Here is a 55,353-nt window from a genome sequence, read left to right as displayed (position 1 = left end):
TCGCACGAGTGATGCCTCCGGTGATTTCCAGCTGGTGTTCCCCGACAGCCAACTGTCCGTGGACTCCTCGCGACTGGATGTGGAACTCAAGCCAACGTCGCCTGCCGGCGTCAACGAACTGCATGATCGAGCGATGGCAGGGTTTCGCGGGGCAGGACTCACGCACAATGCCAACGGCGTCGAGGAAGTTGCCGCAATCGCGGCGGTCCCCAGTGCCGGCTGGTTCATCGTTGCTCGTCTGCCGACCAGCGAGGCGTTTGCCACGGTGACGCGAACCCAGCACTTTTTGATCAAGGGCGCGTTTTTATCGATTTTGTTCTTCGCCACGTTCGCCTCCACTGGCTTGTATTTTGTCTTTCGCCATCTGTTTCGTGCCGCCACGCAGGCTGACCGCATGACACGCGATGAAATGCCCCACGCGCCGTTGCCGGTTGTGCGTAACGATGAAGTCGGGCATTTGATCTCGGCGTTCAATCGCTTGCTGGTCAAACTCAACGACAAGCAGGACGAACTCAAAAAGATTGCCCATCACGACACGCTGACGGGCTTGTCCAACCGGCATCATCTCTCGGGCCAGCTTCGGCAAGTGCTGGCCCTGGCGCAACGTAAAGAGACCCAGGTCGGTTTGCTGTTCATGGACCTCGATGGGTTCAAACACATCAACGACTCCCTGGGCCACGAGGCCGGTGATGAGGTGCTGCGTCAGGTGGCGCGGCGGTTTTCCAGTGTCGTGCGGGCCAGCGATACCCTCGCGCGCATCGGCGGTGACGAGTTTGTCGTACTGCTCAGCGACCTGGGGGCCGATGCCGAAGAGGCTTTGAGCAGTGTGGCGACGCAATGCATCGACGCCTTGCGAGCGCCGTTTTTCATCTCCGGCACGGTATGCATCGTCGGGGTGTCGATCGGCATTGCCTTGGGCGACGGGCAAAGCTCCGCCGATACCTTGCTGCTGGCCGCCGACCGCGTGATGTACCAAGCGAAGAAAACCGGGCGTGGGCGGTATGTGACTTACAAGCTTTAGGCCTTTAAGCTGGCGGCTTTCCCCGATGACCAAGGATGGAAAGTGGCCATGATCACAATCGGTAGTCAGAACAACGCCCCGACGCCGCAACATCAGCATCATGACGTTTATGTGTTTCACATCGACCCGTCCCGGCCCGACAAACCGTTGTGTTTCGAGCAGTCGATTGGCGGCGGGCATTGCGAGCAGGGCGGGGCGATATGGCTGGCGGTTGCGGAACTCCAGACCTGGCCCGGCGACTGGCGCCAGCACCTGGAAAAATCCGGTTGTGGCTGGGTGGCCGCACTGGTGGACGCCCATCCCGGTGCCGATCAGTCGACTATCATCGCCATGATCCTCAAACAGCACGCCAAGCCTCCCAGCCTGCGGGGTTCAATTGCCGGCTGGTTCAAACGCAACTTTTCCATCACCGGCCGCTACGGCGTTTAATTCAGGAGCAACCCGATGAGCCAGACTCTGGAACGGGCGATCGCAATCGCCGCGGCCGCCCACGAGGGGCAGGTCGACAAGGGCGGATCGCCTTACATCCTGCATCCGCTGAAAGTGATGTTGCGGGTGACGACCCTGGAAGAACGGATCGTCGCCGTGTTGCATGACGTGGTCGAAGACACCGGCATCAGCCTCGAAGCGTTGCGCCAGGAAGGTTTCAGCGAAGCGGTGTTAGAGGCGATTGCTTCGGTCACCAAAGTTGCGGGTGAATCCTATGAGGCGTTCGTCGAACGCGCAGCGCTGAACCCGATAGGCCGAGTGGTCAAACTCGCGGACCTGGAAGAAAACAGCGACTTGTCGCGAATTGCGCAGCCGTCATGGGAGGATCTGGAACGGGTCGAGAAGTATCGGCGGGCGATTGGCGTGTTGCGGTCGTAACACGCCAGATCAATGTGTGCAGAGAGGGTTTATCACCGCGCCGTGGTCGCGCTCAAGGCATCCCATACCGCCATAACTTGAGTCACCGACGCATCCATCACCGCATGGGGTATCCCGTCTCTGGCCAGCGCCGTCAGGCCCAGCAGGAAACTGTCAAACATGGCGGCCAGGGCTTTGGTGTCGGTAGCGACCGGCAGTTCGCCCTGCGCGATCGCGCGTTCGATGCAGGCGATGATGCCCGCCCGGTTGCGTGCCCTGGCTTCGGCCAGCGGTGCAGAAACGGCGGTGGGCTGTGCCGAGCAGGTGTGCATGACGCCCAGCGTCACCAGGCAGCCCGGCGGATGACCGGTTTCGCTCTGCATTTTGGCTGAGCGGCGCAAGGTCGATTCGATGGCTTCGCGCGGCGCCAGGTTTGTGTCGAACAAGCCCTCGGTCACACGGCCGTGGGTGTTTTGATAGCGCTCCACCACCTCCTGAAACAACGCCTCTTTCGAGCCGAACGCCGCATAGAAACTGGGCGCGGAGATGCCACCGCCGATGGCGCTCTTGAGTTGGCTCAGCGAGGTGGATTCATAACCATGCTCCCAGAATAGATGCATCGCCTGTGTGATTGCCGTGTCACGGTCGAACGTGCGCGGGCGGCCCATCGTTGCCATTTTCACCTCCGTTTTTTCATGACTTAGATACTAGTCGATACAAAAGTCATTGACCATGCTCTTGGCGTCCTTTAGATTTATACCACTCGATACATAAGTGCGTAATCAGGAGCAGGGCAATGCCAGACAGTCAGATTGAAAAACAACGGTTACCTCTCGGCGCGCTGCTGGCGCTGGCGATGACCGGGTTCATTTGCATCGTGACCGAGACCTTGCCCGCCGGGTTATTGCCTGAAATCAGCAGCGGCCTGAATGTTTCGCCTTCGCTGGCCGGGCAGATGGTCACGGTCTATGCCTTGGGGTCATTGCTGGCGGCGATCCCGCTGACCATCGCCACCCAGGGTTGGCGGCGGCGCAATGTCTTGCTGCTGACGATTGTCGGTTTCCTCGTGTTCAATTCCATTACGGCCTGGTCGTCGAGTTATGGCATTACCCTTGTCGCCCGATTCTTCGCCGGTGTGTCCGCCGGGTTGGCCTGGAGTCTATTGGCCGGTTATGCGCGGCGCATGGTGGCGGTGCATCTTCAAGGTCGCGCCATGGCCGTGGCGATGGTGGGCACGCCAATTGCGCTGTCGCTGGGCGTGCCGTTGGGCACCTGGCTGGGCGCTTTGGTGGGCTGGCGTACCGCGTTTGCGCTGATGTCGGTGCTGACGCTGGGGCTGATCGTCTGGGTGCTGGTGAAAGTCCCGGACTACCCCGGCCAGGCCGGTTCCGAGCGTATGCCGCTGGGGCAAGTATTTTTCACCCCCGGCGTGCGTCCGGTCCTCGGGGTGGTGATGACCTGGATGCTCGCCCACAACATTCTTTACACCTACGTCGCGCCCTTCGTCACCCCGGCCGGGCTGGCCAGCGATATCGATGTGGTGCTGCTGGTGTTCGGCATCGCCGCGTTGCTGAGCATCTGGATCACCGGGCGCCTGGTGGACCGCTATCTGCGCAACGCCGTATTACTCAGCCTCGCCACGTTCGCCGCGACAGCCTTTGTTTTCGGGTTCTTTTCCCAGTCCGTGGTGGTTATTTACGTCGGCACTTTCGTCTGGGGCCTGACCTTCGGTGGCGCCGCGACACTGCTGCAAACCGCACTGGCTGATACGGCGGGCGAGGGCGCGGACGTCGCCTTGTCCATGAACGTCGTGGCCTGGAACGGCGCGATTGCCATCGCCGGCCTGTTCGGTGGTGTTCTGCTCGATCAGGTCGGTGTCGTTTCGTTTCCTTGGGTGTTGCTGGTGTTGCTGCTGGCGGGGTTATGGATTGCCGTGGCCGCGCGGGCGCATGGCTTTCCGCAGGGGCAAAGGCAAGGAGGCGCAGCAGTGGTCGGTCATTGATGGGCGCGGGGTTTACGGCGCCTGGTTCAAATCGAGCGCTGATTCACCCGCCGGGTCAGTTCTTCGGCGGACTCCTTGCGCTCCGAATAGCGATCAACCAGATCCGGGCGATCGCGTAGCAGCAGCGTGAACTTCACCAGTTCCTCCATCACGTCCACCACTCGGTCATACAGCGCCGAGGGTTTCATGCGGTTGTCCTCGTCAAACTCCAGATAGGCCTTGGGCACCGAGGATTGATTGGGGATGGTGAACATGCGCATCCAGCGCCCCAACACGCGGAGTTGATTGACCACGTTGAAAGATTGCGAGCCGCCACACACCTGCATCACCGCCAGGGTCTTGCCCTGGGTCGGGCGAATCGCGCCGATGGCCAGCGGCACCCAGTCTATTTGCGCCTTGAACACCGCCGACATCGAGCCGTGACGCTCCGGCGAGCACCACACCTGGCCTTCGGACCATTGCATCAGTTCCAGCAGTTCCTGGACTTTCGGGTGATCGTTTGGCGCGTCGTCCGGCAGTGGCAAGCCGGAGGGGTTGAAGATCCGCGTCTCGGCACCGAAGTGTTCGAGCAAACGCGCCGCTTCTTCGACCATCAGGCGACTGAAGGAGCGGGCGCGGGTCGAGCCGTACAGCAGCAAGATCCGTGGTTTGTGCGGACTGATTTGATCAGGGGATTGAATCAGCGAGGTGTCGAGGTTGGGCAGTGGGTGAGTCATGAAAGGCTCCAGTTACAAGGTGCTGATGCGGTCGAGTTCCCGCTTCAAGGCAGCGCGATCAAGTTCGGCGAAGGGCAGGGCGAGGAAGGCGCGGCAACGGGTTTCGATACGTGCCAGGGTTGAGTGGAAGGCGGCGGATACCGCGGCTTCGTCACCCGTGACCTCCGATGGATCTTCCAGTCCCCAATGGGCTTTCAACGCTGGCCCGAAATACACGGGGCAAGCTTCACCGGCCGCCTTGTCGCAGACCGTGATGACAATGTCCGGCGGGTTGGCTTCGAAGGCGTCGTTGCCTTTGCTGCTCAAGCCATCGATCGCAATCCCGGCTTCTTGCAAGGTGATCAGGCTGCGCGGCAGGACCTGGCCCTTGGGAAAGCTGCCGGCGCTGACCGCTTTGACACCCGCTGGCGCCAGGTGATTGAACATTGCTTCGGACAGGATGCTGCGGCAGCTGTTGGCGGTGCACATAAAAAGAACGCGCATGGAAACTCCGTTGGGTCTGGTCAGCAACACGCTGTGGAATTGAGCGGACGGTCGCTCATCTGTTTGAGACGGGCAGTGTTTTCCTCAAGCCAATCGGCATTGGCGTGCAGCGTGGTTTCAAGCACCGCGCGAACCCAGGCGGGCAGTTCCGGGTTGAGCCGGTAATACACCCATTGACCCTGGCGTCGATCAAGCAGCAGGCCGCATGCCCGCAGCTGTGCCAGATGGCGCGAGATCTTTGGCTGGCTGTCGTCCAGCGCACAGACCAATTCGCAGACGCACAACTCGCCTTCACGGGTGATCAGCAGGGTGGCCCGGGTGCGGGTTTCGTCGGACAGGCATTTGTAGATGGCAGGAGGGCTAAGCATGGAGTGCCTTCGATGTTTGGAAATTCGAATATACGGATATCCATATGTATCGGACAAGCTGATTTTTGGTTCGATACGCTCTTGCGGGGTGCGCTGCGCAATAAGGCGTTGGGATTTGTGTAGGCACGAGCGGTGCGGCGATCCGACTTGCCCGCGAAAAACGATGACGCGGTGTACCAGACCTGACCCCTTCGCGAGCAAGCCCGCTCCCACAAGGATCTGAGTCGACCACAAATCCTGCGAACGACACAAAACAACTGTGGGAGCGGGCTCGCTCGCATAAACGGCGTATCAAGCAACATTGAAGTCGACTGTGATACCGCTGTTTCACCCTTTGTCGCCTCACCACCGGCCACGCCTTTTAGGGTCTCTACTTCTAATAGATCCTGCAGGTAAAAGAGGAGCGCGCAATGAGCATCGAACAGGCGGTACCTGAAACGAAAGGCGTCACGGTGACCTTACTGTCAACGATTGACCTCGGTCCTGAGATCGAAGGCATGGCAGGCCGTCAACTCAGAATGCGCAAGGTGACCATCGAGCCCGGAGGCGTCTTCGGGCCGATACACAACCACATCGACAGGCCAGGCACCGTCTACATATTGCAAGGAACGATCACCGACCATCGCAATGGTGTCGCCACGGATTACGGGCCGGGAGTAGGCTGGCCCGAGGACAGGAACACCACCCACTGGCTTGAAAACAGAGGCATGGAGGCGGCGGTGGAGATCTCGGTCGATATTGTCAGGCAGGCCTGAGTTCCGGGCTTTCCTGACCATTCGTTCAATCGATAGTCATCATCAAAAAATGCGAGTTCTGTTTTTCCGGCATCGGAGGAGGATAGCGTCATACCGATCTCGCTTCTGAAGGAACCTGCGCGATGAGACTCCCAACTGTTTTTGCCCTTGTCGCCGTACTGACCGGCGCTTTCGCCGCCACCGCCCCGGCCTACGCCGCCGACCTTCAGGCCTGCCACTTTGTGCCGATGGGGGACAGCAGCGCCAACCTGCAACATTCCCAATCGGTGGGCGTGCTCTACAGCGAAAACACCGTCAACACCCTGCAATACCTTGAGAACTACCATTCGGTCGCTGTCAACGGCAGCAAAAACGCCGCCCTCGATTCGCGCATCAGCAACGCGTTCATCAAAAGTTCCGATCCGACACTGGCGATCAACTGGCTGATGGGTTCGCTGCAAAAACAATTCGCCTCGGTGACCGTCTACGACAACCTTGATGCACTGGTGGCTGCGCACCCGGATGTGGTGGTCATGCTGGACACTTACAGCCGCTTGGTTTCGAAGCGCAACAACCAGGTCGAAGCGCGTTTCCTCGCCAAGTTCTACGACGCGAACCTGCAATACATCGGCAAGGCTGAAGGCTCCCGCGAACAGCAAATGCCTTCGGTCTGGGTCCATGGCAAAGCGGCGCCGGAGATTGCGGCGCAAATCGACCAGCAGACCGCGTTGCAGGTGAATGCGTTGAAACAGTTCGATGCGTCGCTGAAGGCGTTGGTGACCTCGGGCAATGTGGCACGGGTGGCGACTAACTGAGGCGATTGCTGCCTCAGTCTTTCTGCCCGTTTCCCAAGACGGCTGATAAGTGATCCACGACCCGTGCCTCGACAGAACCTTGGTCGTCGCCGTCACAGAAGACCGCGCACGTTGCCGAGTGCCCGTTCACAGTACACCGGTAAACCGCCACGACACTGCCGGGTCCGCTTCCGGTATGTCCACTCAGGATCAGGCCACTTTGCACGGCACCTTGCATCAGGCCGAGCCCATAACCCGGGGCAGTCCAGGGACGTCCGGCAATGGGGCCGCCGAGGGGATGCACCGTTTGCATGTCCTGTCGCAGAGCGCGGGGCAGGAGGTGGTCGCTCAGCAGGCGATCCAGGCACAGCGCCGCTTCCCCAAGTGGCCCGACCAGCAAACCGTGATAAACCCAGCCTGGGTCGTACGTCGCGCACACATCCTGCAAATCGGCTGGGGACGTCGCCAGGCGAACCTGCGATAAGCCGAGGGGCGAAAACACCCGTTGAGTCAGCGCCTCTGCGAGTTCGAGACCGGTTACCCGTTCAATGAGCCTCGCTACAAACAGATAGCCGACATTCGAATAGCGCCATCCGGTTCCCGGCGCATAGCGCAACCGGCCGGCATCGAGACGTTGCAGCATGTCATCTGCCGACCAAGGCGAGTCATTGCGCGCAACGGCGGTGTGGTAATCGGCCAGTTCACCATAGTCCGCCAACCCCGCCTCATGCCGCAGCAGTTGGCGCAGGGTGAAGGGGCCTTCAGGCATCACATCGTCCAGTTCGACCAATCCGTCACGCACCAGTGACAAAGCCGCAGCCGAGAGCACGGTTTTGGTGAAGCTCCACCACGGCACGCTTGCGTCGGGCTGTTCGACAGCGGCTAGGGATCCATTCGACACAAGGGAAAAAAGCATGGCTGGTGGCTCAGGAGAAAAGGGTTACGACCTTAGGGAGGCCCGCAGTTTGCCAGAAAACAAAGCCACCACCGCTGCGATTGTTTTTTTGCGGCGCTTTGGCTAACCTCGCATAAACCCGCAAGATCAGGCATAAACATGCATCCCGTCATCGAACTTCCTTCCTTGCGCCGACAAAAAATCCTCTTGATCCTCGAACGCGACGGCAAGGTCATGGCCTCTGAACTGAGCCAGCATTTCGCCGTGTCCGAAGACACCATCCGCCGCGACCTGGCGGAACTGGACACCGCCGGCCTGGTGCAGCGGGTGCACGGCGGGGCGTTGCCGCGGCCCAAGGACACCGGCAAGGACTACTTCACCCGCGTCAGCGAAACCGATGAAGTGAAAACCCACCTGGCGCAACTCGCCGCGCGGTACGTGCAGGAGGGCCAGATCGTGATTTTCGATTCAGGCTCGACCACGCTGCAGATCGCCCGGTCGTTGCCGGCGGATATCACCATTACTGCCGTTACCGCCTCACCGATGATCGCGATCACTCTGGCGGAATTCAAAGGCATCAAGGTCATTCTGGCAGGCGGTCAGCTCAATCCGGCGACGATGTCGGCGAGTGGGCATGACACGTTGCGGCTGTTTCAGGGAATCAAAGCGGATCTGCTGTTCACTGGCGTTTGCGCGATTCATCCCGATGTCGGCATCAGCTCGCTGCATTTCGATGAAGTGCCAGTCAAGCAGGCGATGCTCGACAGCGCGGCCCATGTTGTGGCCGTGACCACGGCGGACAAACTGGGCGCGGTCGAACCCTTTGTGGTCGCGCCATGCCGGCGCATCCAGACGCTGATCACCGAGCGTCATCTGGCCTCGGGCAATGTCGAGGATTACCAGCGGCTGGGGATCGAGGTGGTGCAAGCCGATACGGCGGTTTAAGCGCTAGCGCAACAGGTGCACAGCCAGGCCAATCAACCCACAGCCGATCAATACCTCGATCACTCCGCGCTTGAAGCGAAACAACGCAATGGCTGCTGCAATCGCGATCAACGCTGAAGGCCAGTCGAGGTGGCCGCTGAAGCCATTGGGCCAGAGTACGTGGTAGCCGAAGAAGCACGCGAGGTTGAGGATCACCCCGACCACGGCAGCGGTAATGGCGGTCAGCGGCGCGGTGAATTTCAGTTCGTTGTGCGTCGATTCCACCAACGGGCCACCGGCGAGGATGAACAGAAATGACGGCAGGAACGTGAACCAGGTGACCAGCGTGGCGGCGAGGGCGCCAGCGAGGAACACGTGCTCGGCGCCGAACACCTGCTGCACATAGCCACCGACAAAAGCGACGAAAGCCACCACCATGATCAGCGGCCCGGGCGTGGTTTCGCCCAGGGCCAGGCCATCGATCATCTGCGTCGGCGTCAACCAGCCATAGTGACCGACCGCGCCCTGATACACGTACGGCAGCACCGCGTAGGCACCCCCGAATGTCAGCAGCGCCGCTTTGGTGAAGAACCAACCCATCTGGGTCAAGGTGCCGTCCCAGCCGAACAACGCAGTGAGCAACCCCATCGGCAAAACCCACAACACGGCGCCGATGAGGGCCAGGCGCAGCAACTTCATCGCGCTGAAACGGGCATGTTCGGGCGTCGGCGTGTCGTCGTCGATCAGCGCCGGGCCGTAGGTTTTGTTCGCGGTGCTGTGGCCGCCGTTGCTGAACTTCTCCGGGGCCAGGCGTCCGCCGAAGTAACCGATAACCGCCGCCCCCAGCACAATCAACGGAAACGGCACATTGAAGGCGAAGATGGCCGCGAATGAGGCCGCCGCGATCCCCCACAGCCAGTTGTTCTTCAACGCCCGCGAGCCGATGCGATGAGCTGCCTGCAGCACAATTGCGGTCACCGCCGGCTTGATCCCGTAAAACAACCCGGCCACCACCGGCACGTCCCCGAAGGCGATGTACACCCAGGACAAGCCAATCAGGATAAACAACGACGGCAACACAAACAGCACACCGGCAATCACACCGCCCCAGGTCCGGTGCATCAGCCAGCCGATGTAAGTCGCCAACTGCTGCGCCTCCGGGCCGGGCAACAACATGCAGTAGTTGAGCGCATGCAGAAAACGCCGCTCCGACATCCAGCGCCGACGCTCGACCAGCTCCTGATGCATGATCGAAATCTGTCCGGCCGGGCCACCGAAACTGATGAAGCCGAGCTTGAGCCAGAAGAGGAAGGCTTCGCGTAGGGGGACGGCTTGGGGTTTTGCGAATGTATCGCTCAAGAGGTGAGCCTTTTTCATAGACCGGCGGTTTGCTTACAGTAGCGGGGAATAGGTGCGCGCGTTTGATCGTTCCCACGCTCTGCGTGGGAATGCCTCAGGGGACGCTCCGCGTCCAGTGACGCGGAGCGTCACGGGCTGCATTCCCACGCGGAGCGTGGGAACGATCAGTGTCGGGGCTTCAACGCTTAGTACATTCAGCAATGTTGTAACTGATACACCGCTTTCGCGAGCAAGCTTCGCTCCTACAGGAGATTGCGGCGGGCGCTTACTGCGTCCCGAACATCGCCGTCCAGTAAATCCCGCCATCACTTTTCGGGTCCACCGCATACGCCGCGCCCAGTTCGCGGAACTGCGGGTTCATCAGGTTGGCGCAGTGCCCCGGACTGCCGAGCCAGCCATCGACGACCTTGCGGGTGGTGTCTTGGCCGGCGGCGATGTTTTCGCCGATCTGCTGCGCGATGTAGCCGCCCAGTTCCGCGCGGTCACCGGGGGTGCTGCCGTCGCGGCCCTTGTGATCGAAGTAGTTATTGTTGGCCATGTCACGGCTGTGGACTTCGGCGGCGGCTCCCAACGTGGCGTTCCAGGCCAGCGGCGTGGTGGCGGCGAACGGCTGGCCGCCGCACTGACGCGGCTGCGCGCGGGCGGCGTTAAGCAGTTCCATCAGCTTTTGGCCTTCAGCGGAAGCATCGCCCAGACGCCCGCTCAACAGCGGCCGCGCGAGGACGATGCGCCATTGGCTGCCTTCGCGACTCACGCCGACATCGATGAATTGCGGATTCAGCACCACCTGGCAGAAGCTTTCCTGCACAGCCTTCATGGCCGCCGTCGCATCACGCGGCCCGGCCAAGGTAATCGCCTGCACATTGACCATCGGATACTTCGCTTGCGCCATCGCCTGTTGCAAGTCGACGTTTTGCGTGGCGGACAGCACCAGGCGCGGATCGGCCGCCAGCGGTGGCAACTCCGGCGATGCCTGGCCGCCACAACGTTGCACTTGGCTGCGATAGGCATTGATCGACTGAATCAGTTGCGACTCGTCTGTGGCCAGGGCCGTGGTAGCGAACACCAGGCCCGACGACAACGCCGCAACACGCAAAACGGATGATAGGACGCGCATGAAAATCCCCCTTGAACGGACTGCGCCCATGATGCGCGATTTCGTGCCGTTCAGGGCACTGCCTTTTCCAATGATTTGCCGACTACAATGAAGCGAAGTCGCCCGTCGACGCCCTGAAGAGCCTGCCCATCATGCGCCTCCCGTGGATAGCCGCCTGCCTTGCCGCCACCCTGCTTGCAAGCCAGGTTTTCGCTGACGACCAGGAGCAAAAAAAAGAAGTGGCCGTGGACAAGGCCCAAGTGCTGGAAGAGAAAGCCGCCGACAAAGGCAGCGCGGCACCGGCGCCGAAAAAGGCCGAGACCATCACTCAATCCGAAGTCCAGGCTGTCGACCCGGCAGGCACCGCGCCGCTGGACGAAGCCATCACTTGCATGGCTCGCAGCATTTACTGGGAAGCGAAGGGCAAGAACGCCGCCGACATGGAAGCGGTCGCCAACGTGGTGATGAATCGCCTCGGTCACGCGGGCTTTCCGGACACGGTGTGCGGGATCGTCAAGCAAGGCTCGGAGAAGCATGCCTGCCAGTTTTCCTGGTGGTGTGACGGCAAGCCGGACACGGCCCAGGAAGACGTGCCCTATGCGATGGCCAAGGAAATCGCGCGCAAGGCGCTGAACAAACAACTACCGGATCGCACCCACGGCGCGATGTATTTTCATGATCGGACCGTGAAGCCGGACTGGGCGCATGAATACATCAAGACGGCCCAGATCGGGTTGTTCACGTTTTACAAACCCCATGACGGCGATGCGAAATAGTGCTGTCAGGCGTGGCCCAGCGCAATGGCAAAGGACACCACGATCAGGCAAGCAAGCGCCACATTGATATTCATGAAGAGTTCGTCCGAGCTGTTTTAGGTGGTGCCATGGTGAACAGGTCGGGGGGAAATGAAAAATTCGCTTTCGTGATGTGAATGATCGAAAGAAATGATGGGATCAATACCCCTTCCAATGCCCCGGCACCCACACCCACTCGTTGTGCGCCCAACGATACTGCCCGGCCACCCAGTGATAACCCGGCGCGGGCATCACCGGGACCATTTCCACCCGTGGTGGCGGTCGGTGCGGGCGGGCCGGTTCGATGACGCAACCGGACAGGGTGATTGCCATGAGGCCGGCGATCACAGTGGTGTTGAATAGTCGGGACATAGTCAGATTCCTTGATTCGTTCGAGCAAGCAAGTGATTCAGCGTTGTTGCAATCGGCGGATCAGCGCACCCAGCGCCCCTCGATCCAATACCAGTTCGGCCCGCGCGCTTCCCAATGACCGGGCATCCAGCGCCCGCCGTGGTGCATCCGTTGCCAGTGACCGGGCGCCCACACATAACCCCGACCGTCCCAGCGCCAGTGGCCGTTATCCCAGGCATAACCGGGGCGGGCCATGGGTGCCTGCTCCATGCGCGGGGGCGGCGGGGCCTGGCGACTGATGATCTCGGGCTGGGCAAATACCGGCGTGCTCGCCAGCGCCGCCAGCGCCAGGGGGACGAGCAACAAATGCCGCAACTTGATCAGGGGGCGCACAACGTTCATGACAACTCCTCAGGCCTGCATCCGAAAGTGGATGTTGCTGATGAATTGGACGTCGAATCGGCAAAAGATTGGTCCCGGGGAAAATGAAATTTTCTTCAGGTTGGGAGCGGCGTACAGTACGGGTCAATTGGCCTGAAAACCCGTCAGGCCACGTTTAAGGTCAACACAGATGCACGCCATCGGCCTCATCGTTTACCCCGGCTTCCAGGTATTGGGCCTGGCCATGTGCGCCACGTTCGAGATGGCCAACAGCGCCGCCGACGAGCCGATCTACAGCATCGCCTTGCTGTCGGAGCAGGGCGGCACGGTACAGACGTCGGCCGGATTCGGCGTAGAAACCACGTCGTTCGACCAGCGCACCTTCGACACTTTGCTGGTGATGGGCGACAACCTGATCCGCCCGGTATCGTCGGGGATGGTCGAGTTCCTGCGCAACGCCAGCCTGACCACCCGGCGCCTGGGCTCGATTTGCACCGGGGCCATCGCCGTCGCCGAAGCCGGATTGCTCGATGGCCGGCGCGCAACCACGCACTGGTGTCACGCTCGCGCGTTGCAGCAGGCTTACCCCAAGGTCATCGTCGAAGAGGACCGGATCTTCATCAACGACGGCAACGTCTGGACGGCGGCGGGCATGAGCGCTTGCGTCGATCTGGCGCTGGCCCTGGTGGAAAAGGATCTGGGCGCCGAAGTTGCGCGTCGGGTAGCGCGGCAATTGGTGGTCTATCACCGGCGCGCGGGCGGTCAGTCGCAGTTTTCGGTGATGCTCGATCTCGAACCCCGGACTGACCGCATCCAAGCCGCGCTGACCTACGCCAAGCACAACCTCAAGTCCGCGCTGTCGGTCGAAGAACTGGCCAGCGCGGCGAACCTCAGTCCGCGCCAATTCAGTCGGGTGTTCCATGCCGAAACCGGTCAATCACCGGCCAAAGCCGTTGAAAACCTGCGGGTGGAGGCGGCGCGTTTGATGATGGAAACCGGGCGGCATTCCATTGATGTGGTGGCCACCGATACCGGTTTTGGCGACCGCGAGCGTATGCGTCGCGCGTTTATCCGCGCCTTCGGGCAGCCGCCGCAAGTGATCCAGAGGGCCAACCGGAGTTGATGTCCTAAAAGGTGGTCTATTCGGCATTTAAGACAAAATATGATTAACGTAATCTTGATCTCGTTGAAGCCCAATCCCTCAATGAGATCGCCGTCATGTCCTTCGTCAAAGCCGCCGCCGTACAGATCAGCCCGGTCCTTTACAGCCGTGAAGGCACCGTCAACAAAGTCGTGCACAAGATTCTGGAACTGGGAGCGCAGGGTGTGCAGTTCGCCGTATTCCCGGAAACCATCGTGCCGTACTACCCGTACTTTTCCTTCGTGCAGTCGCCGTTTGAAATGGGCGCCGAGCACTACAAGTTGCTGGACCAGGCCGTCACCGTTCCTTCGGCTGCGACCGATGCCATCGGCGCTGCCGCTAAAGAAGCGAACATGGTGGTGTCCATCGGCGTCAATGAACGTGACGGCGGCACGCTGTACAACGCGCAGTTGCTGTTCGACGCCGACGGCACGTTGATCCAGCACCGCCGCAAGATTTCCCCGACCTACCACGAACGCATGATCTGGGGCATGGGCGACGGCTCCGGTCTGCGGGCCACCGACAGTGCCGTGGGGCGCATCGGCCAACTGGCCTGCTGGGAACATTACAACCCGCTGGCCCGTTATGCGCTGATGGCCGACGGCGAACAGATCCACGCCTCGATGTACCCCGGCTCGTTTGCCGGGCCGTTGTTCACCTCGCAAATGGAAGTCAACATTCGCCAGCACGCACTCGAATCGGCGTGCTTCGTGGTCAACTCCACCGCGTGGCTGAACCCGGAACAACAGGCGCAAATCATGGCCGACACTGGCTGCCCGATCGGTCCGATCTCTGGTGGTTGTTTCACCGCGATTATCAGCCCGGATGGCGTGGTGTTGGGCTCATTGCAAGAGGGCGAGGGCGAGGTGATCGTCGAACTCGACATGGGCCTGATCGACAAGCGCAAACGCATGATGGATTCGCGCGGCCACTACAGCCGTCCGGAGTTGCTGAGCTTGCTGATCGACCGCACACCGACCGCTCATGTGCATGAACGCAGTGCGCATCCGAAACAAGTGGAAGAAGTGTGATTCTACTGAACGCTTGAACGCTGGAATGCTTGACCTGTAGAAGCGAGGCTTGCCCGCGAAGGGCGTCATTCCGGTCGATGAAGATGTTGACTGGGATGACGCCTTCGCGGGCAAGCCTCGCTCCTACAGGGGGGCTGCGCTACGTCTTAGAGCTCCATGCCCAGGAAAATCAGGGTATTGCCATGGGCCTCAACCGCCGCACGCTGGTTGTAACTGTCGCGGTGCGAACAGTTGAAGCCATGCTCAGCTTCCGGATACACCACAATCTCCACGTTGTCGTTGGTGTCGAAACGCTCGGCGATTTTCTCCACGGCTTCCAGTGGAATGTGGCTGTCCGCTTCGCCGAAGTGCATCAGAATCGGCACTTGGATTTCGTCGGCGCGGTCCAGTTGGTTCTGAATGCCGCCGCCGTAATAGGCGATGGCCACGTCAACAAAACCGTTGGCGGCGGTGTGGTACGACAGCAGGCCGCCGAAGCAATAACCGATGGACGCGATGCCGCCATCCAGGCCCGGTTGGGCTTGCAGGGCGTCGATGGCCAGTTTGATGTCGGCCTGTGCGGCGTTCACGTCGGTGGCATTCATCAACTCGACCGCGCGTTTCCAGCCGGCTTCGTCATAGCTCAGTTCGATACGCGGGCCGCTGCGCCAGAACAGGTCCGGTGCGATCACCAGGTAGCCGTCGGCGGCGTATTGCTCGGCAACCGAGCGGATGTGTTCGTTGACGCCGAAGATCTCCTGGATCAACACAATCCCCGGCCCTTTCTGGGTATGGGGAATCGCCAGGTAAGCGCCGAATTTACCTTCGGGGCTGTCGATCTCGATCCATTGGGTGGTCACGCTCATGGTGGCTCCTGTCTTCGTCAGTGAAAGTTGGATTTATTGCGGGATAGTGGCCTGGAAACTCGGCAAGGCCTGCAGACGTTTCCACCACTCGGCGAAACCGTCCACGGCAAACACTTGCGCTGCATCGGGTGTCATCGCGATGTAGGCGCAGGCCGGGGCCAGGTAGAAGTCGCTGAAACTGGGGTCAAGCCCGGCAATGAACGGGTCATCACCTTTGATCTTCATCAGTTCGCGGATGACGCGCTTGGAAGTTTCGATGCCTTTGCGCCGCGACTCTTCATTCTGCCCACCGATGAAATCCGGAAACAAGTGAAAACCGAACACCGAGACCAGCGCGCCGTAGCCATAGGAATCGTAGAGCCCCATGGCCATGTGATTACGCGCGCGGTCGTGGGCGTTGTCCGGGGTCAGCGACGGCCCGGGCAGCACTTCATCCAGATAGGCCATGATCGCTGCGGTTTCGAGCACCCGGAAACCGTCGTGATCGATCACCGGCACCTTGCCGAAAGGGTGACGCGCCAAGTGTTCCGGCAGGTGCGGTTCGCCTTTGATGACGTTCACCTGCACCTGATCGAAATCCGCGCCTTTCTCGACCAGCAGCATCTTCACCGTGCGCACGTAGGTGCTGCCGTCGAAACCGTAGAGTGTGAGGCTCATGACCATGGCTCCATTTTTATTGAGTATGGGACGTTATCGAGACACTGACGTTTCAGCGGTTGTGGCGACGCCAGAAGAATCGAGCGAGCAGGGCATCCAGGCTGAGCTTACCGGCGCCGGAGAGCAACAGTGGCATCAGGGCGGCGAGGTAGATCAGCGGCAGCTTGAAGTTACCGTGTCCTTTGTTACTGATGGCGTAGCCCTGGGCAAGTTCACTCAATGTAGACCAGTCGGCCGGCCAGTGAACCGCCGCGGTCGCCACCACCGTGACCACGATCAGGATGACCGCCGAGACCCGCGTGCCCAGGCCCACCAGCAGGGCGAGGGCGCAGATCAGCTCGGCCCACATCGACAGTTCCCAGTTCAGCGTGGCGGGTACGTGGTTGAACGGAAACGGGAAGGCGTCCTGGATATCGGCGAACCAGTTTTCGCCGTTCCATTTTTCCAGGCCCGACTCGAAAAACTCCCAGGCGAGGAAGATGCGCAGGGTCAGCGGCGCAATCCAGCTGCCGGCGCGGTCGAGGTTCAGGTGCAGGCCTTTGACGGCCGAAGAAAGGGAAGTGTTCATGGGCTTGATCTCCGTTGAGGACTTTGATCGGCTGGGCCAATCGACCAGCCCATTTCATCAATCGGGTGTATCTGCGGTGTGTCGTTGGGTTGAGGTTTTAGGCGAAAGGTGTATCGAAAGGGCAGCTGTACACACTCAGATACACGGCCGAACGCAGAATCCTGAAACAACGAAATACCCCCGTAGGAGCAGCCTTCTGCAGCTTCTACGGGGGGCGGCGTACTTCAATCAGGAGTAGGCGTGGCGCTGGCTGCGCTTGTTTTTCAACGCGAGTTTGCCTACCCATCGCACGGCAATCGCGGCGCACATGATGCCGAACGGCAATACATACCAGGCGCTCATCGGAATCCGTTTGAAGTTGGAGTAGGTAAACACCGCCGCAATCACCCACATCCCCGTCACATGCAGAGCTTTCCAGGCTTTGGGGCCGATCATTTTTGCGGTGGTTTTGAATGAAGTGATCGCCATCAACACAATGAACAGATAGCCGACCGAGCCCGGGATGTTGCCCACCGTGGTACGCCCCGGCCAGAACTCCGGATTCAACTGCCCATAGCTGTAGATCAACACCGCATGCACCAGATGCGAAAAGGCAAACGCCAAGCCAATAAAGCGCCGCTCACGCACCAGGGATTTCGTGAAGGGCGAAGGTACCAGCACGGCAAACGCAGATGCCAGGAACGCCGCCAGAAACAATGCAAACGAGGTCCGGGCCGTGGCGCGAATCGCGCTGCGGGTGGCTTCCACCAGATCCGGGTTGAACACCAGGATCAAACCGGTCATCAGCAGCACCAGCAAGGACAACAGGCTGAACAGCGACCAGCCGTGGTAACGCGGGATTGAGGTATTCATGACAGCTACTCCGGAGCAAGGGCCGACCGAGGTCAGCAGACAGCCGGAGTGTTCCAGTGTGGTGTGTGGGCGATATGTCCAAAAAGCATCGTCATGTATCAGCACGGCCGCCAGATACATTCCCCTACAAAACTGTGATCCGTCCCGCGCCAGTGGCGTCTAGCGACTGTGTCCCCGCAAACCCACGGGGCGAGACTTCGGAACCCGGCATGCAAGCGCTGTTGAACGAGATCCTTGACGCAGTTCGTCCCCTGATCGGCCAGGGCAAGGTGGCTGACTACATTCCCGCCCTCGGCACGGTGCCGGCCAACCAATTGGGCATTGCCGTGTACGGCAATGACGGCGAGTTGTACTGCGCCGGCGACGCCGAGACGCTGTTCTCGGTGCAGAGTATTTCCAAGGTGTTCAGCCTGGTGCAGGCCATCGATCATTCCGGCGAAGCGATCTGGGAACGCCTGGGCCACGAGCCGTCCGGCCAGCCGTTCAACTCGCTGGTGCAGCTGGAATTCGAACGCGGCCGCCCGCGCAATCCGTTCATCAACGCCGGGGCGCTGGTGATCTGCGACATCAACCAGTCGCGCTTCGCCGCACCGGCCTTGTCGATGCGCGATTTTGTCCGGCGCTTGTCCGGCAACCCGCAGGTGATGGTGGACGGCAAGGTCGCCGAATCCGAATACCAGCACCGCGCGCGCAACGCGGCCATGGCGTACCTGATGCAATCCTTCGGCAACTTCCACAACGACGTCGAAGCCGTGTTGCGCAGCTATTTCAGCCACTGCGCGCTGCGCATGAGTTGCATCGACCTGGCGCGAGCGTTCTGCTTCCTCGCCAACGACGGTTTCTGCAAGCACAGCGGGGAACAGATTCTGACTGCGCGCCAGACTCAGCAAGTGAACTCGATCATGGCCACCAGCGGGCTCTACGACGAGGCGGGCAACTTCGCTTATCGCGTCGGCCTGCCCGGCAAGAGCGGCGTCGGTGGCGGGATTGTCGCGGTAGTACCGGGGCAATTTACCGTGTGCGTGTGGTCGCCGGAGTTGAACGCGGCGGGCAATTCGCTGGCGGGGATGGCGGCGCTGGAGTTGTTGAGTCAACGGATTGGCTGGTCGGTGTTCTAAGGTACGGCGCCGATAATGACGCTTCGGCGATTTTCCTATACATTTTCCGGCCGCCCCCTGCATGGTGAAACCGCTTCATGTCCCTGATGCTCGAACGTCTCGTCGCTGGCACGCCGATCCCTTTTGCCGGGAACCGTGTCTCTGTGGTCAGCCCCGAACTGGCGGCGCGCTTCCAGCCCGGTGACCATTTGCTGGTGGAGCAGGTCAGCGGCGAATTGCTGTTGATCCCGGTGGTGGACCAGCAAGCGGCGGCCGGGGCGATCGAGCGTGCGCAAGCGGCGTTCAGCGCGATGTCGGCGGTGTCCGATGAGGCCATCAGCGAGTTTTTCGACCTGTTTGCCCAGCGCTTGGAAACCGCCGAAACCTGGGCGTTGATCGAGGCTGCGAACCTGGCCGACATCGAACGCGCCAAGGCCCGTGGGCGTTCCACCACGCGCTTGCTGGCCGATGAGCGCATGCGTCGCGACATGATCGCCGGCCTGCGCGCCTGGCGCGATGCATCGGCCACGCGCGGCAAAGTCATCAGTTGCGTCGAGCATGACGGCTGGAAAGTCGAGCAAGTGGTGTCGCCGCTGGGCATCGTCGCCTTCGTCTTCGAAGGCCGGCCGAATGTGTTTGCCGACGCCGCTGGCGTACTGCGCACCGGCAACACCGCCGTGCTGCGCATTGGCAGCGACGCGTTGGGCACCGCGCAAGCCATCGTTGAACACGCGTTGAATCCGGCGCTGGCCGATTCCGGCTTGCCGACCGGCGCGGTATCGCTGGTGGAAAGCGTCAATCACGCGGCCGGTTGGGCGATGTTTGCCGACCGGCGCCTGTCGCTGGCCGTGGCCCGTGGTTCGGGTCGGGCGGTCAGTCAACTGGGCAGCATCGCTCAGCAGGCCGGCACCGCCGTCAGCCTGCATGGCACCGGCGGTGCCTGGCTGATCGCCGATCAAGCGGCGGATGCCACGCGGTTTGCCGCCGTGGTGCGCAATTCCCTGGACCGCAAAGTCTGCAATACCCTGAACGTGTGCCTGATCCAGCGCGACCGCGCCGCGGAACTGGTGCCACTGTTTCTTGAAGCTTTGAAGCAGGCCGGCACGGCTCGCGGTCAGGGTTGCAAATTGCACATCGTCGAGGGTAGCGAATCGTACCTGCCGAGCGATTGGCAAACCGCCAGCGTCGAGGTCTACCGTGCCGAAGGTTACGTCACCGAAGCGTTGGCCGAGCCGCTGGCGGAAGATCAGTTGGGCCGCGAGTGGGAATGGGAGGAAACCCCGGAAGTCAGCCTGAAAATCGTCGACGACCTCGATCAGGCGATCACCTTGTTCAACCGCTACAGCCCGCAATTCACCGTGTCGCTGATCAGTGAAACCGCCGAGGCGCACGAGCGTTTCTACAACGCAGTGAATGCACCCTTTGTCGGCAACGGCATCACGCGCTGGGTCGACGGCCAATATGCGCTGAACAAGCCGGAACTGGGGCTTTCGAACTGGGAAAGCGGTCGCCTGTTCGCTCGCAGCGCGATTCTCTCGGGCGACGGGGTGTTCACCATTCGCAGTCGCATGACCCAGGTCGATCTATCGGTCAAACGCTGAGCCCCGCTACGGCCGAACTATACTCAAGGGGTGTCTGTGTTCGCGTCATGGAGGTTTTCACCATGAAACTTCATTCCTTTGATCAGTACTCCCATGGCCTGGCGACGGTCGCTCGCGACGCGTGGATTACCGCCAGGGTCAAATCGGCCCTGACTAAGGCCGACTCCGGCCTTGGCTTGCATATCCACGTCAAGACTCACGCCGGTACGGTGGCGTTGAGCGGCCTCGTCGACACCCATAGACAGTGCGAACAGGCAATGGACCTGGCTCGTACGGTTAATGGCGTTATCGATGTCGAGGCCAGTGGCTTGCGCACGCATGTGTTCAAGCCAGGCAGCACTTCAACACCGCCCAATGCGGAAGAAACCACTGAGCGTCGGCCTGACGACAGATAAAGCCGGAACGCAGCGCTCCCGTTAACCGGGGGCGCTGCGTCGGGCATCGACGTTCATCGCTCAAGCGGCGGCGTCTTCGGTTCGCGCTTGAATCGCGCACGTCACCGGATGCTCGGCCAGGGACACAAAGCTGCGGCTGTCAGCGTCCAGCGCATCAATCGAACCGGTCTCGATGTCGTACACCCAACCATGCAGGTTCAACAGACCTTTTTCCTGGGCCAGGCGCACGCTCGGGTGGGTCTGGATATTCGCCAGTTGCGCGATGACGTTCTCGCGCACCATCGAGCTGACCTTGGCCGCTTCATTGGCGTGGGTGCGGGATTCGTTGATCACCTTGGCCGACTCGGCGTGTTGTAACCAGCCGCTGACGGCGGGCAGGTGATCCATGCATTTGCACTTGGCCACGGCGGTCATGGCGCCGCAGTCGGAGTGGCCGCAGATCACGATGTCAGTCACGCCGAGCACGGCGACCGCATACTCAACCGTGGCTGAGACACCGCCCGGATGCGGGCTGTACGAAGGCACGATATTGCCGGCGTTGCGGATCACGAACAGCTCGCCGGGTTCTTGCTGGGTCAGCAGTTCCGGGACTACGCGGCTATCGGAACAAGTGATAAACAAGGTTCCGGGGTGCTGGGTGGTGGCCAGGTGTTTGAACAAGTCAGTCCGTTGTGGAAAGGCTTCGTTCTGGAACTTCAAAAAACCGTCGATGAGCGCTTTCATGTGTGCTTCCTCATAAGTGCTGAACGGTGGCGGCTCAGTTCGAGCAACCGGTGCCGAATTCGCTGTATTGCAGAATGTGGGTCTCGCCTTTGGAGTCGAGGTAGGTCATCTCCACCGGGGCCGGGCCGCAGACATCGGCGACCGGGGTGATGCTGACGACCTGGGCGACATCCAGGTCCATGCCGTACTGGTAGGCGACGGCGCTGTCCTGGGCCTGAGCCTGGGTTGCCAGGCTGGCGATCAGCGAGAGTGCGAGCAGAAATTTGTGCATGGGGCAGCCTCCAGATGAACGTGGTGAGTGGCAGAGGTCGGGGGGGTGGCCCGCACGTTAAGCGCGGGCCGGTACTGAGTTAGAAAGGACGCAGTGGCAGGAACTTGCCGTCCAGGGTGATCACGGCGCGGGAGCCACCTTCCGGGTCTTCGACTTTCTTCATGTCGAGCTTGAAGTTGATCGCGCTGATGATGCCGTCGCCGAATTGCTCATGAACCAGGGCTTTCAAGGTGGTGCCGTAGATCTGGATCATTTCGTGGAAGCGGTAGATGGTCGGGTCGGTCGGCACGCCCGAGAGGCTGCCGCGCAGCGGGATGATTTGCAGACGGGCGATGCTGTCAGCGTCCAGGTCCAGCTTCTCGCCGACCACTTTGGCGGCGGCTTCGGGCAGTGGGTGCTGGCCGAGCAGGGCGGCGGTGACGTAGGCCAGGCCCAGGCCAGTGCCGTCGGTCAGGTCCTGCCAGGACAGGTTTTTGCGCGCCTTGGCGTCGAGGATCGAAGTGGTCAGGGCCAGACTCTGGTCGTTGTAAGCGTGGGACTGTTGCATGGTGTGACTCCTTTATCGGATTGGGTTGTTGCTGTGTGTGGAGCAATCTTCTGCCGATTGATCCATAGCGTCCAAGACCGATATACAATGCATCGCATAAGCACAGCCTATAGATGGATTTGCCCATGCTGCTCCGACATCTGCGTTACCTGATCGCCGTCGCCGACCACGGCGGCTTCACCCGCGCCGCCGAGGCGCTGCACGTATCCCAGCCGACCCTGTCGCAACAGATCCGGCAATTGGAAGAAACCCTCGGCGTCAGCCTGTTCGACCGCACTTCGCGCACGGTCAAGCCCACCGATGCCGGCGTGGCCTACATCGAATGCGCGCGGCGGGTGCTGGTGGAGCTGGAGGCGGGCAAGCGTGCGTTGCATGACGTGAAGGACTTGTCCCGTGGCACCTTGCGCCTGGCCATGACGCCGACCTTCATGGCGTACCTGGTGGGGCCGCTGGTGCGCGATTACGTGGCACGCTTTCCCAACATTCACCTGGAGATCTTCGAGTTGTCCATGGACGACATCGAGGCCGGACTGGCGGACGACTCACTGGACATCGCCATTGCCTTCACGCCGGTTCGCAATCCCGAAATCGAGTGCATCCCGGCGTTTGTCGAGACGCTGGGGCTTATGGTCGGGCGTGATCATCCGTTGTACGAAAGCCAAGGGACGTTGGCGCCAAGCGAAGTGGCGCAACTGGAATTTGCGCTGCTGGCGCCGGAGTTCATCACTCGCTCATCCATTGATGAATACTTTCGCCAACAAGCCATCACGCCCAAAGTGGTGATCGAGGTGAATTCGGTGAGTACGTTACTGGAAGTGATTCGGCATACGGCGGTCGCGACCATATTGCCGGAGGCGATTGCGACCGAGGATCGGGCGTTGCGCAAGATCGCGTTGCAGGGTGAAGCGCCGCAGCGGGGGGCGGCGTTGTTGCGTCGCCGGAACAACTACCACAGTGCGGCGGCGTTGGCGTTTGTGGAGTTGGTGTTGGGCCTGCACCCCGGATGAGCTGACACAGGCAGCCAAGCTGCTTTCACCGGCTATTGCCAGATTTCCAGATCGATGGAAAAGAGGTTGTTCCAATACCATTTGTCCCAGTCATTGGCAAAGCATGTCAGCGGTCCATCAACGGGTGCGACCCAACCATCCTGCCAGCGTGAACCGTCACCAATGGCGAACACGCTGGCATCCTCCCTCGCGATGCCGCCGATCAGCGTGAACCAGCCAGCCTCGTTAGCCGTGCAACGCAAATGATGCTTGAAACGATCCAGGTAATGGCGGTTGTAACCATTGGCGTCGCAACGAATCAAGGCGTCCCACCAGTTGCCGCTGGCCCTGAAGAAGTAGCGCTCACCCTGTTTGACTGACAGGGTGTCAACCCATTCGGCGCGGGAGGAAATGCTGACGGTTGTCAGGTGTTTTGTTGCGCCGGGTGGGGCGGGGCGGGCAACGTCGTTCATGAGGGACTCCTGTCGATGAGAGGGAAAACGTAAGGGTTATCCCTTGAGCCACTCAAGTAGCGTGTTGGCGGTTTCAGGCTGATTGAAATACCGGGTATGGGCGACTCCTTGCTCCCGGGTGAAGTAGAGGTAGTTTTCTTCAAGGATCTGCCGCTTTCCGCCCCAGGAGTACATCCCGTCGTCGGGCACTACCAGGTCGTTGGCTGCATCGCCGAATATCCGATCGGCCATGGCGTCTGCGATTCTGCAAAATGCCGCTTGAAGACCGAAGTCTTTCGGTTCGAAATCCGAGCCGATGCCATAGGTCGTGCTGTCGGGAATCGGTGTCTTGTCGAGACTGTGCAGAAATGGGGCGCCGGGGGCCATCGCTTGCAGGCCGTCGAGTACCTCCAGTGCGGCGTGCCCCAGGATTTTGACCAGCGTGAGAACGCCTTCAAGAACCACGCCGACTCCGCTGTCCGGGAACTTATCGAGGCAGGTGGTAAGGCGATCGAGGTAGTGCACCATATGGTCAGCATTGACCAGTTGCGTGCCCATGTTCGGCACACCGGCCATGACCAGGCGTTGCACCCGAAACTGGTCGGCGGGCACCTGCCAGGTTGCCGATTGCCCTCCCAGGCAGCGGCTGACTAATCCGCCACGGCTGTGGCAGATAATGTCCAGGTTCAACTCGAGTCCGGGTGGCCGCTGCTTGAAAAACCACTCTGCATTTTCCAGCGGGCTGACCGATAGCGTCGGATGGTCAAAAGCAAAGACCCGTCCACCATAGCGCGCTGCCAGCTCACTCCTGGCCGTCAATTCGCCGAAGCCGGCTTGCGCAGTGCTGAAGGTGCCGTGCACGTAGAGTAACGCTCGTCCACTTGCCAGCCGGTGCCAATCCGCGACGCTTAGATCATTGTTGTTATCGGGTAAGAAGTTGCGCACTCGATGAGGCCGGTTATGCAGTTCCCATTGGCTGATAGCGGCTTTGATCGACGGCCCGAGCAATACATCTGCAATGGGATAGACCAGCACTTTCAGAATTTTTTTTGTGACGGTTTTGAAGAAGCCATAGGGTGCTATTCCGGGATCCGTCTCGGGGGCGATGGGGATCACGTACGGGATGCGGAAAACGTTGTATAGGCCCACTGAGTGACTGGCAACTTGAGCATTCAGCACGTCCGGCTCAGGAATATGCCATTGCTTCGCTCCGCCTTCATCAACTGACAACACCACTTGCGCCATTCCGGGCGATTGAACGAGGACCCGGAATTCAATGAAGTCAGGAGACGCCGAGAATGCAGCGGGAGAGCGTTTCTCCAGGTTCAGTTCATAACTTTTCACTTCCTGCATATCCGCAGCGGCAAGCGCCTGATCAAGCTCTGGACTGAGGGCAAGGGAGAAGACCAGTCCGGCATTCAAGATTTTGTCGGGAGAGGGAGTGCCCGCGGTGCCTTGCAATCCCGGGGCTAGCAGGATGTAACCGTCGTCGAGCGTAATGGGGTCATTGCTGCCGTCAACGATGATGTCTGGCATGTCTATAGCCTCTGGAGCTCCTTTATGTCTCAGGTACTCTAGTTCACTTTCTTTAAACCGTTATTGGTGGACAGGTCGACATGGGATTGCGTTGCCCAGCACTGTAAAGCTGCATTAACAGTAGGGGACTTATCATTAGCTTGCATCAATATGTCGGGCATAAAAAAGGTCCGTTCCTGAGTAGGAACAGACCTTTAAATTCAGACGCGGCAGCAATGAATGCCGTTAGCCGAACTCAGTAGAACCGATCAATCACCCGAACTTCGTTCTGGTTCTGCATCGATGCCCACGCCTGTTTCAGGGTTTGCAGAACATTACCGATAAAGTCCTTGTCGGCCGCGGCTTTCTTGCCGACGTAACCCTGACCGCGACGGTACATCTTCAGTCGAGCCAGTAAGTTCTGGTTGTTCTGGTCGAACTCTGCTTCGTGAGCATGGGGCGACAGGCAATCCATGTGCACCTGGCCCGACTTGCTGATCCACAGGATATGGCTGTCGTGGCTGTCTTTTTGCTCAGCGAACATACGAGCCAGTTCATCGATAGTCGGTTGATTGTTCAGATTCATAATAAAGCCCCTTGACCATTTGGTGATCTTTCAAAGTTGATTCGCTAATACAAGTAGCCCATCGGTTAGTTGATCCCTGGCACCGAAACCAGGACGTCAGCGCTCAGCCGCCAAATTGACGGGGTCACGCGTCTGTTGCATGTAGTCGTGTTGAATAACTGCTACGCAATAGCGTCACAACGAAGAGAAGCGGCGAAAACCTGGAGGCCACTGCCGACGTTTTCAGAGTCGGCCACAAGCTTCATGAGTACGTTTCGCCAGCGCTTCTCGTCCTTGTACTGGACGTTCGGGCCAGGTCAGCTTCTTCAATCTGCCTTGTGGGCAGCGTGTATCCGGGAAAAACAGCTCGGCGGTCAGACGAGCTTGCTCAAACATGTTGCCGGTACTCCCGATCGGGGAGCTGTCTGCATCATGCAAGGGCAAATCGACGGCGTCAACGGTTATGTAGTGATTATTTTTGGTCACTACATATTGTCGGACAAAGTGGTTTTGGAATTAGGGAAGGGGGACTGAAGGGCTGTGGGGCACGGTTTCAAAGCGGTAGAGCGTGCACGGATAGCCGTCCACCGTCAGTTGATGCGTTGTGAATCCGTCGTGCGTGAAGTCCGGGATCACTCGGGCCCAAAACCGCCGCGCAGGCGGGTTCGCATCAATGTGGAAAATTTGCCATTGACCGGGCAATCGGCTCAAGAGGGCAGAGGCGACAAACTTCGCGACACCTTGGCCACGAAAGCGTCGGCAGACAAAAAAATAGCCAATGTTGAACTCGGCGCCGGCCAAGTGGGTTTCATCATCCACGGTCACAAACCCGGCCAGCTCGCCGTCAACCTTGATCAGGAACGGCTGCGTCGCCGGATTGCGCCAGTAGCCCGGTTTGGGCTGGATGTTGAATAAACCCTGCTCGCCAAGCTTCAGCGGCAGCCACTCGCTGAAGTCGTACACGTAGAACTGCATCAGGTTTTCAATCGTCTCCAGCTCATCGCGCTGGGCGGCGTGCAGTTCTATGGACGACATGGCAGGCTCCTGATTTTGCGGACCGTCCGTGGTCCGCAGCTGTTCACTCAGTGGGGCGCGAAGTCGTACTTGCCACCGGTTTTCAACGCGGCGGCATAAGCCGGACGCGCCTGAAAGCGTTCAACCCAGGCCGCAATATGAGGGTAGTCGCGCAACTTGCCCTGGGCCCTGGCGATCTCGCCGATAAAACTCATCTGGATGTCGGCGGCGCTGAATTCATCGCCGAGCAGGTAATCGGAACCGCTCAGTGCCGTGTCGAGGTAGCTCAGGTAATTGGCCACTTCCGAGTTGATCCGCGGATGCAGTGGCGCGCCGGCTTCACCCAATTTGCCGACATACAGATTCAGCATCAATGGCAGCATCGCCGAGCCTTCGGCGAAGTGCAGCCACTGCACGTATTGATCGTAGGCAGCGGTAGACGGATCAGGTTGCAGGCGACCCTGGCCGTGACGGCGAATCAGGTAGTCGATGATCGCGGCGGATTCGATCAGCTTCTGCGCGCCATCCTCGATCACCGGGGACTTGCCCAGGGCGTCGATGGCTTTCAACTCCGGCGGCGCGAGGTTGGTCTTCGGATCGCGCTGGTAGAGCTTCAGTTCGTAGGGGATCGCCAGTTCTTCCAGCAGCCAGAGAATGCGCTGGGAACGGGAGTTGTTCAGGTGGTGGACGATGATCATGGTCGGTGCCTTTTCAGAAAGTGGGGCGAACGCCTGGCTTGAGCAACACTAGACCATTCGGGGCTTGCCGAAGTGCCCTCAAGTGTTGCGGTCATAGTCCACCTTCCGCCAAATAACCAGCGAGCCGGTGCCGTGTTGATCGCTTGTATAGTTAGCTGGCGAGGAATAGATTCGATCCTCAAGGATGCCATCTTGCCATCAGCCAAAGGGAAATTGCCGTGACTGACTCAAATTCGCTTGGTTACAACCTCATTCATTGATCTCAACAACATCAATTTTTTGCAGGAGGCCGATAATCCTGGTCCCTGAGACGATGTGAAGTTGCGTGTCAATCCAGTGAGGATTACCAAATGCGAGTGATGATTCTGGATGATGACCCCTGGATATCCGATCTTTTAAAGCAGCTTGTGTTGAGCATCCGCCCGGTTGCGCAAGTCGATTGCTTTATCGATGTCGCTAGTGCGTTAGACGCTTGGCAACCAGGCATCTATCAGTTGGTGATGGCCGACTGGAATCTACCGGATGCCCCCGGCGTCAACCTGTTGCAGAAAATTCGCGAAAAAGACCAGGACACGCCGCTGATCATGATCACCGGACGCGCTGATCGAGACAGTGTGCTGGCGGTAAAATCGCTGAGGATCAGCGCTTTTTTCACCAAGCCATTCCAGGTTTCGCGCGTCGTCCAATGCCTGGATACACTCCTTCCGCTTGATGAGCCCCCCCGAGCGACTGCTGTCAACACTGAAGACCTGATGAGCTATCTCAGTGGTTTGTCTGCGGGAGAGTTGGACTTGCCTTTACTGGCTTCGGTGAAAGACAAGCTTCAGCTCGGCTATGGCGGGGCGTTGATGGATTTGCGAGAACTCGCCAATGATTGGCAGTATGACCCGGCGCTATGCGCCCACTTGATCGCCGCAGCCAACGGTGCCGCGTATCTCGGGCTCGGGCAGCCCTGCACGAATTTGAACGGTGCCCTGACACGGCTGGGAGGGCTTACCAGCGTGAATCTGGCGATCAGCCAGGCCCTGCGACAGACCAATACTCAACCTGACGGCATGCTGATGACGTTCATCCAAGTGCATTTGGATGAAGCTGAGCGTTTGGCTGAAAGGGTTGTCCTGTTGGCTCAACAATGCGGCCTGGACCCCGCACCCCTGCAGAGTGCAGCCCTGTTACACCGTATGGGCGAACTCTGTGTTTTGTTCCAAACTCAGAAATGGGAGAACCAGGGTAATAGCGTGGACGAAGAAACGCTCCTGCACGCTGTCCGCGATTTTGCAGCGCCTTTTGCCGTTCGCTTGAAAGCACGCTGGGGACTGCCTATGGTTCTACGTGAGTTGATAGGCGCTATTTATGCGTTACCTCCCATGCACGTTCGCCGCGAACAAGTGGTGATGCGCCTTGCCGCCGCCATGAACAATGATGAGCCCGAAGCAGACCTTGAAAGACTTCAGCGATTAGCCGGCCTGGCCTGAGACTGATAGGAACTGACAGGCGGGATGTTCTGGCGCAGGTCGAAGCTGTTCAGGTTTGCTTGTTATCAAATGCAAGGGATTTGCAAGGAGCAACGGAATGCGCGACAAGTCGTTTAGTCTCAAACCGGTCCTCCTGATCGTCGATGACCAAGCCACCGACCTGAGAGTTCTGAGCACCGCAGTGCGAGATTTAGCTGAAGTCCATATCGCCCTAAGTGGCGAGCAGGCGCTTGAGATTGCTCGTCAATGCCGGCCGGATGTGGTGTTGCTCGACATCGAAATGCCAGGAATGAATGGCTTTGAGGTCTGCCGTGCACTGAAGTCTGACCCCGAACTTTTGGATGCTGCGGTTATTTTTGTCAGCGCTCATACACAGACAGACCATGAGCTTCTGGCTCTGGAGTGCGGCGGCGTGGACTTCATCCAGAAACCGCTGAATATCCCGGTTGCCAGAGCCCACATCAAAGCGCATATCGCCTTGCGCAGTGAGGCCAAGCGGCTTGCCAATCACGATGCATTGACCGGACTACCCAACAGAATCCTGCTGCAGGATCGTACCGAGCAGGCGATACAAAAGGCCCGTCACAACAACGGTCGTGTGGCGATGCTCCTGCTTGATCTGGATAACTTCAAAGTCATCAACGATTCGATGGGCCACTCGATCGGTGATTTGGTGTTGCGAGAGGTTGCATCGCGGTTATCGCGATCCATGCTCGTCGAGGACACCGTCAGCAGGCAAGGAGGGGATGAGTTCATTCTCCTCCTGCCCGAGGTGGTCGGTTTCGATGCCGTGGGCGACTTCGCTGAAAGGGTACTCGCCACAATCTCCAGCCCCTTTTCAATTCAGGGAAACCGCTACGACCTTTGCGCGAGCATCGGCATCAGTGTCTTCCCTGAAGATAGCGATGATATGGAGTCCCTGTACCGGCATGCCGACGCAGCCATGTACCAGGCGAAGCTTGCAGGTCGTAATCGCTATTGTTTTTTCTCTTCGCATATCGAAAGCAGCATGCGTGCCAGGCACCTGCTTGAGCGGCATATGCGCAACGCTTTGGAAGAGGGTGTCTTCGAGGTCTTTTACCAGGCGAAGATTGATGCACGGCATAACCGGATCATTGGGATGGAGGCGTTGATTCGCTGGCGCAACCATGACGATGTCTTGATCTCGCCTGCCGATTTCATCCCTCTGGCAGAAGAAACAGGCCTGATCATTCCGATTGGCAAATACGTTCTGCTTCAGGCCTGCAAGGATACGAGGGTGCTTCGTGAACGGGGCCATGACATTTCTATCAGCGTCAACATCTCTGTCGTGCAGTTTCGCGAGGCGGCCTTTCTGGACATGGTGAAAAATATCCTGGCCGAATCTGGCTTGGAAGGACAATTCCTCGAGCTGGAGATTACCGAAGGGGTGCTGGCAAGAGATATTGATAACGCGCGAGAAACCCTTTTTCTTCTCAAGAAGCTCGGTGTTCGCATTTCAATCGACGATTTCGGCACCGGTTATTCAAGCCTGGCTTATCTCAAGCGGTTTCCCATTGATGTTCTGAAAATAGATCAGAGTTTTGTGCGAGATATGCTCACCGACAAAAGCGATTCGGCGATCATTGAAGCGATCATCAAGCTGGGTCAGGCGCTGGGTCTTGAATTGGTGGCCGAAGGTGTAGAAACCCAGGAACAGGCCGATGCGCTTTTGGAGCAAGGCTGTCAGATCATGCAAGGTTATCTGTATTGCCGCCCTGTTCCTTTTGCTCAGATATCGTCATTTTTATCCGCGGGACTCAACGTTAATGTTGCGCATACGAACTAAGCTGCGGACGCCCCAATAGGGTCCGAACCTTAAAAATTGAAGGCTTGCAGGTCTTCTGCAACGGGGCAATGCGGGTGAGAAAACATAAGTTTTTTGCATTGAGCTGGGGCGTGGTCATCACTCTGGCGGTGGGGTTGGGGGCAAGCATTCTGGGCGGCTGGCTCCTTGACCGCATCAACCAACAGCAGGCTCAAGAAGCGATCGTAGCGGCCACCGACGAAGCCGCAGATTTGGTTTTAACTCGCCTTAATCTTTACCAATACGGATTGCGAGGCGCTCGTGGAGCGGTGCTGACTGCGGGTGAGCATGGCGTCAGTCGTGAGATTTTTGATCAATATAACCAAACGCGCGACCTCGCTGTCGAGTTCCCCGGCGCCAGTGCCTTGGGCTTTATCAGGCGTGTCCTGGAGCAGGATGAAAGCGACTTTCTCAAGCTCGCTCGGGCCGACGGAAAAACCGATTTCTCCATTCGCCAATTCTCGCCCCATTCAGGCGAGCGTTACGTTGTCCAGTATGTCGAACCGGTTGAGGGTAACCAGCCTGCAATTGGCTTGGACATCGCTTCAGAAACATCGCGGCGAGAGGCGGCACAAGCCTCGATACAAAGCGGTGCGGCACGAATCACCGGGCCCATTACGCTGATACAGGCCCAGGGGAAACCGCAGCAGTCTTTCCTGGTGTTGTTGCCCATCTTTCGCGGCGCAGTGACTCCGGCGACTGCTGCTGAACGCGATGCCGCCGCTTTTGGCTGGAGCTATGTCGTGTTGCGCACAGAGGAAGTACTCAGAGGCCTGCGCATAGAAAATGAGGCGGTACATCTACGATTAAGGGATATCACCGTCCCAGGGCAGGAAAAACTGTTTTATGAAAGCCTTGACGCCTCGGCTCGCCGTGAACCGCTGATGACCCATCAGTTGGAGCGCGAGGTATACGGGAGGCGGTGGCAAATTGAACTCGACGCCAACGCGCTGTTCATTCAGCGACTGCATCAGGTCTCACCAAAAGTTGTGCTGTTTTTCGGTGGTTTTCTCACGCTTCTAATGGCGACCCTGGCAAGTGTTGTGAGTGTCAGCCGTCAACGTCGGCGGCAGATATTTGTCGAGCAGGCAAGGCTGGCTTCCATCGTTGAAAGCTCGGCAGATGGCATTATCGGAAAAACACTCGATGGCGTCGTCACCAACTGGAACAAAGGTGCTGAGCGCCTTTTTGGGTACACCGCCGAGGAAGCGGTGGGACAGACGCTCGCCAATTTGATTGTTCCGGCAGCACTTGTCACAGAGGAAGCTCATATCCTTGCGCGCATCAGGGCGGGAGAGCGTATCGATAGCTTTGATACCCAACGCCATCACAAAGACCAGCGACTGATCGATGTCTCCGCCAGCATTTCACCCATTTATGGCGAGGGCGGTCGCGTCGTTGGAGCCTCCAAGACATTAAGGGATATCTCGGCGAAAAAAGCAGCTGAGGCGCGGATTCTCGAACTCAATTCCAACCTTGAGGAGCAGGTTGCGCAGCGAACGTCCGAGTTGCGGCATCTCAATCTGTTGTTGGGCACGGTCCTACGCTCGGCTACCGAGGTTTCGATCATTGCGACGGATCTCGATGGCGTTATCCGTGTGTTCAACAAAGGTGCCGAGCATTTGTTGGGTTATGACGCCGATGAGTTAGTCGGTAAAGACACCCCGACGCTCTTCCATGTACCCGAAGACGTTGCTGCCCGTGGTGTGGAGCTGAGCGAGGAGTACGCTCAGACAATCGACGGTTTTCGGGTACTTACCTATAAGCCTGAGCTTGAAGGAGCGGAAACCCGAGAGTGGACTTACATACGCAAGGATGGCTTGCGGGTTCCTGTCACGCTGGTGGTCACCTCCATGCGCGACGCCGATGGGGTGTTGAGCGGTTACCTGGGTATCGCCGTAGACATCACCGAACGTAAAGCGGCAGAAAAGGAATTGGCTGCGAGCCTGAAAACAACACTGGAACAACGTAGCGAACTGATGGCGGTGCACGATCAGCTGCTGATGGCGGCTGAAGTGGCCGAACTGGGCGTCTGGTCCTGGACCTTGACTGACAATGCCTTGAAGTGGAATGACCGCATGTTCGAGTTCTACGGGCAGCCACTGTCGTTGCGCAATACCGGCCTGGGTTATGAGCACTGGTACTCGCGTGTTCACCCCGAAGATGTTGTGGCAGCGGCTGAAAAGCTGAAGGGGGCGGTCGAGGGGACTGATGTGTATGACACCATTTTCCGCGTCGTTCGCCCGGATGGCCAGATCCGCTTCATACAGGCCGGCGCGCAGGTCGAACGTGGTCCAAACGGTATAGCGTTGCGTGTGACGGGTATCAATCGGGACATCACTGCCCAACGCGAACTGGAGTCACATCTGCTTTACGCCAAGGAACAGGCCGATGCAGGGAGTGCCGCCAAGTCTGCATTCCTGGCCAACATGAGTCATGAGATACGCACACCGATGAACGCCGTGTTGGGTATGTTGCAGTTGGTGCAGAACACCGACCTGGATGGTCGCCAACTCGACTATGTGAGCAAAGCGCAGTCCGCTGCGAAATCACTGTTGGGTTTGCTCAACGACATCCTCGATTACTCCAAGATTGAGGCGGGCAAGCTGCAACTCGATGTGCACCCGTTCGAGCTCGAACCGCTCATGCGTGACCTCGCCGTAGTGCTGGCAGGCAACCAGGGCCAGAAAGACGTTGAGATCATGTTCGATCTGGACGCCAATTTACCCAGCGACCTGATCGGCGATAGCCTGCGACTGCAACAGGTACTGATCAACCTGGCGGGCAATGCCCTGAAATTCACCCTGGAAGGCCAGGTTGTGGTCAGCGTGGAACAACGGCTGCGCACGCAAAGTGCGGTGAGCTTGCGCATCGCCGTTTCTGATACCGGCATTGGTATCAGCCCGGAACAACTTCAGCGCATTTTTGAAGGCTTCACTCAGGCCGAGGCTTCAACTTCCCGGCGCTTTGGTGGTACAGGCCTGGGCCTGGTGATCTGCAAGCGGTTGGTCGCCTTGATGGGCGGCGAACTTCAGGTGCAGAGTCAGCAAGGTGTGGGGAGTCGTTTCTGGTTCGATATCACACTGGATGTAGCGCCCACGTCACTGCCGAAATCCACCCGCCCTGAAGTCGATGTGTCCATACGGATTCTGGTCGTCGACGACAACGCCATGGCGGGTGAACTGCTGTTGCGAACCGTTCATGCTTTGGGATGGAAGGCTGACCGCGTGAGTGGGGGCACGCAAGCGGTGGAATGGGTGAAGAAAGGCCAGGCGTCAGGTGAAGCCTACGACGTGGTGCTGATGGACTGGCGGATGTCCGATATGGATGGGTTGAGCGCTGCGCAATTGATCCGGCAGCAGGGTAACGGTGTGTCACCTCCGCTGGTCATTATGATCACTGCATACGGCCGCGAAGTATTGGCCGATGCCCACCAGGCGGGAGACGCTCCCTTCGTGGGTTTTCTCACTAAACCTGTCACACCCAAGCAGCTGGCCGACGCTGTTCAGCGAGCACTCAACGGCAAAGACCTGCTGCATTCCCCCCTTTCCCGGTCAACGGTTGACCGGCCGCAGCGTCTGGCCGGGCTGCGGCTATTGGTGGTGGAAGACAACATGCTCAATCGCCAGGTAGCCGATGAGTTACTGACAAGGGAAGGCGCCGAGGTGAGGCTGGCGGAAGGCGGACTGGAGGGTGTCAGCAAGGTGATGAGTGAACGATTCGACGTCGTATTGATGGACATCCAGATGCCGGATATTGATGGCTTGGAGGCGACCCGTCGCATTCGATCGAGCCCGCGTTTTGCAACGCTTCCAATCGTGGCGATGACCGCCAATGCCTCCAATAGCGACCGTGAGGCGTGTCTTGCCGCGGGGATGAATGAGCATGTTGGCAAGCCCATCGACCTGGAACAACTTGTCGCAACGCTGCTCTTGCAAGTGGGCCGCGAGGGTCGCCAGGTAGCTTCAAGCCAGGGGCAAACCCTTGCGCGGGAAGGCGTCATCGATTCTCGTGCATCAATCATTGATCGCTTTGGTGGTGACCTCGATTTGATCCGTATCGTGCTGAAAAACTTCGGCCCGGAGCTGGAAAAGCAGCTTGTCCGGTTGCACGATCAGATCCAGCACCAAGACGCATCGGGGGCCGCTTTTGTACTCCATTCCATTAAAGGCAGCAGCGGCACCATGGGCGCCAAGGCGCTGTCACAGCTGGCCGGCAACCTGGAGCAGACCCTGAAAGATCCAGAGTCTGCAGCGAGCGTCTTTGCTGACGTCACCTGGTTTGACGAATTAAGCAGGTTGCTGCAACTCAGTCTTGAGCAGATGAGTGTCGACTTTGGTCAGAGCCCACGAGCAACGATCAGTGCTGGCAACGAAATCATGGAACTGACGCAATGGAAGGAATCCCTCGAAGAGATTTTGCTATTGCTGGAAGCCGGTAACCTTCTAGCCTTAGAGTTGACCGACGCATTGGTGTCAAAAACGCCACCATCCCTGCGACCCCGGTTCGATGAACTGGTGGCCAGTGTCCAGTCGCTGGACTTTTCGGCTGCGATGCCGATTGGTCGTGACCTGCTGAAATCTGCCTGATGGATCAATCGATGGAAACCTGGTTGCCGCATTCACACAACCGTCCAAAATTACTCATTGTCGACGACCAGCCGACGAATATCCGGGTACTGCATGAGCTGTTTCGTGAGGATTTTGATGTATTTATGGCCACCAGCGGTGAACAGGCGATCACCGTATGCCAGGCCCAACAGCCCGATTTGATCCTGCTGGATGTGGTCATGGAGGGCATGGACGGGTATGAAGTGTGCCGTCGACTCAAGGCTGGCCCGCAGACCCAAGGCATTCCCATCATCTTCATTACCGCACAGCAACAGGAGTCAGAGGAGCTGCTGGGCCTGGAGCTTGGTGCGGTGGACTTCATCAGTAAGCCCATTAATCCAGTCATTGTTAAAGCACGGGTGCGAACTCATCTGACCCTGAAGTTACAGAGCGATCTGCTACGGAGCATGGCGATGATGGATGGCCTTACCGGGGTGGCCAATCGACGCAAATTCGATGAGGACATTTCGGCCGATTGGCGCCAGTGCTTTCGAGAGCAAAAGCCGCTGTCACTGATCTTGGCGGATGTCGATTTTTTTAAGCGCTACAACGACCGTTATGGGCATCAGGCAGGCGATGGCTGCCTCAGATCCGTTGCCCGAGCGTTATCGGAAACGGTTGGACGCCCCTACGACCTGGTGGCTCGGTATGGCGGCGAAGAGTTTGTCTGCGTCTTGCCCAAGACGGACCTTTCTGGAGCCGTCGAGATTGCACAAAGAATGCAGGAACGTGTTCGAGCACTGGGCATTGAACATGCTGCTTCTGATGTCGATCGTGTAGTGACTATCTCTCTGGGTGTCGCAACATTGATCCCCGCGGTTGATCTTGAATACCAGGCCTTGGTGGAAGCTGCAGACAAGCAACTCTACAAAGCGAAGAGCGCTGGCAGGGGCAGGGTGTGCTCAGCTTCAATGGCGCCCAGTTAAGGACTCCCTTTTTGGCTGAGTCCTGAAGGCCAGTGGTGAATCAAGCGCTTTTGCCCATCAAAAGCGCCCAGTTGTCTGGCTGCCCACAACCTAGGCTTTGCTCGCCGGTTTGGCCACGCGTTTTGTGCCGGTGGCAGGTTTGCGGGGGGCGGTTTTGCGTTTTTTCTTCCACGGCGTGGCGCCGCGACCGGCGGGGCTCGCCGGGCCGCTGATGGTCATGCTCAGGCCGGCGCAACGGGCGACCTGCTTGCTCATCCACGCCGCCTGTTTGGTGACGAATTCTTCCAGGCTCATTTCACCGCTTTGCACCATGTCCAGCGCTTGCTCCCAGATCGCCGTGGTGCCCGGATCGGCGATGGCCCGCGGTACGGCGTCGATCAGGCTGAACGCTGCCGGCGTTGCGGCCAGGGCCTTGCCATTCTTCACCAAGTAACCCCGGTCGAGCAGGCCCTGGATGATCGAGGCGCGGGTCGCTTCGGTGCCGATCCCGGTGGTGTCCTTGAGTTTCTGTTTGAGCAGCGGGTCTTCCACCAGTTTGGCGACGTTCTTCATCGCCTTGATCAGATCGCCCTCGGTGAACGGCTTGGGCGGTTGGGTCCAGAGATCCTTGAGTTTGACCTCGGCCACTGCGCAATCCCGTCCTTCGGCCAGGGCCGGCAGGGTTTGCGGTGCGGGTGCCTCACGGCCCTTGGCCGGGGCCAACGCCTCGGGCAGAGCACGCTTCCAGCCCGGTTCGACGATCTGCTTGCCCACGGCGCGCAAGGCTTCGCCGGCACAGTCGAAGTCGGCCTGGGTGCGGTCATATTCATGGTTGGGCAGGAACTGCGCCAGATAACGCGCGCGGATCAGCGTATAGACCGCCCGCTGCTTGCCGACCAGCCGTTCGAGGTTCTTCGCTGCGGCGGTGGGGATGATGCCGTGGTGTGCGCTGACCTTGGCATCGTTCCAGGCCCGTGAACGGCGCTGAGGCTGCAGATGCTCATTCAGCGCGTTCAGGCTCGGATCGGCCTGGCGCAGGGCGGCGAGAATGCCGGGAGCTTCGCTGTGCTGGCTCACGGGCAGGAACCCGCAATCGCTGCGCGGGTAAGTGATGACTTTGTGGGTTTCGTAGAGGGCCTGGGCGATGTCGAGGGTTTCCTGGGCGCCGAGGCCGAGTTTCTTCGAACAGACTTCCTGCAAGGTGCCCAGGTCGAACGGTAACGGTGCGATTTCACGCATGCGCTCGGTGCGCAGCTTGATTACCCGGGCACTCGCCGCGCCGCTCATCGCCGCGGCCGCTTGCTGCGCCAGGGCCTGATTCAGACAGCGATCCTGATCGTCACAAACATCCGACGCCGCGCGCCACTGGGCGGTGAACGCGGTGCCATCGTGCAGCAGTTGCACATCGATGGCCCAATAGGCGACGGGGACGAAATCGGCAATGCTGCGATCCCGATCCACCACCAGGCGCAAGGTCGGCGTTTGCACGCGACCCACCGGCAACACCCCTTGGTAACCGGACTGCCGGCCCAACAGGGTAAACAGCCGACTCATGTTCATCCCTATCAGCCAGTCCGCCCGGGAGCGGCCCAGCGCCGAGTGATACAGGCTGAACGTCTCGGCCCCCGGCTTGAGCGCCGCCAGGGCCTTGCGGATCGAGGCATCGTCCAGCGCCGACAGCCACAACCGCTGGATCGGCCCGCGATAACGGCAATGCTCCACCAATTCCCGGGCGATCATTTCACCTTCGCGGTCGGCGTCAGTGGCGATCACCAGTTCCGTAGCCTCGCCCAGCAGACGCTTGACTGCCTTGTACTGGCTGGCGGTACGCGGTTTGACGGTCATCTTCCATTTGTCGGGGATGATCGGCAGGTCGGCCAGCACCCAGCGTTTATAGCGCGCGTCGTAGGCATCCGGCGGCGCGGTTTCCAGCAGATGGCCGATGCACCAGGTCACCGTGACGTTCGTTCCCAGCCAGCAACCGTCGCCCCGGCGCTTGGCGCCGAGCACTGCCGCGATGTCTTTGGCCTGGGAAGGTTTCTCACAGAGGTACAGCTGCATAACCACCATCGTTCAAGTCGGTTTGAAGAAGGCGTACAGAATGCGCAGGGATTTTGATTGGGGCAACCTTTATCTGTATGGATATACAGATAAAAGATTGCCGATGATGACGAGACTTAGACAGACACTTCCGAGCCTGCGACGGCTTTCCAGCTGGCCAATGGCGTCAGGAAGTGCAGCTCGAACCGGCGTTCGGTAAAGGCCCAGCGCCCATCTCGCCGCTCGAATCGGTCGTGATACAGGCCGCTGATCTGCACCTGCCCCATCTCGACATGGGTACACAAACAGTCCACCGCCACACGCCCGGTGGCGGTTTCGCCGTCGATATCGATCACGGCGTTGGCCATCCAGTGGTGCATGTGCGGCATGCTCGCCCAGTTGATATGGGCCGACTCGATGATCGCCTCGATGCCTTGGTAACTACCGAATGCAGCGCCCAGATCCAGAACCGCGCCTTCGTGCCAAATGCTATGCAGCAGATGTTCGTCGCGGCCATCGAAGGCCAGCGCATATTCGGCGATCAGGCGTTCCAGCGCGACGCGGGTTTCGAGCAGTTCAATACGTAAAGTCAGCATGTTCATACCTCATTGAAGTCCGTGGACAGCGACAGGTCGCGCCACTGGTTGAGTTCTGCGGCCACAAACGCCAGTTTGTCGTCGACCACCTTCACCGCATCGGTCCCCGCGACAAAGCGCAGCGGCGGCTGGGGCAGGGCGGCCAACGCCACAACCGCGCGCCCCAGCCGATCCGGATCACCGATCTGCTGATGATTGCGTGCCTCGAAAACCGCCAATGTCTTCGTACGCAAATCGTCGTAGTCCTCCAGCGCCCGAGTCCCCAGTTTCAGCATGCGACTGTCGAGGAATTCCGTGCGAAACGCCCCCGGTTCCACCAGCGTCAGCTTGATCCCGAACGGCTCGATTTCCAGCGCCAGGGCTTCGGAAAAACCCTCGATGGCGAACTTGCTGGACGAGTACATCGACGCCCCCGGCACCCCTTTGAAACCACCATTGGAAGACATGTTGATCACATGCCCGGAACGCTGCCGACGCATTACCGGCAACACCGCACGGGTCACGTTGAACGTGCCGAACACATTGGTCGCGAACTGACGCTCGATGGCCTCGGGCCCGACCTCTTCGAAAGGCCCGAACTGCCCGTAACCGGCGTTGTTGACCAGTACATCGATGCGCCCGAAGCGCTCGATAGCGGCCGCAACCACGGCGTCGGCCTGGGTGAACTCGCGAATATCCAGCACGGCATTCAGCGCACGGTCGCCGTACATCGCTTCCAAACTTGGCAGGTCAAGATCCGTCGCAACCACCGCGTCACCATGGGCCAGCGCAGCCTTGGCAATGCCCGCACCCAAACCGTTGGCGGCCCCGGTAATCAGCCATACACGCCGCCCGTTCATAGCGGCATCTCGTTGCTGATCCAGTCCAGAATTGAGGCATGACGCGGTGTCCAGCCCAGTTCTGCACGTGCGCGTTTGGCGATCACCCGGCTATTGGTGCCGAAAGTGAAATGCACGTGCATCGGGTCCCAATGCTGCGCGGCTTCCACCACCGACCACGACTGCACCGGCCCCAGCTCCATGCGTTCGGCGAGGGCCGGGCCCATGTCGGCGAAGGACGCTTCACCGTTCTCGACGAAATAGAATGCGCCGGCCGGGGCTTTTTCCAGGGCCAGCACGTACAGCTCGGTCAAATCGTCGATGTGCACGTTGGACCAGCAATTGACCCCTTTGCCGATGATCCGCAGCACTCCGGTTTCCCGGGCCCGGGCCATCAGGAACGGCAACTGGAAGCTGTGATCGGTCAGCCCGTGGCCGACGCCGTAGATGTTGCTCGGGCAAATCACCACGGTGCGAATGCCTTCGCTGGCGGCTTTGATCAGGCGCAGGTCGATGTTGTAGCGCGGCTGTTTCAACGGATCGATGATGAACGGCGTGTCTTCGTCGAAGATGTGCCCGGACAGATAATCGCCCTTGGCGTCATCGCCGATGATGCTGGAGCCGCTGGTGTGGATCAGCAGTTTGCCGGTGCCCTGCAACGCTTCGATAAACGACTCGACGGCGCCGGCATGGTCGCTGTTAGCCGCGTCAATCACTGCATCGGCCCGACGCGCTTCGGCCATCAATAACTCGTGATCATCGAGGCTGCCGAGCACCGGCGTGATGCCCCGTGCCTTGAGCTGTTCGGCTTTCTTTGGGTCGCGGACCAGTCCGCGAATCGAGTGCCCGTCAGCCATCAGCCGATGAGCGACGCTGCCGCCAACGAAGCCGTTGGCGCCGGTCAGGAAGATATTCATAAGGCAAGAACCCTTGGAAGATGAGCGAGCACTCACCTTAGCCTCGGGCAATTAGCGGAAAAATAGGCCGCAGTTCTGTTTAGAATGGACTCCAGAGTCATCAATGGAGCCATCATGGAAAGCCTGAACGCCATCGGCGTATTCGTCGCCGCCGCCGAAGCCCGCAGCTTTGTCGGTGCGGCCAGGGCCTTGGGGATCTCGGCCTCGGCGGTGAGCAAAAGCATTGCGCGGCTGGAGGCCCGGTTCGGGGTGCGGCTGTTCCACCGCAGTACTCGCAGTATCACCCTCACGGCCGAAGGCACGCAGTTTGTCGAGCGTTGCCGGCGGGTGCTGGCGGAGCTGGAAGTGGCCGGCGAAGAGCTCTCGCAGAATGTATCGCTGCCCCAGGGACCGTTGCGCATCAGCCTGCCGATGATCGCCAAGCCCTTTGTGTCGATTTTCGGCGAATTTCAGTCGCGCTATCCCGAGATTCAGCTGGACCTGGAGTTCACCGATCGCCTGACCGATGTCATCACTGAAGGCTTCGACGCGGTCATCCGCAGCGGCGTACCCAGGGACTCGGGGTTGTCCGCGCGACCGTTGGGCACTTACCGCATGCTCACGGTCGCATCCCCAGCGTATCTGGCCTCCCGAGGCGTGCCCCTACAGCCGGAAGACTTGCACCAGCACGCGTGCATTCATTTTCGCTTTCCCAAGTCCGGCAAGTTGCAGGCGTGGCTGTTCAATCGGGACGAGCAGCCCGTTGAGCTGGAGCTGCCGCGCTCGATGATTTGCAATTCGGTGGAAGGGCGCATGGACCTTGCCGTGCAAGGCCTCGGCATCACCTATGCCGCCGATTTTGTGGTGCGCGAGGCGTTGGCGGATGGGCGGTTGGTGGAAGTGCTTGAGGCGTTTACCTGGGAGAAGGGCCAGTTCAATCTGCTTTGGCCGTCCGGGCGGCAAGTGCCGCCGAAATTGCGGGAGTTTATTGAGTTCTTGGTGAGCCATACGCCGTTTAGCCGCTGACACAATAGGTTTAGTGTGAGGAGACAAACACCGAATCAGCCACCGGCGGCGGCAGGGCAAATGCGCCTTTCATCCGCGCCACTTCCTCGGTGGGCGTGCGCCCAAACAGCCTTTTGAACTCGCGACTGAACTGCGAGCCGCTTTCATACCCGACGTCGGATGCCGCACGCGCCACGCTGTAGCCGTTGCGCACCATCAACAGCCGCGCCTGGTGCAGGCGTGTCGATTTCAGGTACTGCATCGGCGAAGTGTGGGTGATGGCTTTGAAGTGCGCGTGGAAGGTCGGCACGCTCATGTTCGCCTCCGCAGCCAGGTGTTCGACGTCGAGCCGTTCGCCGAGGCTGCCGTGCATTTTGCGCAGGGCCCGGGAGATGCGCCCGAACTGCCCGCGAGCGGCGAGGGCGGCGCGCATTGAACCGCCCTGGGCGCCAGTGAGAATGCGGAAATAGATTTCCCGCACCAGCGCTGGCCCGAGCAGGCGACCGTCCAGTGGCGAATCGAGGGCTTCCAGCAGGCGCAGGACGGATTGGCTCAGGCGCGGTTCCATCGGCGAGGCGTACATGCCTTTGGGTGCGGCGGTGGGTTGGTCGTCGAGTTGCAGCATCAGGTCGGCGGCGAGGTTGAAGTCCAGATGAAAATAGATTGCCAGCAGCGGCTCTTCGGCGCTGGCGTCGGTTTCCATGGTGAACGGCACGGGCACCGCAACCGCCAGATAGTGTTGGGCATCGTAGAGGTAGGTCGCGTCGCCCCAGTACCCGCGCTTGCGGCCCTGACAGACGATAACGATGCCTGGATCGTAGAGCACTGGCGTACGCTGCAACGCCCGGTTGGAGCGCAGCAAGCGCACATCGGCCAGGGCGGTGAGGTTGTAACCCTCATCCGGGGCGAGTTTCGTCAGCAGCGCAATCGTCTGCGCCTGGCAATCGTTTTGATCTATGCCTGATTCGCTCAAAAAACCTTTCCCACCCGAGAACACGAGACTTGAATGTGAACTGCTGCGAGCCGCAAATCAATCGGCTCATAGGATTAGGCAAAAGTCCGACAGTAATCGGCGTTCAGCCGTTGCGGTAGCATCCCTATCATGACCAACACACCACAGCGGAGCGCGACCATGACGACGACAAAGACCCTTTTCATCACCGGCGTCAGCAGCGGCTTCGGCCAGGCGCTGGCCAACGAAGCCCTGGCCGCAGGTCACCGGGTGATCGGCACCGTGCGCAGCGAAACGGCGCGCATCGAGTTTGAACAACACCCGTCGAAAAATGCCTTCGGCCGCTGCCTCGATGTCACCGACTTCACTGCGATCGACGCCGTCGTCGCCGAAGTTGAAAACACCCTCGGCCCGGTGGATGTATTGGTCAACAACGCCGGCTACGGCCATGAAGGGGTTTTCGAGGAATCGGCGCTGGAAGAGATGCGCCAACAGTTCGACGTTAACGTGTTCGGCGCAGTGGCTGTAATCAAGGCGTTCGTGCCGTTCTTCCGTCAGCGCCGGGCCGGGCACATCATCAATATCACCTCCATGGGCGGCTTTATCACGATGCCCGGCATCGCCTATTACTGCGGCAGCAAATTTGCCCTGGAAGGCATCTCCGACACCTTGAGCAAGGAACTCAAACCCTTCGGCATCGCGGTCACGGCGGTGGCGCCGGGATCGTTTCGCACCGATTGGGCCGGGCGCTCGATGCGCCGCTCCGAGCGCAGCATCGCCGACTATGACGCAACCTTCGACCCGATCCGCACCGCGCGCCAAGCCAAGAGCGGCAAGCAACTGGGCGACCCGATCAAAGCCGCCCAAGCCATGCTGACCTTGATCGCCAGCGATGCACCGCCCGCGCATTTGTTGCTGGGCAGCGATGCGTTGCAACTGGTTCGTGAACGGTTGGCGAATATGACGCAGGAGATCAATGCCTGGGAGGTGCTGAGTCGATCCACGGATGGCTATTGATCAAGAGCGTTTATCAGGTGATGCATTCTCTCCAGCAGATCGTCGTAGGTGATGACCTTGACTGTTTGATTGGTATTAAGGCCAAACAACACCTCTTTCTTTTCTGCTGTCAGTTTTCGTGAGCGGCCGATCACAACCAGGCCCTCGACGACGTAGTTGCCCTGCAACCAGTCCGGGATGTCTTGTTTGTTTTCCCTGATCTGGCGTATCCAGTCGTTTACTTGCTTGATTGCATGGGTGACTTTGTGTCTTAGCTGATTGGTTTTGGTGAAAATTTCGTCGCTATGGCGCTCCAGTTCAATCAGCACGATACGCTTGTCCGCCTGATTGTATTGAAGGACCAGGTCGGCTCTGCAGTTGCCAATGCGAACCTCGCTGTATAGCTTGGCGAGATGGCAGTCGAGGATCTGTGGGTAGGCCTTGATGAATTTGTGCAGGTCTCTTTCAACCGTTGATTTGTTTCCGAGCAATCTGCAGAACTTGATGAAAACACTTTCGAATTGGGTTTGGGGATTGTTTGCCGGTGCAAGTCCTTTCAGCTTGTTCTTGAGCATATCCTGCTTGCTCAGCCTCGGCCGGGAGGAGGGTTGACGGCAGGGTGAAACGGAAATGGGCGGAATGAGTTCCGAGAAACCTCGCCCCAGCACCTGAACGGCAGTGTTTGAGAAGGGACCGATAATAACGGCTGGAACCCGGTCTATTTCGATGACGTTATAGGCCAGGTACGCCAGATAATCATCATCCATTATGAGTTGGCCGTTTTTTTCATAGAGGACCAGTTCGTACGCGGGCCTGCCAGACTCGATAGCATGCGGCATGAACGCCTTGATTCTTTCTTCCGGGATACTCAGTGCATGGTCGATATCCCAGGGTTGAACCGCGTCCAGAGGTACCATTACCCTTGTGCAAGCGACTTTATTTGCATACGCCTGGGACAGGAGTTTTATCAAGTAGTTATTGGTGGGACGATTTGCGGATTCTTCATCGATAATAGAATCCAGCGGCAACATCCTGTATTTGTAGTTGTAGTAAGCGGCCAGGCATTGGAAGGCGAAGGCTGACGGTGGAACTGATGCTATTTCGTCCCTTGGAATACGTACCCAACCATCACCTGTACAGGCTGACATGAGCGGTTCAGGTTCTGCTTGATAAGCCCTGATGTCAAAGCGGTATATTCGATTTGTAAGGTCCTGCAAGTTATACAAGGTTGCGGAGTAAACGATTCCGCCGCCCTTGAGATGTTCTCTATGAAACATAATGCCGTAGCGAACATCTTCGAGTATGGAGGAGACGAAGAAGAATTCCGGAAGTGTGTTGGTTTCCAGCAAATAAAGTTTATTGATGCTGTCCTCCAGCGACGGGAGGTCATCTCGGGTCAACACTAAATCTTCTTCTACCAACATGATGGCTTTCATCATGTCGCCGACGATCGGGTTTTCCTGATAGTGCTTCAGTATCCAGGAGGTGATTTCATTTTTGCTTCCGATCCTTTTTTCGCCTCCGGATATTTCTAACAGTAAGGCTCGTCTCAAGTGCGTCAGTACAGAGACGGGCTCATGTGCTGGCAGGTTAATCATCTGCGTGTTGATATCTGAAAAAATACCGCCTGTTTCTTCTATGAAGGGCACCGATCAAGAATGGGTTGTAGTCACTACGCCTGCAAACCGAAGCGACAAAATATCGGCTGATAATCAAAGGCGACAGTGGTTTTTCTGAGTCAGCGCTAAAAAAGTGTATCAATTTTCCTCTGTTTTTTTACCCAGACAGTCTTTCCGTGCAGCGATGCCTGGAAAACCGCTATCGAGAAATTGATTAGCGCCACGTTTCAAGCTGTGTCAGTTTCACCGCGCCTGCAATGGGGCGAGTGACAGGACGATCTCGCCAAGGGATCGCCGTGGTCTGTCGAAACTGACTACTTTGAACAAGGACGTAAACCATGTCTCTAGCAAAAGCCCGGACCAGTGACGCCTACTCCACCGTCGATACATTCAGCCACTTGTACGACCGGGGCGGCAGCGCGCTGATCAACGGCAAACCATCGTTCACCGCCGATCAGGCGGCCGACCAGATCCTGCGCAAAGGCGCGTCCTGGCACGATCAGAATGCCGACGGCAAGATCGACCTCAGCTACACCTTCCTCACCTCGAAACCGGCCAACTACAACCCGGCCCTCGGCACGTTCGGCGAATTTAGCGCCCAGCAAAAAGCCCAGGCCGTGCTGGCGATGCAATCCTGGTCGGACGTGGCCAACGTGACCTTCAGCGAAGGCAAGGGTGGCGACGGTCACATGACCTTCGGCAACTACAGCAACAACACCGGCGGCGCGGCGTTCGCCTATCTGCCCCAGGGCAGCCAGTACGATGGCCAGTCCTGGTACATGATCAACGACCAATACCAGGTCAACAAAACCCCGGACACCAACAACTACGGGCGCCAGACCCTGACCCACGAAATCGGCCACACCCTGGGCCTGTCGCACCCGGGCGTCTACAACGCCGGTAACGGCAATCCGACCTACAACGACGTGACCTACGCCCAGGACACCCGTGGCTACAGCCTCATGAGCTACTGGAGCGAAAGCAACACGCACCAGGACTTCAGCAAGGACGGCAGCGGCGCCTACGCCTCGGCACCATTGCTCGACGACATCGTCGCCGTGCAGAAACTCTACGGCGCCAACCTGGACACCCGCGCCAGCGACACGGTCTACGGCTTTAACTCCAACGCCGAGCGCGATTTCTACAGCGCCACGTCGGCCGCCTCGAAAGTGGTGTTTTCGGTGTGGGACGGTGGTGGTAACGACACCCTGGACTTCTCCGGTTTCAGCCAGAACCAGAAGATCAACCTCAACGAAGGCGCGTTCTCCGATGTGGGCGGCCTGGTCGGCAACGTTTCCATCGCCCACGGCGTGACCCTGGAGAATGCCATCGGTGGTTCGGGCAATGACCTGCTGATCGGCAACGCCGCGGCGAACGGTCTGGAAGGCGGGGCCGGCAACGACATCATCTACGGGGCCGGTGGCGGTGATTCGTTGTGGGGCGGGGCCGGGGCGGACACGTTTGTGTTCGGCGCCGCCAGCGATTCGACCATGACCGCGCCGGACTGGATCATGGATTTCACCAGCGGCCAGGACAAGATCGACCTGTCCGGCATCGCCGAGTTTGCCTCGGGTAATGCGACGTTGAACTTTGTCAGCGGTTTCACCGGGCATGCCGGTGATGCGATCCTGACCTGGTTTGCCGAGAGCAATCAGACCAGTTTGATGGTCGATTTGACCGGGCATGGCGCGGTGGATTTTGCGGTGGGGATGGTCGGGCAGGCAGCGGTGAGCGATATCGTCGCTTGATGTAAAGCAAGATCAAGAGATCGCAGCCTTCGGCAGTTCCTAAACGGGATCGCGTTCACCGACATAATCGCGGCGAACACCAATCCCGTAGAAGCTGCCGAAGGCTGCGATCTTTTGATTTTGTGATTCCGTTCGGCTGCGAAGCCGTCGCGATGCCGAAACATGGGTTATACCTGACAGTCGTGGTCTAAGGTTTTGGGGCTGCTGTATTGCCCATCGCATAGGTTCATCACTGTCATGAGGAACGTATTCCATGAAAAGCTCCGGTCCCAGTCCTGTCATCACCATTGCCGAGCAACCCGGCTGTCTGTTGGTGAAGTTCCACGGTATTCAGGTGGCCGCGTCCGCCCGGGCGCTGGTGCTGCTCGAGGCCAATTACCCTCCGGTGTACTACGTCCCGCGTGAAGACATCGATGAAAAATATTATGCCCGCACCGACCACACCAGCTATTGCCCGTACAAGGGCGACGCCAGTTACTTCAGCTTGCAGATCCCGGGGCATGAAGGCGCCAACGCGGTGTGGAGCTATGAGAACCCCAAGGTGTCGGTCGATCAGATTAAAGACTATGTGGCGTTCTACCCTGACCAGGTGACCTTCGAGATTCTCAAAGATGTCTGACCGATTTTTTTATCAGAAGCGATCGAGCCGGTACGGTTCGATGGCCGGTAAACCATGAGCCGGGGTGACCGCAGCCATGTGCGCGATCAACTCGGCCGTGACGGCTGCCTGAGTCAAACCCAAATGCTGGTGGCCGAAAGCGAGCAGCACCTTGCCCTCGCACACCCGGTCGATGATCGGCAGGGAATCCGGCAAGGACGGACGAAATCCCATCCACGGCGTGGCATCGTCAGCGTTCAAGTCGCGGCGGAATAAGCCATTGCTCAGCCGGTGCAACTGCCAGGCACGCTGCATGCTCGGCGGGCGGTGGAGGCCGGCGAACTCGACGGTGCCGGCCAGCCTCAGCCCATCGGCCATGGGCGTCATGATGAATTTACGCTCCAGCGAAGTGACGGCGAACGGCAACCGATGCTGCTCGTGGGGCAACATCAGGTGATAACCGCGTTCGGTATCCAATGGGATCTTTTTGCCAGTCAGCGCAGCGGTAAGCTTCGCGGAATGGGCACCGCAGGCGATCAGCACCTGGCGGGCGTTGATATGGCCCTGATCGGTGATCAGCGCGACGCCGTCCTCCTGTAAGTGCCCACCCTGAACCTGTTGTTTCAAGAACTGCACGCCGCCGGCCTTGGCCGCGTCGACCAGTTCGCAGACAACCCGGTAAGGATCAAGAAAATGCCCGGTGCTCGGAAAAAACAAGCCGCCCTGAATCTGTTCACTAAGCTGCGGGGCCACCTCGAGAATGGCCTCGGACTGCCAGAAATCCACCGGCACCTGCTGCTGACGCATCCGCGCCTGTAACGCTTCAATCGCCTGACGCGACTCGGCACGCTCGAACACCAGCAACGAGCCGTCTTCCCTGAGCAAATCCGGGCGGGCAATGTCCGCCAGCAACCGCTGCCACGCGCCAAGGCTGCTTTCGTTGAGCGCGCGGAGGCCGGCCACGGTGCGTTGGAACGGCACCGGGCGCAGGTTCAACAACAGGCGCATAAACCAGGGCAGGGCGCGCGGCAGGTATTTCCAGTCCAGGCGCAGCGGGCCCATCGGGTCCATGAGCATAGCGGGCAGGCGCTTGAGGATCGACAGGTCGGCGATGGGAAACACCTGCTCGGTGGCCAGGTGCCCGGCATTGCCGAACGAGGCGCCATGGCCGGGTTCCTGCTGGTCGATCACCACCACCCGCAGGCCTTGGCGGGCCAGGCGCAGGGCGCAGGCGACGCCGATGATGCCGGCGCCGACCACGGCGATGTCGTGCGGGTCGTTCGAAGTGGAGTGATTAGACATTGGCTCAGTCTTCCCTCTGGCCATCGAGCAGGCGCCGCAGTTGCAGCGGATTGCCGTGCTTGAGCGCGGCCGGCAACAAGCTGTCCGGGAAATCCTGGTAGCAGACCGGGCGCAGGAACCGCAGGATGGCGGCCGTGCCGACCGAGGTCGAACGCGGGTCGGAAGTGGCCGGGAAGGGGCCGCCATGGACCATGGCGTCGCACACCTCGACCCCGGTGGGCCAGCCATTGACCAGCAGGCGGCCGGCCTTGCGTTCCAGCATCGGCAACAACGCCCTGGCGCTTTCCAGATCGGCGTCATCCAAATGCAGGGTGGCTGTCAGCTGACCTTCCAGGTGCTCGATAACCTGCCGGATTTCGTTGTCGTCGGCACATTGCACGACCAGCGATGCGGCCCCGAACATCTCGGCTTGCAACGTTGGGTCGCGGAGAAAATCCTGCGCCTGGGTCACGAACAGATGCGCTTGGCATTGGTTCGGTGTTTCGCCCTTCAGACCAATGGCGACCGTTTCTGCTCGCATCAAATCCACGCCAGCCTTGTAGGCAGTGAAGATGCCGGGCGTGAGCATGGTCTGCGCCGGGCTGTGCTGAACGAGATCCGCCGCTGCGCTGATGAAACGCTCCAATGCAGCGCCTTGATGAGCGATCACCAATCCAGGGTTGGTGCAGAACTGGCCGGCGCCCTGAGTGAGTGAAGTAACGAAACCTTGCGCCAGCGCTTCACCGCGCGCTTGCAGGGCTGCCGGAAACAGCAAAACCGGATTGATCGAGCTCATTTCCGCATACACCGGAATCGGCTCGGGACGCGCCTGAGCCGCTTTGCACAACGCCATGCCGCCACTGCGCGAACCAGTGAAACCCACGGCTTTGATTCGCGGGTCGCTGACCAGCGCGATGCCCACTTCGCGGCCAGAGCCGAACAACAGCGAAAACACACCTTCATGCAGCCCGGATGTTTTCACCGCCCGAGCCACCGCGCGACCCACCAGTTCGCTGGTGCCGGGATGCGCGCCATGGGCCTTGACGATCACCGGGCAACCGGCGGCGAATGCCGAAGCCGTGTCACCACCAGCGACTGAAAAGGCCAGCGGAAAATTGCTCGCGCCGAACACCGCCACCGGCCCCAACGGCACCTGACGCTGACGCAAATCCGGACGTGGCAGGGGCTGACGTTCCGGCAGCGCGTTATCGACCCGTACATCCAGCCATTCGCCGGCGCGCACGGTGCGGGCAAAGGTTCGCAGTTGCTGGCAGGTGCGACCACGTTCACCCTGGATACGCGGGCGCGGCAAACCGGTCTCGGCGACCGCACGCTCGATCAGCTCATCGCCCAAGGCTTCGATCTCATCGGCAATCGCTTCGAGGAACTGCGCGCGTGCCGCCAATGGTGTTTCGCGATAGCTGTCGAACGCCGCCGACGCCAACGCGCAGGCCTGATCGACCTGCGCCTCGGTGCCTCCGGCATAGGCCGGTTCGAGTGGTTTGTCGGTGGCTGGATCAATCGCCCGGATCGCTTCGCGGCTACCGGTAATGGCGTGCTGACCGATCAGCATTTGGCCCGTCAGAGTCATGGCGCTTTCCTGAAAAAGAGGAGGGGGCCCGACGGCGAAACACGGCGGTCTCGCAGCGGGCACGAACACAGGGGAGATCAGGCGACGTTCTGCTCGGCCGACCAGTTTTTGTACCACTGGCGGAACAACGTGTACTGATTCTCGGCGTAATGCCGTTGGGCATCGCTGAGCGCATCGGTGTCGTTGAAGTGCAGGGTGTATTCCTTGTCGCCATTGAGCACCATCAAGTGCTTGTAATAGAGCACCAGGTCACAGCCCTCATCGAACGACGACAGCACCGCCAGCGCCGACTCCAGCTCCCGGGCCAGACGTCGGGCCTTTGCATCGCCCTTGGCCGCTTGTTTGCTCAGGGCCACCAGTTGCAGCACTTCGCGGGGCAGCGCGTTGCCGATGCCAGTAATGGCGCCGGTGGCGTTGCAGTTGACGAAACCATGCACCACTTGGGTATCGACCCCGACCATCAGCGTGACGTTGTCGTCCTTGGACGTGATGTTTTCGGCGGCGTAGCGCAGGTCGGCAGCACCGCCGAACTCCTTGAAGCCGATCAGGTTCGGGTGCTCGCGGCGCAGTTCGAAGAACAGGTCGGCGCGGGTGGCGAAGCCGTAGTAAGGGCTGTTGTAGATCACCGACGGCAGGTTCGGCGCAGCGTTGAGGATGGCAGCGAAGTGGGCTTTTTGCGCGGCGGGAGAGGCGCCCCGGGACAGAACGCGAGGAATGACCATCAGGCCATGAGCGCCGACTTTCGCCGCATGGGCCGCGTGGGAAATCGCCTCGCGGCTGTTCACCGCGCCAGTGCCGACGATGGTCGGAATGCCCGCCGCGACCAGACGCGCCACGCCTTCCTGACGTTCGGCTTCGGTCAGCAACGGCCAGTCACCCATGGAGCCGCAGTACACGACGGCGCTCATGCCGATATCGATCAGTTCGCGACCCTTGGCCACCAACTTGTCAAAGTCCGGCTTGCGCTCGGCGGTGCACGGGGTCATCAGTGCAGGGATGCAGCCAGTGAAAATGTTCTCGCTCATTGTTCTAACTCCTCGAAGCATTCAATTGAAGGTGAAGTGGCGCGGGGGCAGCTCAAATGCCCCACGCGAAGGGATCCTGTTCGTCGATCAGCAACGTAGCGTCGGCGGTCATGAAAGCCTTGCCGGTAATGAACGGGCGCACGCGTTCGCCTTCCCATTCGAAGCTGCCGATGAACTGGCTGCCGGTGATGCTTGCTTGGACCCAAGGCTTTCCAGCGGCCAGTTTTCCATCGGCGGCCAGGCACGCCAGTTTGGCGCTGGTGCCCGTGCCGCAGGGTGAGCGGTCGTAGGCTTTGCCGGGGCACATGACGAAGTTGCGGCTGTCGGCGTGATCGTCGTCGGCAAACAGTTCGACATGGTCGATGAGCGCGCCGTCTTCGCCATGGATGCCTTGGTCTTCCAAGGCCTTGAGCATCGCCCAGGTGTAATCGGTGAGGGCTTCGACGTTGTCCATTTGCAATGCTTGGCCGTGATCGGACACCAGGAAAAACCAGTTGCCGCCCCAGGCGATATCGCCGTAAACGGTGCCGTGCCCCGGCACGTCGACCGGCACTTTTTGGCGATAGCGGTAAGCGGGCACGTTGCGCAACGTCACCGTGCCGTCTTCATGCAGCGTGGCGCTGACCGGGCCGACGGGCGTGTCGATCTTGTGCACGCCGGGGGCGATGTGCCCCAGGTAATGCAGCGAGTTGACCAGGCCGATGGTGCCGTGGCCGCACATGCCGAGGTAGCCGGCGTTGTTGAAGAAAATCACGCCGCACGTGGCGTCCGGCGACACCGGTTCGCAATACAGCGCGCCGACCAGTACGTCGTTGCCACGGGGTTCCAGCAAGCAGGCGCGGCGCCAGTGGTCATGCTGGTCGCGCAGGGTATCGCGCTGCTCGGCCATGGTCTGGCCGGCCAATTGCGGAAAACCTTTGATCACCAGGCGCGTCGGTTCGCCGCCGGTATGGGAGTCAATCACATGAACCCGTTTCATAAATCCGTCCTTTAGAAGTGTGCAGGCGCAGGGCGGCCTGTCGCAGTGTTCGCGAGGGTCGAATCGGCTTCGCTTTCATCGTCCTCGGATTCCAGACGCACCAGGTGCGCCGGCACGCCAGTCGCCGCGCCCCAGCAATAGATCCCCATCGCGCAGACCGCCACCACCAGGGTGTCGAACGGATGGCTGAGCACGCCCAGGCCGCCGAAACTGCCGAGCTTGGACAGCACGATGGTCACGGCGTAGAAGCCGATCAGCCACGCCGATGAGCGCACTTGCTGGGCCAGGCTCAGGTGGTTGGTCGGCACAAAACGACCGCACAACAGGTACACGATGAACATCAGGATTTGCAGGCCGAGCAGCCAGGACACGGTGTCCCAACCCGACCAGTAGACGATCAGCGCGGCGATGATGAATGACAGCGGCCCGAGCACACCCATCCACTTGACCCGGAACGGGCGTGGCATGTCCGGTGCATTGCGGCGCAGGGCGGCGACGGACACTGGCGCGACGGCGTAGCTCAACACCAGCGCGGCGGAGACCACATTGATCAGCGCTTCCCACGAAGGGAACGGCAAGGTCCAGAACACCGACAGGGCAAAGGTCAGCCACAGCGCCGGGCGCGGGATGCCGGACTTTTCATCGATACGGGTGAAGACCTTGAAGAACGTGCCGGTTTGCGCCCAGCCGTAGATCACGCGCGGTGTCGCGTTCATGTAGATGTTGCCGCAACCGCTGGGGGAGATCACCGCGTCGGCGACCACCAGATAGGCCAACCAACCCACGCCCAGGGCCAGGGCGATATCGCGATAAGGCAGCGCCAGTTCCTTGGCCACGCCGGCCCAGCCGTTGACCACCATTTCGGTGGGCACGCCACCGAGGAAGGCGACCTGCAACAGCACATAAATCAACGTGGAGAGCAGCACCGACAGGATCAGCGCAATCGGAATGGTCCGCTGCGGATTCTTCACTTCACTGGCTACCGAAATGATCGGCGTCAGCCCCAGGTAAGCGAAAATCACACCGCCCGCCGACACCGCCATTTCCACACCCGACAAGCCGAATGGGGCGAAGCCCTGGGCCTGGAAGTTGGCTGGTTTGAAGAAGGTGAACAGCACACCGATCACCAGCAGCGGCACGATGAACTTGAACACGCTGACCAGGTTGTTGGCCATGGCGAAGGTCTTCACGCTGCGGTAGTTGAGCACGAAGAACAGGCACAGCAGGGCGAATTGCATCAGCCAGCCAAGGATCGTCGGATCGCTGGAACCGGCCTTGGTCAACTCGGGAAACCACGCCGCGGCATACTGCCGGGAGGCGACCACTTCGATCGCCACCAGACTGGTGAAGGCGATCAAGGTGATGAAGCCCATCAAGTAGCCGAGCAGCGGGCCGTGGGAATAAACCGGATAGCGAACCACACCACCGGCCCGGGGCAGCGCCGCGCCCAATTCACAGTAAACAATGCCCAACAGCAACACGGCAAAACCGCCCAGCAGCCAGGAAAAAATCCCTGCTGGACCCGCGATTGCAGAAACGTGACTGGCGGCGAATAACCAGCCGGAACCGAAGATGGCGCCCAAGCCGATGAACGTAAGGTCCATCAACGAAAGTTGCCTTTTGAACTTGCCTTTGCCTGACATAGCGTCGCGCCTTCTTGTGAGTTATTGGATAGGCAGGGGTGCATGCAATGGCCATAGAGTGAACGCGACGGCGCGCTGGCGATTGATGTTTTGCGTGGGTATGGATGACGAAATCAGCACAATGCAGCAGTGCTCGACACCGCACTCACGACGAGGCAAGGTGAGCGAAAAATGCCTCAAGAGTGAGAGGGTGAGATTGATGGCGCAGAGCGCGTTGGCGATGTTGTGCGAGGGGAACGACGGCACTCGTCCGGAAACGATCGAAGCATTATTGGCCGGCGTGGCACCGCTGTTGCCGATGCTCGATGTGATTCCCAATGCCGCGATCTTTATCAAGGACGTCCAGGCGCGCTACGTCATGGCCAACCTCGCTCTGGTCCAGCGCTGCGGAATGAAACAGCTGCTGGGCAAAACCAGCGCCGAGGTGTTTCCAGCGCAATTGGGGCCGGGTTATACCGAGCAGGATCGCCGTGTGCTGGAGCAAGGCCTGGTGCTGGAAGATCAACTGGAATTGCACTTGTACGGGAGCCGGGAACCCGGTTGGTGCCTGACGCACAAACGTCCGCTGTATAACCGCAACGGTGAAATCATCGGCCTGGCGGGGATTTCGGTTGATCTGCAATCGGCCAGCGATACACATCCGGCTTACCAGCGGCTGGCGGCGGTCGACGAACACATTCGCGCCCATTTCAATCGACGGGTCACCTTGGGCGAACTGACGCGCATCGCCGGTATTTCAGTGGCGCAACTGGAACGCTACTGCAAACGCGTGTTCCACCTCACGCCACGGCAGATGATCCAAAAGGTGCGCCTGGAACATGCGCATCGTTTGCTGCACACCGACATCCCCATTACCGAAGTCGCGTTGCAGTGCGGCTATACCGACCACAGCGCGTTTACTCGCCAGTTCAAGGCCTTGACCGGTTTCACTCCGCGGCAGTATCGGCAGGCCACCGCGCAATGAGCGGCAGAGGTCGTTGATCGTTCCCACGCGGAGCGTGGGAACGATCTTCACTAGCGGACAGCGCT

57 protein-coding genes (2 of these 57 running past the window's edge) are annotated in these 55,353 nt (G+C 59.5%); 24 read left to right on the top strand and 33 right to left on the bottom strand.

Annotated features, from left to right (window positions below):
* The 3 genes in view from HKK53_RS07300 to HKK53_RS07290 are tightly spaced (at most 48 nt apart) and all read left to right on the top strand, a layout consistent with a single transcriptional unit that may run on beyond the window.
* Positions 1–1,021, top strand: the 3' portion of a protein-coding gene (locus HKK53_RS07300; protein ID WP_169370228.1) for a diguanylate cyclase domain-containing protein. The gene continues 593 nt to the left of window position 1, outside the view; the window shows 1,021 of its 1,614 coding nt (coding positions 594–1,614); its start codon lies off the left edge, out of view; it ends in the stop codon at positions 1,019–1,021.
* Positions 1,022–1,069: 48 nt separating this feature from the next.
* Positions 1,070–1,450, top strand: coding sequence for a hypothetical protein (locus tag HKK53_RS07295; protein WP_169370227.1), 381 nt, complete (start codon positions 1,070–1,072; stop codon positions 1,448–1,450).
* A gap of 15 nt (positions 1,451–1,465) precedes the next feature.
* Positions 1,466–1,888 carry an HD domain-containing protein gene (locus tag HKK53_RS07290; protein ID WP_169370226.1) on the top strand — a complete coding sequence of 141 codons (423 nt, stop codon included), beginning with the start codon at positions 1,466–1,468 and terminating at the stop codon, positions 1,886–1,888.
* Between the two features lie 32 nt (positions 1,889–1,920).
* Here the strand turns inward: HKK53_RS07290 and HKK53_RS07285 are convergent, their stop codons facing one another.
* Positions 1,921–2,544 carry a TetR/AcrR family transcriptional regulator gene (locus HKK53_RS07285; protein WP_169370225.1) on the bottom strand — a complete coding sequence of 208 codons (624 nt, stop codon included), beginning with the start codon at positions 2,542–2,544 and terminating at the stop codon, positions 1,921–1,923.
* Between the two features lie 119 nt (positions 2,545–2,663).
* On the opposite strand from HKK53_RS07285, the gene HKK53_RS07280 reads away from it, so the two are divergent.
* Positions 2,664–3,869, top strand: coding sequence for an MFS transporter (locus HKK53_RS07280; protein WP_169370224.1), 1,206 nt, complete (start codon positions 2,664–2,666; stop codon positions 3,867–3,869).
* 26 nt (positions 3,870–3,895) lie between these two features.
* On the opposite strand, the gene arsH is transcribed toward HKK53_RS07280, so the two are convergent.
* From arsH to HKK53_RS07265, 3 genes are read right to left on the bottom strand one after another with little or no spacing between them, the layout of a single operon-like run.
* Positions 3,896–4,585 carry an arsenical resistance protein ArsH gene (arsH, locus tag HKK53_RS07275; protein ID WP_169370223.1) on the bottom strand — a complete coding sequence of 230 codons (690 nt, stop codon included), beginning with the start codon at positions 4,583–4,585 and terminating at the stop codon, positions 3,896–3,898.
* A gap of 12 nt (positions 4,586–4,597) precedes the next feature.
* Positions 4,598–5,068, bottom strand: coding sequence for an arsenate reductase ArsC (locus tag HKK53_RS07270; protein WP_169370222.1), 471 nt, complete (start codon positions 5,066–5,068; stop codon positions 4,598–4,600).
* A gap of 20 nt (positions 5,069–5,088) precedes the next feature.
* The gene (locus tag HKK53_RS07265; RefSeq protein WP_169370221.1) at positions 5,089–5,436 is read right to left on the bottom strand and encodes a metalloregulator ArsR/SmtB family transcription factor; all 348 of its coding nucleotides are present in this window, start codon (positions 5,434–5,436) and stop codon (positions 5,089–5,091) included.
* 410 nt (positions 5,437–5,846) lie between these two features.
* On the opposite strand from HKK53_RS07265, the gene HKK53_RS07260 reads away from it, so the two are divergent.
* Complete coding sequence (locus tag HKK53_RS07260) at positions 5,847–6,191, top strand: cupin domain-containing protein (RefSeq protein ID WP_169370220.1); 345 nt, start codon at positions 5,847–5,849, stop codon at positions 6,189–6,191.
* A gap of 122 nt (positions 6,192–6,313) precedes the next feature.
* The gene (locus HKK53_RS07255; RefSeq protein ID WP_169370219.1) at positions 6,314–6,985 is read left to right on the top strand and encodes an ATPase; all 672 of its coding nucleotides are present in this window, start codon (positions 6,314–6,316) and stop codon (positions 6,983–6,985) included.
* Between the two features lie 13 nt (positions 6,986–6,998).
* Here HKK53_RS07255 and HKK53_RS07250 read toward each other — a convergent pair whose 3' ends face one another.
* Entirely contained in the window at positions 6,999–7,880 is an 882-nt protein-coding gene (locus HKK53_RS07250) for a serine hydrolase domain-containing protein (protein ID WP_169370218.1), read from the bottom strand.
* A gap of 138 nt (positions 7,881–8,018) precedes the next feature.
* On the opposite strand from HKK53_RS07250, the gene HKK53_RS07245 reads away from it, so the two are divergent.
* The gene (locus HKK53_RS07245; protein ID WP_169370217.1) at positions 8,019–8,804 is read left to right on the top strand and encodes a DeoR/GlpR family DNA-binding transcription regulator; all 786 of its coding nucleotides are present in this window, start codon (positions 8,019–8,021) and stop codon (positions 8,802–8,804) included.
* A 3-nt stretch (positions 8,805–8,807) separates the two neighbouring features.
* Here the strand turns inward: HKK53_RS07245 and chrA are convergent, their stop codons facing one another.
* Positions 8,808–10,142, bottom strand: coding sequence for a chromate efflux transporter (gene chrA / locus HKK53_RS07240; protein WP_237150727.1), 1,335 nt, complete (start codon positions 10,140–10,142; stop codon positions 8,808–8,810).
* Positions 10,143–10,407: 265 nt separating this feature from the next.
* Positions 10,408–11,259: a CAP domain-containing protein gene (locus HKK53_RS07235; RefSeq protein ID WP_169370215.1), complete on the bottom strand. Its 852-nt coding sequence runs from the start codon at positions 11,257–11,259 to the stop codon at positions 10,408–10,410.
* 131 nt (positions 11,260–11,390) lie between these two features.
* On the opposite strand from HKK53_RS07235, the gene HKK53_RS07230 reads away from it, so the two are divergent.
* A complete protein-coding gene (locus tag HKK53_RS07230; protein ID WP_169370214.1) occupies positions 11,391–12,014 on the top strand; it encodes a cell wall hydrolase in 624 nt (207 codons plus the stop codon).
* Between the two features lie 177 nt (positions 12,015–12,191).
* Here the strand turns inward: HKK53_RS07230 and HKK53_RS07225 are convergent, their stop codons facing one another.
* Complete coding sequence (locus HKK53_RS07225; protein ID WP_169370213.1) at positions 12,192–12,404, bottom strand: YXWGXW repeat-containing protein; 213 nt, start codon at positions 12,402–12,404, stop codon at positions 12,192–12,194.
* Between the two features lie 60 nt (positions 12,405–12,464).
* A complete protein-coding gene (locus HKK53_RS07220; RefSeq protein ID WP_169370212.1) occupies positions 12,465–12,785 on the bottom strand; it encodes a YXWGXW repeat-containing protein in 321 nt (106 codons plus the stop codon).
* A 169-nt stretch (positions 12,786–12,954) separates the two neighbouring features.
* On the opposite strand from HKK53_RS07220, the gene HKK53_RS07215 reads away from it, so the two are divergent.
* Positions 12,955–13,887: a GlxA family transcriptional regulator gene (locus HKK53_RS07215; protein ID WP_169370211.1), complete on the top strand. Its 933-nt coding sequence runs from the start codon at positions 12,955–12,957 to the stop codon at positions 13,885–13,887.
* Positions 13,888–13,982: 95 nt separating this feature from the next.
* Positions 13,983–14,936: a nitrilase-related carbon-nitrogen hydrolase gene (locus tag HKK53_RS07210; protein ID WP_169370210.1), complete on the top strand. Its 954-nt coding sequence runs from the start codon at positions 13,983–13,985 to the stop codon at positions 14,934–14,936.
* A 146-nt stretch (positions 14,937–15,082) separates the two neighbouring features.
* On the opposite strand, the gene HKK53_RS07205 is transcribed toward HKK53_RS07210, so the two are convergent.
* The 4 genes from HKK53_RS07205 to HKK53_RS07190 all read right to left on the bottom strand — a co-directional run bounded on the left by HKK53_RS07205 (position 15,083) and on the right by HKK53_RS07190 (position 17,858).
* The gene (locus HKK53_RS07205) at positions 15,083–15,781 is read right to left on the bottom strand and encodes a dienelactone hydrolase family protein (protein WP_169370209.1); all 699 of its coding nucleotides are present in this window, start codon (positions 15,779–15,781) and stop codon (positions 15,083–15,085) included.
* Between the two features lie 33 nt (positions 15,782–15,814).
* Positions 15,815–16,438: a glutathione S-transferase family protein gene (locus HKK53_RS07200; protein WP_169370208.1), complete on the bottom strand. Its 624-nt coding sequence runs from the start codon at positions 16,436–16,438 to the stop codon at positions 15,815–15,817.
* A gap of 52 nt (positions 16,439–16,490) precedes the next feature.
* Positions 16,491–17,006: an HvfX family Cu-binding RiPP maturation protein gene (locus HKK53_RS07195; protein ID WP_169370207.1), complete on the bottom strand. Its 516-nt coding sequence runs from the start codon at positions 17,004–17,006 to the stop codon at positions 16,491–16,493.
* Positions 17,007–17,234: 228 nt separating this feature from the next.
* A complete protein-coding gene (locus HKK53_RS07190) occupies positions 17,235–17,858 on the bottom strand; it encodes a ferric reductase-like transmembrane domain-containing protein (protein WP_169370206.1) in 624 nt (207 codons plus the stop codon).
* A gap of 209 nt (positions 17,859–18,067) precedes the next feature.
* Here HKK53_RS07190 and glsB point away from each other — a divergent pair, with 209 nt between their 5' ends.
* From glsB to HKK53_RS07175, 3 genes are all read left to right on the top strand, one after another.
* Complete coding sequence (gene glsB / locus HKK53_RS07185; protein WP_054050381.1) at positions 18,068–18,976, top strand: glutaminase B; 909 nt, start codon at positions 18,068–18,070, stop codon at positions 18,974–18,976.
* A gap of 77 nt (positions 18,977–19,053) precedes the next feature.
* Complete coding sequence (locus HKK53_RS07180) at positions 19,054–20,556, top strand: aldehyde dehydrogenase family protein (protein WP_169370205.1); 1,503 nt, start codon at positions 19,054–19,056, stop codon at positions 20,554–20,556.
* A 62-nt stretch (positions 20,557–20,618) separates the two neighbouring features.
* Positions 20,619–20,951: a BON domain-containing protein gene (locus HKK53_RS07175; RefSeq protein WP_169370204.1), complete on the top strand. Its 333-nt coding sequence runs from the start codon at positions 20,619–20,621 to the stop codon at positions 20,949–20,951.
* 60 nt (positions 20,952–21,011) lie between these two features.
* Here the strand turns inward: HKK53_RS07175 and HKK53_RS07170 are convergent, their stop codons facing one another.
* The 3 genes from HKK53_RS07170 to cynS form a co-directional block, all read right to left on the bottom strand.
* Positions 21,012–21,674 (bottom strand): carbonic anhydrase, encoded by a 663-nt coding sequence (locus HKK53_RS07170; RefSeq protein ID WP_169370203.1) that lies wholly within the window; start codon positions 21,672–21,674, stop codon positions 21,012–21,014.
* Positions 21,675–21,708: 34 nt separating this feature from the next.
* Positions 21,709–21,945 carry a DUF2790 domain-containing protein gene (locus HKK53_RS07165; protein ID WP_169370202.1) on the bottom strand — a complete coding sequence of 79 codons (237 nt, stop codon included), beginning with the start codon at positions 21,943–21,945 and terminating at the stop codon, positions 21,709–21,711.
* 79 nt (positions 21,946–22,024) lie between these two features.
* Positions 22,025–22,492, bottom strand: coding sequence for a cyanase (gene cynS, locus HKK53_RS07160; protein WP_133836027.1), 468 nt, complete (start codon positions 22,490–22,492; stop codon positions 22,025–22,027).
* Positions 22,493–22,617: 125 nt separating this feature from the next.
* Between cynS and cynR the strand changes: the two genes are divergently transcribed.
* Positions 22,618–23,499 carry a transcriptional regulator CynR gene (gene cynR, locus HKK53_RS07155; protein ID WP_169370201.1) on the top strand — a complete coding sequence of 294 codons (882 nt, stop codon included), beginning with the start codon at positions 22,618–22,620 and terminating at the stop codon, positions 23,497–23,499.
* 32 nt (positions 23,500–23,531) lie between these two features.
* On the opposite strand, the gene HKK53_RS07150 is transcribed toward cynR, so the two are convergent.
* The 3 genes from HKK53_RS07150 to HKK53_RS07140 all read right to left on the bottom strand — a co-directional run bounded on the left by HKK53_RS07150 (position 23,532) and on the right by HKK53_RS07140 (position 26,031).
* Positions 23,532–23,951 carry a hypothetical protein gene (locus tag HKK53_RS07150; RefSeq protein ID WP_169370200.1) on the bottom strand — a complete coding sequence of 140 codons (420 nt, stop codon included), beginning with the start codon at positions 23,949–23,951 and terminating at the stop codon, positions 23,532–23,534.
* Between the two features lie 36 nt (positions 23,952–23,987).
* Positions 23,988–25,466 (bottom strand): esterase/lipase family protein, encoded by a 1,479-nt coding sequence (locus HKK53_RS07145; RefSeq protein WP_169370199.1) that lies wholly within the window; start codon positions 25,464–25,466, stop codon positions 23,988–23,990.
* A 235-nt stretch (positions 25,467–25,701) separates the two neighbouring features.
* A complete protein-coding gene (locus HKK53_RS07140; RefSeq protein ID WP_169370198.1) occupies positions 25,702–26,031 on the bottom strand; it encodes a hypothetical protein in 330 nt (109 codons plus the stop codon).
* A gap of 243 nt (positions 26,032–26,274) precedes the next feature.
* Here HKK53_RS07140 and HKK53_RS07135 point away from each other — a divergent pair, with 243 nt between their 5' ends.
* Positions 26,275–26,544, top strand: a complete 270-nt coding sequence (locus tag HKK53_RS07135) for a hypothetical protein (protein WP_169368741.1) — start codon at positions 26,275–26,277, stop codon at positions 26,542–26,544.
* Here the strand turns inward: HKK53_RS07135 and HKK53_RS07130 are convergent.
* Positions 26,527–27,045: a GNAT family N-acetyltransferase gene (locus HKK53_RS07130; RefSeq protein WP_169370197.1), complete on the bottom strand. Its 519-nt coding sequence runs from the start codon at positions 27,043–27,045 to the stop codon at positions 26,527–26,529. The two genes, HKK53_RS07135 and HKK53_RS07130, sit on opposite strands and share 18 nt — an antisense overlap.
* A gap of 47 nt (positions 27,046–27,092) precedes the next feature.
* Positions 27,093–27,722: a glutathione S-transferase family protein gene (locus tag HKK53_RS07125; protein WP_169370196.1), complete on the bottom strand. Its 630-nt coding sequence runs from the start codon at positions 27,720–27,722 to the stop codon at positions 27,093–27,095.
* A 350-nt stretch (positions 27,723–28,072) separates the two neighbouring features.
* On the opposite strand from HKK53_RS07125, the gene HKK53_RS07120 reads away from it, so the two are divergent.
* The 4 genes from HKK53_RS07120 to HKK53_RS07105 all read left to right on the top strand — a co-directional run bounded on the left by HKK53_RS07120 (position 28,073) and on the right by HKK53_RS07105 (position 36,558).
* On the top strand, positions 28,073–29,197 hold the full coding sequence (locus tag HKK53_RS07120) for a response regulator (protein WP_169370195.1): 1,125 nt from the start codon (positions 28,073–28,075) through the stop codon (positions 29,195–29,197).
* Positions 29,198–29,294: 97 nt separating this feature from the next.
* Positions 29,295–31,004: a putative bifunctional diguanylate cyclase/phosphodiesterase gene (locus HKK53_RS07115; RefSeq protein ID WP_169370194.1), complete on the top strand. Its 1,710-nt coding sequence runs from the start codon at positions 29,295–29,297 to the stop codon at positions 31,002–31,004.
* Between the two features lie 68 nt (positions 31,005–31,072).
* Entirely contained in the window at positions 31,073–35,611 is a 4,539-nt protein-coding gene (locus tag HKK53_RS07110) for a PAS domain-containing hybrid sensor histidine kinase/response regulator (RefSeq protein ID WP_169374197.1), read from the top strand.
* On the top strand, positions 35,611–36,558 hold the full coding sequence (locus HKK53_RS07105; protein WP_169370193.1) for a diguanylate cyclase: 948 nt from the start codon (positions 35,611–35,613) through the stop codon (positions 36,556–36,558). Before HKK53_RS07110 ends, HKK53_RS07105 begins: the two co-directional genes overlap by 1 nt.
* Positions 36,559–36,648: 90 nt before the next feature.
* Here HKK53_RS07105 and HKK53_RS07100 read toward each other — a convergent pair whose 3' ends face one another.
* The 4 genes from HKK53_RS07100 to HKK53_RS07085 form a co-directional block, all read right to left on the bottom strand.
* Entirely contained in the window at positions 36,649–38,598 is a 1,950-nt protein-coding gene (locus tag HKK53_RS07100; RefSeq protein ID WP_169370192.1) for a DNA topoisomerase III, read from the bottom strand.
* A 116-nt stretch (positions 38,599–38,714) separates the two neighbouring features.
* Positions 38,715–39,173, bottom strand: a complete 459-nt coding sequence (locus tag HKK53_RS07095) for a nuclear transport factor 2 family protein (RefSeq protein ID WP_237150725.1) — start codon at positions 39,171–39,173, stop codon at positions 38,715–38,717.
* 2 nt (positions 39,174–39,175) lie between these two features.
* On the bottom strand, positions 39,176–40,012 hold the full coding sequence (locus tag HKK53_RS07090) for an SDR family NAD(P)-dependent oxidoreductase (RefSeq protein ID WP_169370190.1): 837 nt from the start codon (positions 40,010–40,012) through the stop codon (positions 39,176–39,178).
* A complete protein-coding gene (locus HKK53_RS07085; protein ID WP_169370189.1) occupies positions 40,009–40,908 on the bottom strand; it encodes an NAD-dependent epimerase/dehydratase family protein in 900 nt (299 codons plus the stop codon). The genes HKK53_RS07090 and HKK53_RS07085 overlap by 4 nt, the downstream gene beginning before the upstream one ends.
* A 114-nt stretch (positions 40,909–41,022) precedes the next feature.
* On the opposite strand from HKK53_RS07085, the gene HKK53_RS07080 reads away from it, so the two are divergent.
* On the top strand, positions 41,023–41,913 hold the full coding sequence (locus tag HKK53_RS07080) for a LysR family transcriptional regulator (protein WP_169370188.1): 891 nt from the start codon (positions 41,023–41,025) through the stop codon (positions 41,911–41,913).
* A 10-nt stretch (positions 41,914–41,923) separates the two neighbouring features.
* Here HKK53_RS07080 and HKK53_RS07075 read toward each other — a convergent pair whose 3' ends face one another.
* Complete coding sequence (locus HKK53_RS07075) at positions 41,924–42,865, bottom strand: AraC family transcriptional regulator (RefSeq protein WP_237150723.1); 942 nt, start codon at positions 42,863–42,865, stop codon at positions 41,924–41,926.
* Positions 42,866–43,024: 159 nt separating this feature from the next.
* Between HKK53_RS07075 and HKK53_RS07070 the strand changes: the two genes are divergently transcribed.
* Positions 43,025–43,861: an oxidoreductase gene (locus HKK53_RS07070; RefSeq protein ID WP_169370187.1), complete on the top strand. Its 837-nt coding sequence runs from the start codon at positions 43,025–43,027 to the stop codon at positions 43,859–43,861.
* Here HKK53_RS07070 and HKK53_RS07065 read toward each other — a convergent pair.
* A complete protein-coding gene (locus HKK53_RS07065; protein WP_169370186.1) occupies positions 43,855–45,489 on the bottom strand; it encodes a Shedu anti-phage system protein SduA domain-containing protein in 1,635 nt (544 codons plus the stop codon). The two genes, HKK53_RS07070 and HKK53_RS07065, sit on opposite strands and share 7 nt — an antisense overlap.
* Positions 45,490–45,797: 308 nt before the next feature.
* Here HKK53_RS07065 and HKK53_RS07060 point away from each other — a divergent pair, with 308 nt between their 5' ends.
* Both HKK53_RS07060 and HKK53_RS07055 read left to right on the top strand, forming a co-directional pair.
* The gene (locus HKK53_RS07060; protein ID WP_169370185.1) at positions 45,798–47,207 is read left to right on the top strand and encodes a serralysin family metalloprotease; all 1,410 of its coding nucleotides are present in this window, start codon (positions 45,798–45,800) and stop codon (positions 47,205–47,207) included.
* 253 nt (positions 47,208–47,460) lie between these two features.
* A complete protein-coding gene (locus HKK53_RS07055) occupies positions 47,461–47,826 on the top strand; it encodes a DUF427 domain-containing protein (protein WP_169370184.1) in 366 nt (121 codons plus the stop codon).
* Between the two features lie 12 nt (positions 47,827–47,838).
* Here the strand turns inward: HKK53_RS07055 and HKK53_RS07050 are convergent, their stop codons facing one another.
* The 5 genes from HKK53_RS07050 to HKK53_RS07030 form a co-directional block, all read right to left on the bottom strand.
* On the bottom strand, positions 47,839–49,107 hold the full coding sequence (locus HKK53_RS07050; protein ID WP_169370183.1) for an NAD(P)/FAD-dependent oxidoreductase: 1,269 nt from the start codon (positions 49,105–49,107) through the stop codon (positions 47,839–47,841).
* A gap of 4 nt (positions 49,108–49,111) precedes the next feature.
* The gene (locus tag HKK53_RS07045) at positions 49,112–50,677 is read right to left on the bottom strand and encodes an aldehyde dehydrogenase (NADP(+)) (RefSeq protein ID WP_169370182.1); all 1,566 of its coding nucleotides are present in this window, start codon (positions 50,675–50,677) and stop codon (positions 49,112–49,114) included.
* 77 nt (positions 50,678–50,754) lie between these two features.
* On the bottom strand, positions 50,755–51,702 hold the full coding sequence (locus HKK53_RS07040; protein ID WP_169370181.1) for a dihydrodipicolinate synthase family protein: 948 nt from the start codon (positions 51,700–51,702) through the stop codon (positions 50,755–50,757).
* 52 nt (positions 51,703–51,754) lie between these two features.
* A complete protein-coding gene (locus HKK53_RS07035) occupies positions 51,755–52,681 on the bottom strand; it encodes a 4-hydroxyproline epimerase (RefSeq protein ID WP_169370180.1) in 927 nt (308 codons plus the stop codon).
* A gap of 11 nt (positions 52,682–52,692) precedes the next feature.
* On the bottom strand, positions 52,693–54,324 hold the full coding sequence (locus HKK53_RS07030; RefSeq protein ID WP_169370179.1) for an APC family permease: 1,632 nt from the start codon (positions 54,322–54,324) through the stop codon (positions 52,693–52,695).
* Between the two features lie 199 nt (positions 54,325–54,523).
* Between HKK53_RS07030 and HKK53_RS07025 the strand changes: the two genes are divergently transcribed.
* Positions 54,524–55,288, top strand: a complete 765-nt coding sequence (locus HKK53_RS07025; RefSeq protein WP_169370178.1) for an AraC family transcriptional regulator — start codon at positions 54,524–54,526, stop codon at positions 55,286–55,288.
* Between the two features lie 50 nt (positions 55,289–55,338).
* Here the strand turns inward: HKK53_RS07025 and lldD are convergent, their stop codons facing one another.
* On the bottom strand, positions 55,339–55,353 hold the end of the coding sequence (gene lldD / locus HKK53_RS07020; protein ID WP_169370177.1) for an FMN-dependent L-lactate dehydrogenase LldD. It continues 1,128 nt past the right edge of the window; 15 of the gene's 1,143 nt are visible here — the last part of the coding sequence; its start codon lies beyond the right edge, outside the window; it ends in the stop codon at positions 55,339–55,341.

The sequence above is a fragment of the Pseudomonas sp. ADAK7 genome (genome assembly GCF_012935675.1).
Lineage (GTDB): Bacteria > Pseudomonadota > Gammaproteobacteria > Pseudomonadales > Pseudomonadaceae > Aquipseudomonas.
Note: the sequence above shows the minus strand (reverse complement) of the source record. Positions and strands in the feature narration are given on the sequence as shown.

Coding starts and splice junctions, on each gene's coding strand:
- HKK53_RS07270 (WP_169370222.1), bottom strand. CDS start 5,068: ATGCGCGTTCTTTTTATGTGCACCGCCAACAGCTGCCGCAGCATCCTG.
- HKK53_RS07095 (WP_237150725.1), bottom strand. CDS start 39,173: ATGCTGACTTTACGTATTGAACTGCTCGAAACCCGCGTCGCGCTGGAA.
- glsB (WP_054050381.1), top strand. CDS start 18,068: ATGCAAGCGCTGTTGAACGAGATCCTTGACGCAGTTCGTCCCCTGATC.
- HKK53_RS07080 (WP_169370188.1), top strand. CDS start 41,023: ATGGAAAGCCTGAACGCCATCGGCGTATTCGTCGCCGCCGCCGAAGCC.
- HKK53_RS07165 (WP_169370202.1), bottom strand. CDS start 21,945: ATGCACAAATTTCTGCTCGCACTCTCGCTGATCGCCAGCCTGGCAACC.
- HKK53_RS07135 (WP_169368741.1), top strand. CDS start 26,275: ATGAGTACGTTTCGCCAGCGCTTCTCGTCCTTGTACTGGACGTTCGGG.
- HKK53_RS07265 (WP_169370221.1), bottom strand. CDS start 5,436: ATGCTTAGCCCTCCTGCCATCTACAAATGCCTGTCCGACGAAACCCGC.
- HKK53_RS07170 (WP_169370203.1), bottom strand. CDS start 21,674: ATGAAAGCGCTCATCGACGGTTTTTTGAAGTTCCAGAACGAAGCCTTT.
- HKK53_RS07105 (WP_169370193.1), top strand. CDS start 35,611: ATGGATCAATCGATGGAAACCTGGTTGCCGCATTCACACAACCGTCCA.
- HKK53_RS07025 (WP_169370178.1), top strand. CDS start 54,524: ATGGCGCAGAGCGCGTTGGCGATGTTGTGCGAGGGGAACGACGGCACT.
- HKK53_RS07260 (WP_169370220.1), top strand. CDS start 5,847: ATGAGCATCGAACAGGCGGTACCTGAAACGAAAGGCGTCACGGTGACC.
- HKK53_RS07175 (WP_169370204.1), top strand. CDS start 20,619: ATGAAACTTCATTCCTTTGATCAGTACTCCCATGGCCTGGCGACGGTC.
- HKK53_RS07230 (WP_169370214.1), top strand. CDS start 11,391: ATGCGCCTCCCGTGGATAGCCGCCTGCCTTGCCGCCACCCTGCTTGCA.
- HKK53_RS07200 (WP_169370208.1), bottom strand. CDS start 16,438: ATGAGCCTCACACTCTACGGTTTCGACGGCAGCACCTACGTGCGCACG.
- HKK53_RS07060 (WP_169370185.1), top strand. CDS start 45,798: ATGTCTCTAGCAAAAGCCCGGACCAGTGACGCCTACTCCACCGTCGAT.
- HKK53_RS07130 (WP_169370197.1), bottom strand. CDS start 27,045: ATGTCGTCCATAGAACTGCACGCCGCCCAGCGCGATGAGCTGGAGACG.
- HKK53_RS07255 (WP_169370219.1), top strand. CDS start 6,314: ATGAGACTCCCAACTGTTTTTGCCCTTGTCGCCGTACTGACCGGCGCT.
- HKK53_RS07215 (WP_169370211.1), top strand. CDS start 12,955: ATGCACGCCATCGGCCTCATCGTTTACCCCGGCTTCCAGGTATTGGGC.
- HKK53_RS07100 (WP_169370192.1), bottom strand. CDS start 38,598: ATGCAGCTGTACCTCTGTGAGAAACCTTCCCAGGCCAAAGACATCGCG.
- HKK53_RS07210 (WP_169370210.1), top strand. CDS start 13,983: ATGTCCTTCGTCAAAGCCGCCGCCGTACAGATCAGCCCGGTCCTTTAC.
- HKK53_RS07030 (WP_169370179.1), bottom strand. CDS start 54,324: ATGTCAGGCAAAGGCAAGTTCAAAAGGCAACTTTCGTTGATGGACCTT.
- HKK53_RS07150 (WP_169370200.1), bottom strand. CDS start 23,951: ATGAACGACGTTGCCCGCCCCGCCCCACCCGGCGCAACAAAACACCTG.
- HKK53_RS07180 (WP_169370205.1), top strand. CDS start 19,054: ATGTCCCTGATGCTCGAACGTCTCGTCGCTGGCACGCCGATCCCTTTT.
- HKK53_RS07140 (WP_169370198.1), bottom strand. CDS start 26,031: ATGAATCTGAACAATCAACCGACTATCGATGAACTGGCTCGTATGTTC.
- HKK53_RS07110 (WP_169374197.1), top strand. CDS start 31,073: ATGCGGGTGAGAAAACATAAGTTTTTTGCATTGAGCTGGGGCGTGGTC.
- HKK53_RS07225 (WP_169370213.1), bottom strand. CDS start 12,404: ATGTCCCGACTATTCAACACCACTGTGATCGCCGGCCTCATGGCAATC.
- HKK53_RS07220 (WP_169370212.1), bottom strand. CDS start 12,785: ATGAACGTTGTGCGCCCCCTGATCAAGTTGCGGCATTTGTTGCTCGTC.
- HKK53_RS07125 (WP_169370196.1), bottom strand. CDS start 27,722: ATGATCATCGTCCACCACCTGAACAACTCCCGTTCCCAGCGCATTCTC.
- HKK53_RS07285 (WP_169370225.1), bottom strand. CDS start 2,544: ATGGCAACGATGGGCCGCCCGCGCACGTTCGACCGTGACACGGCAATC.
- HKK53_RS07040 (WP_169370181.1), bottom strand. CDS start 51,702: ATGAGCGAGAACATTTTCACTGGCTGCATCCCTGCACTGATGACCCCG.
- HKK53_RS07085 (WP_169370189.1), bottom strand. CDS start 40,908: ATGAATATCTTCCTGACCGGCGCCAACGGCTTCGTTGGCGGCAGCGTC.
- HKK53_RS07070 (WP_169370187.1), top strand. CDS start 43,025: ATGACGACGACAAAGACCCTTTTCATCACCGGCGTCAGCAGCGGCTTC.
- HKK53_RS07120 (WP_169370195.1), top strand. CDS start 28,073: ATGCGAGTGATGATTCTGGATGATGACCCCTGGATATCCGATCTTTTA.
- HKK53_RS07245 (WP_169370217.1), top strand. CDS start 8,019: ATGCATCCCGTCATCGAACTTCCTTCCTTGCGCCGACAAAAAATCCTC.
- HKK53_RS07235 (WP_169370215.1), bottom strand. CDS start 11,259: ATGCGCGTCCTATCATCCGTTTTGCGTGTTGCGGCGTTGTCGTCGGGC.
- HKK53_RS07050 (WP_169370183.1), bottom strand. CDS start 49,107: ATGTCTAATCACTCCACTTCGAACGACCCGCACGACATCGCCGTGGTC.
- HKK53_RS07055 (WP_169370184.1), top strand. CDS start 47,461: ATGAAAAGCTCCGGTCCCAGTCCTGTCATCACCATTGCCGAGCAACCC.
- cynS (WP_133836027.1), bottom strand. CDS start 22,492: ATGCAACAGTCCCACGCTTACAACGACCAGAGTCTGGCCCTGACCACT.
- HKK53_RS07195 (WP_169370207.1), bottom strand. CDS start 17,006: ATGAACACTTCCCTTTCTTCGGCCGTCAAAGGCCTGCACCTGAACCTC.
- HKK53_RS07205 (WP_169370209.1), bottom strand. CDS start 15,781: ATGAGCGTGACCACCCAATGGATCGAGATCGACAGCCCCGAAGGTAAA.
- HKK53_RS07045 (WP_169370182.1), bottom strand. CDS start 50,677: ATGACTCTGACGGGCCAAATGCTGATCGGTCAGCACGCCATTACCGGT.
- HKK53_RS07035 (WP_169370180.1), bottom strand. CDS start 52,681: ATGAAACGGGTTCATGTGATTGACTCCCATACCGGCGGCGAACCGACG.
- HKK53_RS07190 (WP_169370206.1), bottom strand. CDS start 17,858: ATGAATACCTCAATCCCGCGTTACCACGGCTGGTCGCTGTTCAGCCTG.
- cynR (WP_169370201.1), top strand. CDS start 22,618: ATGCTGCTCCGACATCTGCGTTACCTGATCGCCGTCGCCGACCACGGC.
- HKK53_RS07115 (WP_169370194.1), top strand. CDS start 29,295: ATGCGCGACAAGTCGTTTAGTCTCAAACCGGTCCTCCTGATCGTCGAT.
- HKK53_RS07145 (WP_169370199.1), bottom strand. CDS start 25,466: ATGCCAGACATCATCGTTGACGGCAGCAATGACCCCATTACGCTCGAC.
- arsH (WP_169370223.1), bottom strand. CDS start 4,585: ATGACTCACCCACTGCCCAACCTCGACACCTCGCTGATTCAATCCCCT.
- HKK53_RS07280 (WP_169370224.1), top strand. CDS start 2,664: ATGCCAGACAGTCAGATTGAAAAACAACGGTTACCTCTCGGCGCGCTG.
- HKK53_RS07090 (WP_169370190.1), bottom strand. CDS start 40,012: ATGAACGGGCGGCGTGTATGGCTGATTACCGGGGCCGCCAACGGTTTG.
- HKK53_RS07250 (WP_169370218.1), bottom strand. CDS start 7,880: ATGCTTTTTTCCCTTGTGTCGAATGGATCCCTAGCCGCTGTCGAACAG.
- HKK53_RS07290 (WP_169370226.1), top strand. CDS start 1,466: ATGAGCCAGACTCTGGAACGGGCGATCGCAATCGCCGCGGCCGCCCAC.
- HKK53_RS07295 (WP_169370227.1), top strand. CDS start 1,070: ATGATCACAATCGGTAGTCAGAACAACGCCCCGACGCCGCAACATCAG.